At 63.3% G+C, this 56,640-nt stretch carries 55 protein-coding genes (1 of these 55 only partly in view); 25 read left to right on the top strand and 30 right to left on the bottom strand.

Annotation, left to right across the window (positions count from 1 at the left end; all coding sequences use genetic code 11):
• Both RQX22_RS17750 and RQX22_RS17745 read left to right on the top strand, forming a co-directional pair.
• On the top strand, positions 1–894 hold the 3' portion of the coding sequence (locus RQX22_RS17750) for a dipeptidase (RefSeq protein WP_315728318.1). 201 nt of this gene lie to the left of the window's left edge; 894 of the gene's 1,095 nt are visible here — the last part of the coding sequence; the start codon falls outside the window, past its left edge; it ends in the stop codon at positions 892–894.
• Between the two features lie 74 nt (positions 895–968).
• On the top strand, positions 969–1,076 hold the full coding sequence (locus tag RQX22_RS17745; protein ID WP_315728316.1) for a membrane dipeptidase: 108 nt from the start codon (positions 969–971) through the stop codon (positions 1,074–1,076).
• A 229-nt stretch (positions 1,077–1,305) separates the two neighbouring features.
• Here the strand turns inward: RQX22_RS17745 and RQX22_RS17740 are convergent, their stop codons facing one another.
• The gene (locus tag RQX22_RS17740) at positions 1,306–2,106 is read right to left on the bottom strand and encodes a SapC family protein (RefSeq protein ID WP_315728314.1); all 801 of its coding nucleotides are present in this window, start codon (positions 2,104–2,106) and stop codon (positions 1,306–1,308) included.
• A 252-nt stretch (positions 2,107–2,358) separates the two neighbouring features.
• Between RQX22_RS17740 and RQX22_RS17735 the strand changes: the two genes are divergently transcribed.
• Positions 2,359–2,823: a hypothetical protein gene (locus tag RQX22_RS17735; RefSeq protein WP_315728312.1), complete on the top strand. Its 465-nt coding sequence runs from the start codon at positions 2,359–2,361 to the stop codon at positions 2,821–2,823.
• Between the two features lie 71 nt (positions 2,824–2,894).
• A complete protein-coding gene (locus RQX22_RS17730; protein WP_315728310.1) occupies positions 2,895–4,295 on the top strand; it encodes a DEAD/DEAH box helicase in 1,401 nt (466 codons plus the stop codon).
• Between the two features lie 22 nt (positions 4,296–4,317).
• On the opposite strand, the gene RQX22_RS17725 is transcribed toward RQX22_RS17730, so the two are convergent.
• Genes RQX22_RS17725 through cphA form a run of 3 tightly spaced genes read right to left on the bottom strand, consistent with a single transcriptional unit; the run spans position 4,318 to position 8,026 of the window.
• Positions 4,318–5,124, bottom strand: a complete 807-nt coding sequence (locus RQX22_RS17725; protein WP_315728308.1) for a cyanophycinase — start codon at positions 5,122–5,124, stop codon at positions 4,318–4,320.
• On the bottom strand, positions 5,117–5,242 hold the full coding sequence (locus RQX22_RS17720; protein ID WP_315728306.1) for a hypothetical protein: 126 nt from the start codon (positions 5,240–5,242) through the stop codon (positions 5,117–5,119). The genes RQX22_RS17725 and RQX22_RS17720 overlap by 8 nt, the downstream gene beginning before the upstream one ends.
• 3 nt (positions 5,243–5,245) lie before the next feature.
• Positions 5,246–8,026 (bottom strand): cyanophycin synthetase, encoded by a 2,781-nt coding sequence (cphA, locus tag RQX22_RS17715; RefSeq protein WP_315728304.1) that lies wholly within the window; start codon positions 8,024–8,026, stop codon positions 5,246–5,248.
• A gap of 278 nt (positions 8,027–8,304) precedes the next feature.
• On the opposite strand from cphA, the gene acs reads away from it, so the two are divergent.
• Positions 8,305–10,230, top strand: coding sequence for an acetate--CoA ligase (gene acs, locus RQX22_RS17710; protein WP_315728302.1), 1,926 nt, complete (start codon positions 8,305–8,307; stop codon positions 10,228–10,230).
• Between the two features lie 50 nt (positions 10,231–10,280).
• Here the strand turns inward: acs and RQX22_RS17705 are convergent, their stop codons facing one another.
• The 4 genes from RQX22_RS17705 to RQX22_RS17690 form a co-directional block, all read right to left on the bottom strand.
• The gene (locus RQX22_RS17705; RefSeq protein WP_315728300.1) at positions 10,281–11,063 is read right to left on the bottom strand and encodes an SDR family NAD(P)-dependent oxidoreductase; all 783 of its coding nucleotides are present in this window, start codon (positions 11,061–11,063) and stop codon (positions 10,281–10,283) included.
• A 53-nt stretch (positions 11,064–11,116) separates the two neighbouring features.
• A complete protein-coding gene (locus RQX22_RS17700) occupies positions 11,117–11,458 on the bottom strand; it encodes an EthD family reductase (protein WP_315728298.1) in 342 nt (113 codons plus the stop codon).
• 62 nt (positions 11,459–11,520) lie between these two features.
• Positions 11,521–12,180 (bottom strand): DUF4893 domain-containing protein, encoded by a 660-nt coding sequence (locus RQX22_RS17695; protein ID WP_315728296.1) that lies wholly within the window; start codon positions 12,178–12,180, stop codon positions 11,521–11,523.
• A gap of 141 nt (positions 12,181–12,321) precedes the next feature.
• Positions 12,322–13,500 carry an acetyl-CoA C-acetyltransferase gene (locus RQX22_RS17690; protein ID WP_315728294.1) on the bottom strand — a complete coding sequence of 393 codons (1,179 nt, stop codon included), beginning with the start codon at positions 13,498–13,500 and terminating at the stop codon, positions 12,322–12,324.
• A gap of 101 nt (positions 13,501–13,601) precedes the next feature.
• Between RQX22_RS17690 and RQX22_RS17685 the strand changes: the two genes are divergently transcribed.
• Entirely contained in the window at positions 13,602–15,032 is a 1,431-nt protein-coding gene (locus RQX22_RS17685) for a right-handed parallel beta-helix repeat-containing protein (RefSeq protein ID WP_315728292.1), read from the top strand.
• 30 nt (positions 15,033–15,062) lie between these two features.
• Here the strand turns inward: RQX22_RS17685 and cysQ are convergent, their stop codons facing one another.
• The 7 genes from cysQ to hppD all read right to left on the bottom strand — a co-directional run bounded on the left by cysQ (position 15,063) and on the right by hppD (position 22,786).
• Positions 15,063–15,836, bottom strand: a complete 774-nt coding sequence (gene cysQ, locus RQX22_RS17680) for a 3'(2'),5'-bisphosphate nucleotidase CysQ (protein WP_315728290.1) — start codon at positions 15,834–15,836, stop codon at positions 15,063–15,065.
• Complete coding sequence (fghA, locus tag RQX22_RS17675; protein WP_315728288.1) at positions 15,833–16,675, bottom strand: S-formylglutathione hydrolase; 843 nt, start codon at positions 16,673–16,675, stop codon at positions 15,833–15,835. The genes cysQ and fghA overlap by 4 nt, the downstream gene beginning before the upstream one ends.
• A gap of 40 nt (positions 16,676–16,715) precedes the next feature.
• Entirely contained in the window at positions 16,716–17,828 is a 1,113-nt protein-coding gene (locus tag RQX22_RS17670; protein WP_315728286.1) for an S-(hydroxymethyl)glutathione dehydrogenase/class III alcohol dehydrogenase, read from the bottom strand.
• Positions 17,829–17,978: 150 nt separating this feature from the next.
• Positions 17,979–19,568 carry a phytoene desaturase family protein gene (locus RQX22_RS17665; protein ID WP_315728284.1) on the bottom strand — a complete coding sequence of 530 codons (1,590 nt, stop codon included), beginning with the start codon at positions 19,566–19,568 and terminating at the stop codon, positions 17,979–17,981.
• Between the two features lie 169 nt (positions 19,569–19,737).
• Positions 19,738–20,370 carry a membrane protein YczE gene (gene yczE / locus RQX22_RS17660; RefSeq protein ID WP_315728282.1) on the bottom strand — a complete coding sequence of 211 codons (633 nt, stop codon included), beginning with the start codon at positions 20,368–20,370 and terminating at the stop codon, positions 19,738–19,740.
• A 59-nt stretch (positions 20,371–20,429) separates the two neighbouring features.
• On the bottom strand, positions 20,430–21,701 hold the full coding sequence (hmgA, locus tag RQX22_RS17655) for a homogentisate 1,2-dioxygenase (protein WP_315728353.1): 1,272 nt from the start codon (positions 21,699–21,701) through the stop codon (positions 20,430–20,432).
• 11 nt (positions 21,702–21,712) lie between these two features.
• Positions 21,713–22,786 (bottom strand): 4-hydroxyphenylpyruvate dioxygenase, encoded by a 1,074-nt coding sequence (gene hppD / locus RQX22_RS17650; protein ID WP_315728280.1) that lies wholly within the window; start codon positions 22,784–22,786, stop codon positions 21,713–21,715.
• Positions 22,787–22,907: 121 nt separating this feature from the next.
• Here hppD and RQX22_RS17645 point away from each other — a divergent pair, with 121 nt between their 5' ends.
• Positions 22,908–23,354, top strand: a complete 447-nt coding sequence (locus tag RQX22_RS17645) for a MarR family winged helix-turn-helix transcriptional regulator (protein WP_315728278.1) — start codon at positions 22,908–22,910, stop codon at positions 23,352–23,354.
• Between the two features lie 16 nt (positions 23,355–23,370).
• Here the strand turns inward: RQX22_RS17645 and RQX22_RS17640 are convergent, their stop codons facing one another.
• The 6 genes from RQX22_RS17640 to pgi all read right to left on the bottom strand — a co-directional run bounded on the left by RQX22_RS17640 (position 23,371) and on the right by pgi (position 30,638).
• Positions 23,371–24,852: an AMP-binding protein gene (locus RQX22_RS17640; protein ID WP_315728276.1), complete on the bottom strand. Its 1,482-nt coding sequence runs from the start codon at positions 24,850–24,852 to the stop codon at positions 23,371–23,373.
• A gap of 41 nt (positions 24,853–24,893) precedes the next feature.
• Complete coding sequence (locus RQX22_RS17635; protein ID WP_315728274.1) at positions 24,894–25,109, bottom strand: YbdD/YjiX family protein; 216 nt, start codon at positions 25,107–25,109, stop codon at positions 24,894–24,896.
• Complete coding sequence (locus RQX22_RS17630) at positions 25,106–27,160, bottom strand: carbon starvation CstA family protein (RefSeq protein ID WP_315728352.1); 2,055 nt, start codon at positions 27,158–27,160, stop codon at positions 25,106–25,108. The genes RQX22_RS17635 and RQX22_RS17630 overlap by 4 nt, the downstream gene beginning before the upstream one ends.
• Entirely contained in the window at positions 27,160–27,597 is a 438-nt protein-coding gene (locus RQX22_RS17625; RefSeq protein WP_315728272.1) for a RidA family protein, read from the bottom strand. Before RQX22_RS17625 ends, RQX22_RS17630 begins: the two co-directional genes overlap by 1 nt.
• A gap of 195 nt (positions 27,598–27,792) precedes the next feature.
• On the bottom strand, positions 27,793–29,139 hold the full coding sequence (gene gorA / locus RQX22_RS17620) for a glutathione-disulfide reductase (protein ID WP_315728269.1): 1,347 nt from the start codon (positions 29,137–29,139) through the stop codon (positions 27,793–27,795).
• Positions 29,136–30,638, bottom strand: coding sequence for a glucose-6-phosphate isomerase (pgi, locus tag RQX22_RS17615; RefSeq protein ID WP_315728266.1), 1,503 nt, complete (start codon positions 30,636–30,638; stop codon positions 29,136–29,138). The genes gorA and pgi overlap by 4 nt, the downstream gene beginning before the upstream one ends.
• Positions 30,639–30,827: 189 nt before the next feature.
• Between pgi and RQX22_RS17610 the strand changes: the two genes are divergently transcribed.
• The 7 genes from RQX22_RS17610 (at position 30,828) to era (ending at position 36,891) form a co-directional block, all read left to right on the top strand.
• Entirely contained in the window at positions 30,828–32,645 is a 1,818-nt protein-coding gene (locus RQX22_RS17610) for a gamma-glutamyltransferase family protein (protein WP_315728264.1), read from the top strand.
• A 63-nt stretch (positions 32,646–32,708) separates the two neighbouring features.
• Positions 32,709–33,122 carry a MarR family winged helix-turn-helix transcriptional regulator gene (locus tag RQX22_RS17605; RefSeq protein ID WP_315728262.1) on the top strand — a complete coding sequence of 138 codons (414 nt, stop codon included), beginning with the start codon at positions 32,709–32,711 and terminating at the stop codon, positions 33,120–33,122.
• Positions 33,119–34,306: an MFS transporter gene (locus RQX22_RS17600; protein ID WP_315728260.1), complete on the top strand. Its 1,188-nt coding sequence runs from the start codon at positions 33,119–33,121 to the stop codon at positions 34,304–34,306. The genes RQX22_RS17605 and RQX22_RS17600 overlap by 4 nt, the downstream gene beginning before the upstream one ends.
• On the top strand, positions 34,303–34,428 hold the full coding sequence (locus RQX22_RS17595; RefSeq protein WP_315728258.1) for a hypothetical protein: 126 nt from the start codon (positions 34,303–34,305) through the stop codon (positions 34,426–34,428). The genes RQX22_RS17600 and RQX22_RS17595 overlap by 4 nt, the downstream gene beginning before the upstream one ends.
• A gap of 53 nt (positions 34,429–34,481) precedes the next feature.
• On the top strand, positions 34,482–35,321 hold the full coding sequence (gene lepB, locus RQX22_RS17590) for a signal peptidase I (RefSeq protein ID WP_315728256.1): 840 nt from the start codon (positions 34,482–34,484) through the stop codon (positions 35,319–35,321).
• Complete coding sequence (gene rnc, locus RQX22_RS17585; RefSeq protein ID WP_315728254.1) at positions 35,321–36,001, top strand: ribonuclease III; 681 nt, start codon at positions 35,321–35,323, stop codon at positions 35,999–36,001. The genes lepB and rnc overlap by 1 nt, the downstream gene beginning before the upstream one ends.
• Positions 35,998–36,891, top strand: a complete 894-nt coding sequence (gene era, locus RQX22_RS17580) for a GTPase Era (protein WP_315728252.1) — start codon at positions 35,998–36,000, stop codon at positions 36,889–36,891. Before rnc ends, era begins: the two co-directional genes overlap by 4 nt.
• A 190-nt stretch (positions 36,892–37,081) precedes the next feature.
• On the opposite strand, the gene RQX22_RS17575 is transcribed toward era, so the two are convergent.
• The 5 genes from RQX22_RS17575 to RQX22_RS17555 form a co-directional block, all read right to left on the bottom strand.
• Positions 37,082–37,228 (bottom strand): hypothetical protein, encoded by a 147-nt coding sequence (locus RQX22_RS17575; RefSeq protein WP_315728250.1) that lies wholly within the window; start codon positions 37,226–37,228, stop codon positions 37,082–37,084.
• 126 nt (positions 37,229–37,354) lie between these two features.
• Positions 37,355–37,921 (bottom strand): DUF1993 domain-containing protein, encoded by a 567-nt coding sequence (locus tag RQX22_RS17570; RefSeq protein ID WP_315728249.1) that lies wholly within the window; start codon positions 37,919–37,921, stop codon positions 37,355–37,357.
• A gap of 171 nt (positions 37,922–38,092) precedes the next feature.
• A complete protein-coding gene (locus RQX22_RS17565) occupies positions 38,093–38,812 on the bottom strand; it encodes a helix-turn-helix domain-containing protein (protein WP_315728247.1) in 720 nt (239 codons plus the stop codon).
• Between the two features lie 5 nt (positions 38,813–38,817).
• Entirely contained in the window at positions 38,818–40,128 is a 1,311-nt protein-coding gene (locus RQX22_RS17560) for an MFS transporter (protein WP_315728245.1), read from the bottom strand.
• 191 nt (positions 40,129–40,319) lie between these two features.
• Positions 40,320–40,880: a cupin domain-containing protein gene (locus RQX22_RS17555; RefSeq protein ID WP_315728243.1), complete on the bottom strand. Its 561-nt coding sequence runs from the start codon at positions 40,878–40,880 to the stop codon at positions 40,320–40,322.
• A 117-nt stretch (positions 40,881–40,997) separates the two neighbouring features.
• Between RQX22_RS17555 and RQX22_RS17550 the strand changes: the two genes are divergently transcribed.
• The 7 genes from RQX22_RS17550 to RQX22_RS17520 all read left to right on the top strand — a co-directional run bounded on the left by RQX22_RS17550 (position 40,998) and on the right by RQX22_RS17520 (position 49,782).
• Positions 40,998–42,059: an AI-2E family transporter gene (locus RQX22_RS17550; protein ID WP_315728241.1), complete on the top strand. Its 1,062-nt coding sequence runs from the start codon at positions 40,998–41,000 to the stop codon at positions 42,057–42,059.
• A gap of 115 nt (positions 42,060–42,174) precedes the next feature.
• Complete coding sequence (locus tag RQX22_RS17545) at positions 42,175–42,351, top strand: DUF1328 family protein (protein ID WP_315728239.1); 177 nt, start codon at positions 42,175–42,177, stop codon at positions 42,349–42,351.
• A gap of 101 nt (positions 42,352–42,452) precedes the next feature.
• On the top strand, positions 42,453–44,336 hold the full coding sequence (locus RQX22_RS17540; RefSeq protein ID WP_315728238.1) for an ABC-F family ATP-binding cassette domain-containing protein: 1,884 nt from the start codon (positions 42,453–42,455) through the stop codon (positions 44,334–44,336).
• A 154-nt stretch (positions 44,337–44,490) separates the two neighbouring features.
• Positions 44,491–44,901 (top strand): GntR family transcriptional regulator, encoded by a 411-nt coding sequence (locus tag RQX22_RS17535; protein ID WP_315728236.1) that lies wholly within the window; start codon positions 44,491–44,493, stop codon positions 44,899–44,901.
• Positions 44,898–45,842, top strand: a complete 945-nt coding sequence (locus RQX22_RS17530; protein ID WP_315728234.1) for an ABC transporter ATP-binding protein — start codon at positions 44,898–44,900, stop codon at positions 45,840–45,842. Before RQX22_RS17535 ends, RQX22_RS17530 begins: the two co-directional genes overlap by 4 nt.
• Before the next feature lie 26 nt (positions 45,843–45,868).
• On the top strand, positions 45,869–47,659 hold the full coding sequence (locus RQX22_RS17525) for a hypothetical protein (RefSeq protein WP_315728232.1): 1,791 nt from the start codon (positions 45,869–45,871) through the stop codon (positions 47,657–47,659).
• Complete coding sequence (locus RQX22_RS17520; protein ID WP_315728230.1) at positions 47,659–49,782, top strand: S9 family peptidase; 2,124 nt, start codon at positions 47,659–47,661, stop codon at positions 49,780–49,782. The genes RQX22_RS17525 and RQX22_RS17520 overlap by 1 nt, the downstream gene beginning before the upstream one ends.
• 78 nt (positions 49,783–49,860) lie before the next feature.
• Here the strand turns inward: RQX22_RS17520 and RQX22_RS17515 are convergent, their stop codons facing one another.
• From RQX22_RS17515 to RQX22_RS17505, 3 genes are all read right to left on the bottom strand, one after another.
• Positions 49,861–50,826, bottom strand: a complete 966-nt coding sequence (locus RQX22_RS17515; protein ID WP_315728228.1) for an SDR family NAD(P)-dependent oxidoreductase — start codon at positions 50,824–50,826, stop codon at positions 49,861–49,863.
• A 45-nt stretch (positions 50,827–50,871) separates the two neighbouring features.
• Entirely contained in the window at positions 50,872–51,837 is a 966-nt protein-coding gene (locus RQX22_RS17510) for an SDR family NAD(P)-dependent oxidoreductase (RefSeq protein WP_315728226.1), read from the bottom strand.
• A 236-nt stretch (positions 51,838–52,073) separates the two neighbouring features.
• A complete protein-coding gene (locus tag RQX22_RS17505) occupies positions 52,074–52,778 on the bottom strand; it encodes an NAD-dependent deacylase (RefSeq protein WP_315728225.1) in 705 nt (234 codons plus the stop codon).
• A gap of 120 nt (positions 52,779–52,898) precedes the next feature.
• Here RQX22_RS17505 and RQX22_RS17500 point away from each other — a divergent pair, with 120 nt between their 5' ends.
• The 3 genes from RQX22_RS17500 (at position 52,899) to ppa (ending at position 55,133) form a co-directional block, all read left to right on the top strand.
• Positions 52,899–53,621, top strand: coding sequence for a hypothetical protein (locus RQX22_RS17500; RefSeq protein ID WP_315728223.1), 723 nt, complete (start codon positions 52,899–52,901; stop codon positions 53,619–53,621).
• A 239-nt stretch (positions 53,622–53,860) separates the two neighbouring features.
• Positions 53,861–54,391, top strand: coding sequence for a hypothetical protein (locus RQX22_RS17495; RefSeq protein WP_315728222.1), 531 nt, complete (start codon positions 53,861–53,863; stop codon positions 54,389–54,391).
• 208 nt (positions 54,392–54,599) lie between these two features.
• Positions 54,600–55,133, top strand: a complete 534-nt coding sequence (gene ppa, locus RQX22_RS17490) for an inorganic diphosphatase (RefSeq protein ID WP_315728220.1) — start codon at positions 54,600–54,602, stop codon at positions 55,131–55,133.
• A 7-nt stretch (positions 55,134–55,140) separates the two neighbouring features.
• On the opposite strand, the gene RQX22_RS17485 is transcribed toward ppa, so the two are convergent.
• On the bottom strand, positions 55,141–55,923 hold the full coding sequence (locus RQX22_RS17485; RefSeq protein WP_315728218.1) for a helix-turn-helix domain-containing protein: 783 nt from the start codon (positions 55,921–55,923) through the stop codon (positions 55,141–55,143).
• Between the two features lie 141 nt (positions 55,924–56,064).
• On the opposite strand from RQX22_RS17485, the gene RQX22_RS17480 reads away from it, so the two are divergent.
• Positions 56,065–56,454, top strand: coding sequence for a hypothetical protein (locus tag RQX22_RS17480; protein WP_315728216.1), 390 nt, complete (start codon positions 56,065–56,067; stop codon positions 56,452–56,454).
• Positions 56,455–56,640: the final 186 nt, after the last annotated feature.

Here is a 56,640-nt window from a genome sequence, read left to right as displayed (position 1 = left end):
GATACGACCCTGGGGGCGCCCGGCAATCCTCCTTTCAGCTACGAACAGGCCGTGGCCGACCTGGCCATGTGGCATGGCATTTTCGACAGGCATGGAGACCGCCTGATCCATGTGAAGAGTTCGTCCGACATATTGGCGGCCCGCGATTCCGGGCGGCTGGGCGTCATGCTCGGTTTCCAGAACGGGACGCATCTCGATCGCAAGCTCGATAATGTCGAATTCTTCTACAATCTCGGCATCCGGATGATGCTGCTCACCTATAATGAGCTGAACGATCTCGGCGCGGGCTGCACGGAGCGCCACGATACCGGCCTCAGCCATTTCGGCGTCGACGTGGTCAAGAAGATGAACCAACTGGGCATGATCGTCGACCTCGCCCATTGCGGGAAGAGAACCAGCCTGGACGCCATCGCCCAGTCGGAAAAGCCGGTCTTATTCTCCCATAATAACTGCCGGGCGCTGAACGACAATCCCAGGTGCAAGGATGATGAGCAGATACGCGCGCTCGCCCAGAAAGGCGGCGTGATGGGCATCGCCACGGTGAACTTCTTCGTCAGCAGCAAGCCGCGCTCGACGCTCGACGATTATATCGCCCATATCGATCATGTCGTGCAGCTGGTCGGGATCGATCATGTGGCATTCGGAAGCGACGCGCCGCTGACGCGCTGGCGCTCTTATTATCCGACCGAAAAGGCCTTCCACGATTTCCACAAGCAGTTCAATTTCAAGGCAGGCGTCGACCTAAGGTGGCCACCGTTCATCGAAGAAATCGACGTTCCGGAAAAGATGTTCATCATCAAGGATGCTCTCGCGAAGCGCGGCTACAAGGAAGCCGATTTGCGGAAGATCATGGGCGAGAACCTGCTGCGGGTCTATCGGCAGGTCATCGGCTGAAGCCTGGCGAGAGCCCGGCGCACAACGACCGGGACGCCACCGGCGGAAGGCCGAATNTCGACGTTCCGGAAAAGATGTTCATCATCAAGGATGCTCTCGCGAAGCGCGGCTACAAGGAAGCCGATTTGCGGAAGATCATGGGCGAGAACCTGCTGCGGGTCTATCGGCAGGTCATCGGCTGAAGCCTGGCGAGAGCCCGGCGCACAACGACCGGGACGCCACCGGCGGAAGGCCGAATCGCTTCCGCCTCAAACGATCAGACTCCGGACATTCGGGTAGAGCCTGATTCACGTCATCGGCGAAAACGCCGAGCGCTTCCGCCTCAAACGATCAGACTCCGGACATTCGAGTAGAGCCTGATTCACGTCATCGGCGAAAGCGCCGAGCGCTTCCGCCTCAAACGATCAGGCTCTATGCCTTGCCCTTGCCCTTCGCGGCCGGCTTCGCCGCCTCGAGCTTCGGGCCTTTTTTCTGCTCGATCTGCTTGGCGAAAACCTCGCGGATCAGCTGCAGCGAGAAAAGATGCGCCGTGATCAGGGGAAGCATGCCGTTCTGGTTCATCTTGCGCAGGGCATCGCCGCGCAACTCGCGGAACTTTTCCTCCGAGATCATTTGAAAGCCGCGATAGATGAACGGCTTGTCGCTGTCCGACGCCTGGATGGCGACTTCGCCGTCCATCAGCAAATCGAGTTCCTTCACTTCCTTCATGAAACTGTTGGTGCGCTGCGCCGAAAGCTCGAATTCCTCGCAGAATTTGAGGATGGAATTGGTCGCTTCGGATGGCTTGCCGCCATCGAACAAGGCGGTGCCGTCCTCATAAGCGCCGACCAGTTCGCTGGTGGGATCGAAACAGAGCGACAATTCGTCGGTATCGGCCCTGAGCCGCGCCAGCATGAACGGGTAGCGGCGGACATAAGCGGGAATGTAGGTCTGGCCGATCGGCACGCCCTGATCGTCCACGAAGACGTTCACGCCTTCATGCAGTCCCATCAGCGCCAGCGGCACCGGATTTTCGCCGACGGAGAAGATGATCGGATAGAAACGCTGTGCGGACACGAATTCGTCGATGGTGATCGGGACGGCGTGAATCTTGGCGAGCTGCGGCGCCTTGTCGCGCTGGCGCAGCTTGAAGGCACCATGCTGGGTGCTCGAAAGCGGCTCCAGATTGCCGTAGAAGATCGGCATCGAGTTGGACGGCGCTTGGCTCGCCATATTCAGGTCTCCATCATCATATGTCGGGAACGCCCTTGCGGCCCCCGCGTTCGGCGCCCCGTCTATGGCGCGACCGGGCTTTCCGCAAGGGCGAGGACGCAGGTGGAATAGCGCCGGGCCGATTTGCGTCGCGCCGATGCTTCCCGTTATGGCACATTTTTACGGCACCGGTAGACGCAGCGCGCAGGAGGGGGATTAATCCCTTGTTCAAGCCCGATCGTCAAAGGCAGGGGCAATGGAGCGCAGGCATTCATGATCTGGAGCGCAGCCGCGATGCTGCTCGTCACGATGGGGGTGGGAGCAGAGCCCGCGCCGGAGCCGGCGCAGCCAACCCGATATACCCGCATCGTGCGCGAGCGAATCGTCGTCCGCGTGCCCGCCCGGGCCGCGCGCACATCGCTGCAGACCTCCCTCATCACCTGGCGGGAGGGGCGCGGACCCAAATGCATCCGTGCCCAGAATATTGCCGGCGCCAGGATCAGGGGCCGCAGCAGCGTCGACCTGATCCTCAAGAATAACCGCCGTTTCCGCGCCCGGCTCGCCAACAGCTGTCCTGCGCTCGATTATTATTACGGCTTCTATATCGATCCCAATCCGGACGGCCTGGTCTGCGCCGACAGGGACCTCATTCGGTCCCGAATGGGCGGGCAATGCGGGATAGAAGCTTTCCGATCCTTGCAGCCGGTTCGCCGCCTCCCCGCCCGCATCGAACAATGAGCTTTGCTTGACAAGCGGCTGCCCCGTCGCCCAAGCCGCTCCCTGCTCAAAGCCCTCAATTCGGACCATTCATGACCTTTGCCGATCTCGGCCTTTCCGACGAATTGCTCCGCGCCGTTACGGAGTCCGGCTATGACGAGCCGACGCCGATCCAGCGCCAGGCGATCCCATCCGTGCTGATGAACCGCGATCTGATCGGAATCGCGCAGACCGGCACCGGCAAGACGGCCAGTTTCGTCCTGCCGATGATCGACATTCTTGCCCAAGGCAGGAGCCGGGCGCGCATGCCGCGCTCGCTGATCCTCGAGCCGACGCGGGAGCTGGCCGCCCAGGTCGCCGAGAATTTCGAGAAATACGGCAAATATCACAAGCTTTCGATGGCGCTGCTGATCGGCGGGGTCAGCATGGGCGACCAGATGGCGGCGCTGGAAAAAGGCGTCGACGTGCTGATCGCGACGCCGGGCCGCCTGATGGACCTGTTCGGACGCGGCAAGATCCTCCTGACCGGCTGCAACCTGCTCGTCATCGACGAGGCGGACCGGATGCTCGACATGGGCTTCATTCCGGATATCGAGGAGATTTGCACCAAGCTGCCGGCCAACCGGCAGACCCTGCTCTTTTCGGCGACGATGCCGCCGCCCATCAAGAAACTGGCCGACAAATTCCTGAGCAATCCCAAGACGATCGAGGTCTCGCGCCCGGCTTCGTCAAACGCCCTGATCGACCAGCGGCTGCTCAAGGTCGATGCCCGCAAGAAGAAGGATGCCTTGCGCGACCGGCTGCGCAGCGACGAGGTCAAGACCGCGATCGTGTTCTGCAACCGCAAGACGACGGTCCGCGAGCTCGCGACGAGCCTGAAGCGCGCGGGCTTCCGCGCCGGACAGATCCACGGGGACATGGAGCAGGCCGAACGAATCCGCGAACTCGATCGCTTCAAGGCCGAGGAGATCAATATCCTGATCGCCTCCGACGTGGCCGCCCGCGGCCTGGACATCAAAGGCGTGAGCCACGTCTTCAATTTCGACGTCCCCTGGCATCCGGACGATTATGTCCACCGCATCGGCCGTACCGGACGCGCCGGACGCACCGGCGTCGCCATTACCCTCGCCACCCCCGATGATGCCGAGGCGGTGGCTGCGATCCAGAAACTGACCGGCCTGGCGATCCCCGCATTCGATGGCCCAGCGCTTGGTGGTCCAACGGCGACCGAGGCCGATACGGCGGCCTCCCCTCCTGCGGCGAAAGGCGAACCGCGCGAACGGAAGCCCCGTGGCGGACGGGGCCGCGCCAAGAGCGATGCCCCTCCGGAAAAAGCCGTACAGTCCCATCTTCCCGAGGAGCCTTCCCGGAAAGCCGAGCGCAAGCCACGCCCCGCCCCGGAGCGGCGCCACCGCAGCGAAACGCCTGAGCAGGAGGAGGAGGGCTGGAACGGCCCGATCCCGAGCTTCCTTGCCCAGAAGGTCGGGGACTGACCGCCGGATTTTTCACCCCGACTTAATTGTCGGGCGAGATCGGTCGCCTCTCCTTCAAATCATAGCCATTGCCGTCGGGAAGAACGTGGACGCGGACGTCGTGCAGCGCCAGCGCGCAATCCGATTGGCCTTCGGCAACGTTCGAGTGGGTGACGTGCGTTCCGTCCACGACATAAACCGCGCCGCTCCCGATCACGTCGATACGGTCCCCACGGACGATTGCCGCGGTATCTTCGTCGATACCCATGCCGAGTACGCGAGGATTGTGGGCGACTGCGCCGATCAAGCGCCCGAAGCGACCGCGCTCGGCGAAATGCTGATCGATGATGACGTCACGGATCAGCCCGAGCCCGGGCGCCATGTGCAGATCGCCGATCCGATGCGTGATCTGGCTGGTTCCCTTCACGAGCATCGTCTCGCTCATGACCGACGCTCCGGCCGAGGTTCCGGCAACGACGCCGCCCCGCTCGTAAAGCGCCCGAACCTTGGCTTCGATGCCGGTATCACCGATCTGGCTGGTAATACGGAGCTGGTCTCCACCGGAAAAGAAAATGCCCGCCGCGTCGTCGAGCACGCTCAATTTACTTCGATCCCCCGCCTCGACACGATCCTCGACATAGAGTTCCACCAGATCCCCGAGATCGAGATCGCTGAAGGCGCGCTGATAATCGTCGAAATAGCCTTCCGGGCGACGGCTGGCGACGGTGGCGAGGACGAGCTTCCCTCCGCGCACTTCGCGCGCCACCTCTCGCAATATCCTGCGTTCGTCCTTCCGATCCTCATTCCCGCCGATGATGATCAGACAGCCCTTGCTTCCTTGTTCATGCATTGGCCGACGCATCCTCGTCATTCCTCAGCAACATCCTGGGTTCCGCCTCGCCCGGCCGCACGTCCCTGGCGCCACCATATACGATCAGGGCCCAACGGGCCTGGTTGCTGGCCGGCACGCACTATTCCGCCGCAATCTGGGGCGCCTGCGGGAAATGCAGCAAATTCCCAGGCTGATATTCCGTCACCTGCCTCCAACATTTTTCGACTTCCGTCGGCGTAATCACGATCAGATCGCCTTGCTCGCCGGCAGCGAGTGCCGCTGCCGTCGCCTCCTGTTCGCCCGCGATCATGTGAATGAGCTCGGGCGGATGGCCAAACTGGAGCGCGCCTTCCTGCAGCAGGCCCATGATCTGGCCGCGTTCCCGCCCGCGGGTTCCGGGATCCTCCCTGAAAAAGAGGAGATCGAAGATGCTGCCTGCGATGCGGCCCATTTCGCGTATATCGTCGTCGCGGCGATCCCCCGGAATCGAGATCACGCCGATCGTACGCTTGTGATAGCGGCCGAGGCCGCGAACGACGGCGCCTAAGGCGGTCAGTCCGGCGGCATTGTGCGCGTAATCGACGATCACGCGATATCCATGTGCATCGTGGACATTGAGGCGGCCAGGATTCTGCTCGTAGGTCGAACGGAACTGAGCCAAAGCGGACCTGATCGTGAGGATAGGCACCTCATGGGCGATGCAGATCGCGATCGCGGCAAGAGCATTGGCCACGTTGAATTCGGCCATACCGAGGAGCGTTGCCGGTATGTCCCCGACCTTGATGATTTGCTCGCGGCGCGCTTCGTCGTACAGGATGATGACCCCGCCATCCTCGCCGGCCTCGCGAACCACCGCCCTTCCCCCCGAATCGATATGGTCGCGCAGCATCGGCGACGTGTCGGAACCCGCCAGCGAAAACCAGATGACGCGCCCGCCGGCACGGTGGGCCATCTTGGCCGTCAAAGGATCGTCGGCGTTGAGAATGCTGGTCCCGCGCCGTCGCACCGTTTCCACTATCAGGGATTTGACATTCGCCAGATCCTCGAGCGTCTCGATCCCCTTGAGGCCGAGATGGTCGGGCGCAACGTTCAGCACGGCACCGATATCGGCGGAATCGAAGGCCAGCCCCTCGCGCAGCAAACCGCCGCGGGCCGTTTCCAATAGCGCAACGTCCACGGTCGGATCGCGGAGGATCATGCGGGCACTGCGCGGACCGGTGGCGTCTCCCGCATGGACCAGAACATCGTTTATGTAGACCCCGCTGGTCGACGTCAGCCCGACCGTGCAGCCGGTATAGCGAAGCACGTGCTTGGTCATCCGGGCCACGGTCGATTTGCCGTTCGTGCCGGTGATGGCGATGATCGGTATGCGGCTGGGCCGACCGGCCGGGAACAGCATCTCGATGATCGGGCGGGCGACATCCCGCGGCGGGCCTTCCGACGGGTCGATATGCATGCGAAGGCCCGGGGCGGCGTTCACCTCGATAACGCCGCCGCCGGTCTCCAGCACCGAACAGCCGATATCGGGGCAGACGAAGTCCACCCCGGCAACGTCCAGGCCGATGATCATTGCGGCGCGCCGCGCGATCTCCGCATTGTCCGGATGGATCTCGTTCGTCCGGTCGATCGCGGTTCCGCCGGTGGAGAGGTTGGCGGTCGCGCGCAACGGCACCAATTGCCCGGCCGGGGGCACGCTATCGGGCGTCAGGCCCGCACGGCCGATGAACTCCTCGACCAGATGATCGATCTTGATGCGGGTCATGACTTTTTCATGACCGTCGCCGCGTCTCGGATCTTGATTCACTTTGGCAACAAGCTGGCGGATATTGCTTACACCATTGCCGACCACCTGCGCTGGTACACGCTCCGCGACCGCAATCACCCTGCCGTCGACAACCAGGATTCGGTGGTCGTTGCCGGCGAAATGGCGCTCCACCAGAACATCGCGACACTTGGCTTCGGCCTGCGCCGCCGCAAATCCGAAGCGCAACTGATCCTCGTCCATGATCCCGACCGTCACACCCCGGCCGTGATTGCCGTCAAGCGGCTTCGTGACGAGCGGGAAACCGAGCCTCAATCCCTGTCTCACGGCGTCTTCCGCCGTGCGCACTGCGACGCCCCGCGGCACCGGAATACCGGATTCGTCCAGCAGTTTCTTCGTGAGACTCTTATTGCCTGCCGTGTCCGTCGCGATGAGGCCGGTGCGGCCGGTTATGCTTGCCCGGATTTTCTGCTGATATCGTCCCTGGCCGAGCTGAATGAGGCTGCGGTCGTCGAGCCGCGTGACGGGAATATCCCGGCGCCGGGCCTCGTCCACCAAGGCCCTGGTGGTGGGACCCAGAGAATTGCGGCGGACAAGCCGCTTCAAGTCGGCAAGCCTCCTTTCGAATTGATACTCCCCGTCCAGCTTCCAGATGCGGTCCAGGCCCGTCACGCCCTGCAGATCCTGCGGGAGCAGGGAAGCGACGAGTTCGACTGCAACCCGCCCCGCCATCAGCCCGACATGTTCATCATCGTAAGCGAACATGACATTGTAGACGCCCGGCTTGCCCTTGACGGACCGCGTCTTGCCACGCGTCGCAGGCGACCCCGCCATCGACTGGAGCTCGAGCGCGACATGCTCCACGACATGGCCAAGCCATGTGCCTTCGCGCAGTCGCTTCACGAACCCACCGCGTCGGCCGAGGCTGCAACCATGCCCTTCCAGGCCAGGGAGCAGTGCAAGCAATCGGTCCGTGAAGTCGGGAATGAGGTACGAGGGCCAATTTTCCAGCTGGCCCAAATCGAGCTGGACCCGAATCATAGGTCGGTGGCTGTAATAATGAGGGCCCCGATAGACTCCAGCTTCGGTCACCGCCATGCACGCCGTCATCATCCGGGTGGCAGCATCGCTTTTCGCGCCGAAGAATATGGGCTTCACCGCCAGTCTCCTGTTTCACGATGATCTTCCCAGGCGGATTGCAGATAAGCTGGACTGGCCTGGGGCGACATGATCGAGCTAAATGCGTGTAATTCCAGCGAAGTTCCGCAAGAACATGCTGATCCAGATCATGTCGCCGCAAGCAGACCCAGCGCCGATCGAACCTGGAATTCCGGTACTGCAACCTGGATGTGACACGCCTATGAAAACTGGCCTGCGTCCATCTGGGCAGCTATGCCTTCTCCCGCTGCTTTTCCGGTCAATCCCAGGATCTATCCATGAACGACAAAGTCGCCCTTTCCCCCGAAGCGCAGGCCGGGAGCCATTGCCCGCCCGCAAAATATGAGACGCTTTATCGACATTCGCTCGAGGATTCGGACGGCTTCTGGCGAGACCAGGCGCGACGCATCGACTGGGTGCGGGAACCTTCGGTCATCGGCAATTGGTCGTTCGATCCGGTCGATATCAAATGGTATGAGGATGGCGTCCTCAACCTCTGCTACAATTGCGTGGACCGGCACCTGCCGGCGCGCGCCGATCAGAAGGCGCTGATCTGGGAAGGCGACGAGCCCGGAGTGGTTCGGAGCCTGACCTATGCCGAGCTTCACGGGCAGGTCGTCCGGATGGCGCATTGCCTGAAGGCTGCCGGAGTTTCCCGCGGCGACCGGGTGACGCTCTATCTGCCGATGATCCTGGAAGCCGCGGTTGCGATGCTCGCCTGCGCGCGGATCGGGGCGGTCCATAGCGTCGTATTCGGCGGTTTTTCACCCGACGCATTGCGCGGGCGGATCGAGGATTGCGAGAGCCGCTTCGTGATCACGGCCGACGGCGGCATGCGCGGCGGCAAGCTGGTGCCGCTCAAGGCCAATGTGGACGCCGCGCTGGAAGATGGGCCGCGGGTCGACGCGGTGCTGGTGATCCGTCACCTCGGCAATGAAGTGGCGAGCACGGGCCGCGACATCTGGTACGATCCCGAAGCCTGGGCCGATGCCGGCGAATTGCCCTGTGAGCCGATGGGTGCCGAGGATCCGCTCTTCATCCTCTATACGTCCGGATCCACCGGCAAGCCCAAGGGCGTGCTGCACACGACCGGCGGCTATGCCGTGTGGACCGCCGCCACGTTCCATTTCGTGTTCGACTATCGGGAAGGAGAAATCTTCTGGTGCACCGCCGACGTCGGCTGGGTGACCGGCCATTCCTATATCGTCTACGGCCCGCTCGCCAACGGCGCGACCACGCTGATGTACGAAGGCGTTCCCAATCATCCTGATTTCGGCCGGTTCTGGGATATGATCGACCGCCATCAGGTCAATATCTTCTACACCGCGCCGACCGCCATCCGCGCGCTGATGCGGGAAGGCGACGATCCCGTGAAGGCGCATAACCGCGCTTCGCTCCGTCTGCTCGGATCGGTTGGCGAGCCGATCAATCCGGAGGCCTGGCGCTGGTATCACCAGGTGGTCGGCGACGGCCGCTGCCCGATCGTCGATACGTGGTGGCAGACGGAGACGGGCGGCATCATGATCACGACGCTACCCGGCGCGCACGACATGAAGCCCGGATCGGCAGGACTTCCCTTCTTCGGGGTCGTGCCCGAACTGGTCGACGCCGAGGGCGTAGTCCTGCCGGGCGCGGCCTCGGGCAATCTCTGCATCACGCGCAGCTGGCCGGGGCAGATGCGCACCGTATATGGCGATCACGAAAGGTTCGTGCAGACCTATTTTTCGACTTACAAAGGCAAATATTTCACCGGCGACGGCTGCCGCAGGGACGAGGACGGCTTTTACTGGATAACGGGCCGCGTCGACGACGTGCTCAATGTCTCCGGCCACCGCCTGGGCACCGCCGAAGTCGAATCGGCGCTGGTGAGCCACCCCCTGGTCGCCGAGGCGGCCGTGGTCGGCTACCCGCACGACATCAAGGGCCAGGGCATATATTGTTACGTCACCCTGCTTGCAGGCGAGGAGCCCAGCAACGGGCTAGAACAGGCGCTCCGCCAGCATGTCCGCAAGGAAATCGGGCCGATCGCGACGCCCGACCATCTCCAGTTCACGCCAGCCCTGCCCAAGACGCGTTCGGGCAAGATCATGCGGCGCATCCTGCGCAAGATCGCCCACAACGAACATGACGCACTGGGCGATACATCGACCCTGGCCGATCCTTCCCTGGTCGACAGCCTGATCGAGGGGCGACGCAACCCGTAACAGGCGCGCAGGTTTCCCTCCCCTGGGGATCCAGGGTGCGTCCGGGCTGCTTATCTCGGCGCCATCCGGATGGCGCCGTCCAGCCTGACATATTCGCCGTTGAGATAGGTATTTTCGGCCATGAACACGGCCAGCCGGGCATATTCCTCGGCACGGCCGAGACGCTTCGGAAACGGCACCTGGGCGGCCAGCGCATCCTTCACATTCTGGGGCATCATCGCCACCATCGGCGTTTCGAACACGCCCGGCAGGATGGTATTGACCCTGATCCCCTCCCCCATCAGATCGCGCGCGATCGGCAGCGCCATGCCGAGCACACCGGCCTTCGATGCGGAATAGGCGACCTGCCCGATCTGGCCATCCTGGGCGGCGACCGAAGCGGTGTTGACGATCAGTCCGCGCTCCCCGTCCTCCAGCGGATCGAGGCTGACCATGCCGAAGGCCGATTTGGCGATCATGCGGAATGTACCGATCAGGTTGATCTGGATAGCCAGCTCGAACTGCTGGATCGGATAGGGCTTCGGCTTGCCGGTTTCCTTGTCGCGGCCGACCGTCTTGGCGGCGGTGGCGACCCCAGCGCAATTGACGAGAATGCGTTCCTGCCCATGGGCTTCGCGGGCCAGGGCCAGGCCGGCGTCGACCGCCTCGTCGGAGGTGACGTCCACCTGGGCGAAGATCCCGCCGATCGACGACGCCACGGCCTGTCCCTTGTCGGCATCGCGATCGAACACGGCGACGCGGACGCCGCGCTCGGCGAGCGCGCGGGCGGTGGCTTCACCGAGGCCGGATGCGGCGCCGGTGACGATGGCTGCGATTTGATTGTCGAGTTTCATGTGTCGCTCCCTTTCCCGCGCTCCTAACGGGAAGCTAGGCGGTTCGACAAGCGCTACGCGCTCAATCCCCTGGGGCGAGCTGGGTAAGGAACCTGCTCGTTGATCTGGACGATCGGCCGGACGTTGGTGAATTTGGGTATGTCGGCGAAGATCTCGGCGGCATGTTCGCCGCCGGTCGCCGCCTTCAGCGCTTCGATCGACGTGAAACGGAGGAGGGCGATGGCGAGATAGGGAGCTTCCCGACCGTCCGGGGTCGCAGTACCGCGCAACGCTTCCACGCCGGCGAGCATCGGGCCCCAGCGCTGGGTCAGGAGCGGCAGATGCTGCGACTGATAATATTCGAAGTCGAATTCCGCCTGCTCGCCCTGCGGATAGATAACGCTGATGGTCGCCATGCTGCCTCCTCGGTCGGAATGCATTTGGGACATAGCCGGCGATGCAATGTCAAGCAGGTGGTTCAGTCGTCCTGGATCGGCGCCGGGATCAGTTCGTAGACCTCCAGCTTCGCCCCGTTCCTTGGCCAGGGAACGACCAGGCGGTAGCGGAAAGCCCCGACACGTTCGAACAGGCCGGCGACATCGCGGGTGGGATCCTCGCCATAAGCGAGAGGCTCGTCATCGCCGGGAGCGAGGGATCCAAGAAAGATCAATCGATCGGGATCGTCATCCTCCCACAAATAGCCCGCGGGACGCTGCGACCCGGTCTGCTTGGTGATGCTGAGCTGGTTGTCAGCAACCCCGACATAACAGAAAAAAGGCCGGAAGGCGGTGAAGGGCGGTTCCCGCCGATCGTCTGCACCCAACCGGATCAGGCGGCACATATAGGATCCGGGCGACGGGGCCGGCCGCTGGAGGGCGGCGTCGGGATCGAGCAGCGCCCCTTCCTCCCTGATGCGGCGGCCGAAGCGCCCCATGCGGGCATCGGCCAAAGCCTCCATCCACGCCTGGTCGAGCCTGTCGATGCGGTCGCGATCGGCCGGATTGATGTCCTTTGCCCAAGCGGGCGGTTCCTCGACCACGACCACCGCGGCTTGCGGCTCCGGCGGCTCCGGCGTGGGCAAGGAGGCGCAGCCCGCGAGGAGGAGAATCGCGCACATTCCAAACCGGCGGGGCAGCATATTGCCTGATCCTTAAAGGTCGCATTGTCCAAGAGGGCGCTTTCCCCCTGCGCCAATTGGTTAAGAAATTATTCCTTAATCGTTAATTTTTGGTGAAGAAATGGCCGTCGACGGTCTTTGGTGATGTTGGTCGACCGGCTCTCAGCACGCTTCGACGATGGTCACATTCGCCAGGCCTCCTCCTTCGCACATCGTCTGCAGTCCATATTTCTTCCCCCTTGCCCGCAAGGCATGAACGAGCGTGGCCATGAGTTTCGTGCCGCTGGCCCCGAGCGGATGGCCGAGGGCGATCGCACCGCCGTTGACATTAAGCCTGTCGGGATCTGCGCCGATCGCCTGCAGCCAGGCGAGCGGAACCGGGGCAAAGGCCTCATTGACTTCATAAAGATCGATCCGGTCAATTCCGGTACCCGCCCGCTCGAGCGCGCGGCGCGTCGCGGGGATTACTTCCTCCAGCATGACCACGGGATCGCCGCCGGTCACGGTCAGATTGACGATCCTCGCAATCGGCACGAGGCCATGGTCCCGGAGCGCGCGCTCGCTCACCACCAGCACGCCGCTGGCGCCGTCGCAGATCTGCGACGCATTGGCGGCGGTGATGTTTCCCCCCTCCTGGAGGGTCTTGACCGACGCCATGGCTTCGGCCGTCGCATCATAGCGTATGCCCTCATCCTTGACGTGAAGAGTTTCGCGGCCGTCGGCATCGACGATCCGAATCGGCACGATCTCCTCGACGAAGGCGCCGCCCTCGGTGGCGTCGGCCGCCTTGCGATGACTTTCGAGGGCGAACGCATCCAGCTGCTCGCGGCCGAACCCATATTTTTCGGCGATCATCTCCGCGCCGACGAACTGGCTGAAGCCCGGTACGCCGAACCTGTCCCGGATGCGCTTTGAAAAGGGACCGGTGCCGATCCCGGCATCGGCGGCGAGAGCGACCGGCGAGCCCATCGGCACCCGCGTCATCGATTCAACGCCGCTGGCGATGACGACGTCCTGGGTTCCGCTCATCACCGCCTGGGCAGCGAACTGGATCGCCTGCTGCGAAGATCCGCATTGCCGGTCGATGGTGACGGCGGGAACGCTTTGCGGCAAGTGCGAGGCGAGGACCGCATTGCGGCCGACATGGAAGCTCTGTTCGCCGACCTGGCTGACACAGCCCATGATGACGTCTTCGATCGCCGATGGATCGATGCCGGAGCGATCGACCAGGGCATCGAGAATTTCGGCGGCCAAATCGGCGGGATGCCAATCCTTGAGGGCGCCGTTGCGACGCCCACCAGCGGTGCGAAGAGCGGCAACGATATAGGCTGAAGCAGTCATCGACTTCTTTCCTGAACGGTCGGTGCGGGGTGGAGGCAACCGCGGGTTGGCAGCCTGGCCCTCGTCCTCTTATGGAAAGGTCGTAATTGAAGGATCGGGCCATGGACAGAGACAAACGCAATTTCCTGTCCGGCACGGCCGCCTTGGCCGTGGCTGGCCTGGCCGAACTGGCGCATGGCCGCACGCGAGCGACCGCTGAGGTCTTCACGCCCGAAATGTTCGGGGCCAAGGGCGACGGGACGACGAATGACAGCGATGCCTTCGCCGCGCTCGCTGCCGAGGTCAACGCCAATGGCGGAGGTGTCGTCAGGCTGCGGCGGCGGACCTATCTGGTGGGCGCGCAGGAACGCAATGACGGCCGGTTCGCCGAGGCGTTCAGGCCGAAGCCCCTCCTTCACTTGCGCGGCTGCACCAAGCGGCTCACCATAGAAGGCAATGGCGCAGCGATGAAATGCGCCCCGGGGCTCCGCTTCGGTACGTTCGATCCGTCCAGCGGCGAGCCGACCCGCAATGCCATGCCCTATCTGGACAAGAGCCAATGGTCCTCGCCCTACGAATATATGATCATGGTCGAGGCTTGCGCGGGCACGGTGGAGATCGCCGACCTCGAGCTGGACGGCAATCTGGCCGCGCTCCGCATCGGCGGCCCGTTCGGCGACACGGGCTGGCAGATTTCCGCCACCGGCCTGTACCTGGTCGACAATCGCGGCGACGAGATCGTCCGCAACGTCCATAGCCATCACCATCCCCAGGACGGGCTGATGATCAATGGCCTGGACGATGAAGCGCTGGCAGGCAGGGTCAGGCGGCGGATCGAGAATTTCCGTTCCGAATATAATGGCCGCCAAGGCTGCAGCATCATCGGCGGACACGGCTATGCCTTTCGTGGCTGCAAGTTCAATCATACCGGCCGGGGCGGCCTGGTGAGCGCACCGGCAGCCGGCGTCGATATCGAAGCCGAAGGCGGAAAGACCAACCGCGATCACCGCTTCGTCGACTGCGAATTTTCCGACAATGACGGATGTGCGATGGTCGCGGACAGCGGCGACAGCGAAGGCGCGACCTTCACCGGCTGCACCTTCGTCGGCACCACCAACTGGTCGGTCTGGCCCTATAAGCCCTATTTCCGGTTCGAAGGCTGCACCATCGTCGGAACCGCGGTCAAATGCTTCGGCGACCCGGATCCCGCACGAGCGGCGCAATTTCACGACTGCACGTTCCGAGACGATCCGGCACTTTCGCCCAACGGCAAAGTCTATCTCTCCGGTCGGCCGGACGGCCCGATCGCCGATCTTTCCGACGCGGAGAATGTCCTGTTCGAACGCTGCGCCTTCCTGCTGGACCATGGCGCAGTGCTGCCCTGGAGCACCCGCGCCATCTATTCCAACTGCAGGATGCGCCAGACCTCCGGGACGAACGCCTTCCCGCGCGGGGCCTATCGCGGCCGCAACGTGGTGGACGGCGCAGTCATCCTGAACGGCACGACCGTCGATGGGGACCTTATCCTGAACGGAAAGCCGGTCAGCGATTAAGTCGGGTATCGAGAGACGATCGTTCCGGTCTTATTGGCCCCAGGCGATGAAGTGGGGATTATCGAAGCCGCGTTCGACCTTTCCGTAGCGCAGCGGGCCGGCTTCGACGATTCCATCCAGCGCCATGACGCGGCCGCCGGCGGCCTCCAACACCGCCTGGCCGGCGGCAGTATCCCATTCCATCGTCCGGCCATGGCGCGGATAGACATCGGCCGAGCCCTCCGCGACCATGCAGAATTTGAGCGATGACCCGGATGGCAGATAATCGACGATATTGAGGCCCGCATTCTTGCCATCATCGTCCTTTGAACCATGGTTGCGGCTGCCGATCGCGGTGAGGCCGTGGCTCGGATGCAGGCGTGTCCGAATCGGTTCGGGAGGGCCGCCATCACGGACCCTGAACGCCCCCTCGCCGGCGGCGCCGTAGTAAAGCAGATGGCTGTCGGGCGCGTAGACCACGCCGGCCCGCGTCTCTTCGTCTTCGATCAGGGCGATGTTGACCGTGAATTCCCCATTGCGCTGGACGAAGCCCCTGGTGCCGTCCAGGGGATCGACGCAGAAGAAGCGCATGCCGACGGCGGGAATGCGCCCCTCGCTCACTTCTTCCTCAGCCAGGATGGGCACGTCGGGAAAGGCTTTGCGCAGCCGGTCGAGGATGATCTGCTCGGCGCGGCGATCCGCCTCTGTGACCGGTGAGCCATCCTCCTTGGTTTCGGTCGCACAGCCGGCCTCGTAGATGCGCTCGATCTCGGCGCCGGCCTCCAGCGCCGCCTCGATCATGGTGGCAAGAAGCGGGTTCGTCATGCGAGCAACCTCGCCATGTGCCAGCGGAGATGATCTTCCATGAAGGTCGAGATGAAATAATAGCTGTGGTCGTAACCCTGCTGCATGCGCAAGGTGAGCGGGATGGAAGCGGCGGCGCAGGCCTCGGCCAGCAATTCCGGTTTCAGTTCACGTTCGAGGAACGAGTCAGAAGTCCCTTGATCAACAAGGATTTCCGGAACGCGTGCGCCATCCTCGATCAACGCCACGGCATCATGACGACGCCACGCGGCACGATCGGAACCGAGATAGGCGGCAAGCGCCTTTTCACCCCACGGCACCCTGCTCGGCGCCACGATCGGCGCGAAAGCGGAAACGCTGCGGAAGAGGCTGGGGTTCTTGAGGGCGATGGTGAGCGCACCATGGCCTCCCATCGAGTGGCCGGTAAGCGACGCGCGGCGGGGATCGGCGGGGAAGGAAGCGCCGATCAGTTCCGGAAGCTCGTCGATCATATAGGAATACATGCCGTAATGGGTCTCGAAGGGCGCTTCGGTAGCGTCCACGTAGAAACCCGCCCCCTGGCCGAGATCATAGGCATCGTCGTCAGCCACCTCTTCCCCTCGCGGGCTGGTATCCGGTGCAACCAGGATAAGCCCCAATTCTGCGCAAACCCGTTGATAGCCGCCCTTTTCGGTGACGTTGGCATGCGTGCAGGTGAGGCCGGACAGGAAGTAGAGAACCGGCAAGGGCGTACCGCCGGTCGCCTGCGGCGGCAGATAGAGGCTGAAGGTCATCGGCGTGCCGGTCGCCCGGCTTTGATGGCGATAGACGCATTGCGTACCGCCAAAGGAACGGGCTGCCGAAATGGTTTCGAGGGTCATGGGGCCGCCTTGTCGTCTCGCCGTCGTCGGGGGAGCGGGATCAATAGATCACCACGCTGCGGATGCTTTCGCCGGCATGCATCAGGTCGAATGCCTTGTTGATGTCTTCCAGGGGCATGGTGTGGGTGATGAGCGGATCGATCTCGATCTTGCCATCCATATACCAGTCGACGATGCGCGGCACGTCGGTGCGGCCGCGGGCGCCGCCGAAGGCGGAACCCTTCCAGACCCGCCCGGTGACGAGTTGGAACGGGCGCGTGGAGATTTCCCGGCCGGCCTCGGCGACGCCGATGATGACGCTTTCGCCCCAGCCGCGATGACAGCATTCCAGGGCCGCACGCATGACGTCGGTATTGCCGGTGCAGTCGAAGCTGTAATCGGCGCCGCCGTCGGTCAGGTCGACCAGGGCCTGGACAAGCTTGTCATTGCCCACGTCCCTGGGATTGACGAAATGGGTCATGCCGAAGGCTTCCGCCATGGCGCGCTTGGCCGGATTGAGATCGACGCCGACAATCTTGTCGGCACCGGCGATCCGTGCGCCCTGGATGACGTTGAGGCCGATGCCGCCCAGGCCGAAGACGACGACGTTGGAACCAGGCTCCACGCCCGCGGTCCAGAGTGCGGCGCCGACACCCGTGGTGACGCCGCAGCCGATATAGCAGATCTTGTCGAAGGGCGCGTCCGGCCGAACCTTGGCGAGCGCGATTTCCGGCATCACAGTGAAATTGGAAAAGGTCGAGCAGCCCATATAATGGTAGATCGTCTCCGACCCCAATTTGAAGCGGCTGGTTCCGTCCGGCATCACGCCCTTGCCCTGGGTGCCGCGAATGGCGGTGCAAAGGTTGGTCTTGCGGCTGAGGCAGGATTTACACTGGCGGCATTCGGGCGTGTAGAGCGGGATGACATGGTCGCCGACCGCGACCGAGGTGACGCCGGCGCCAACTTCGCGGACTATGCCGGCCCCTTCATGGCCCAGGATGGACGGGAAGATGCCTTCGCTGTCCTTGCCCTCCAGCGTATAGGCGTCGGTGTGGCAGATGCCGGTCGCCATGATCTCGACCAGAACCTCGCCGGCGCGCGGACCGTCGAGATCGACCTCGTGAATCTCGAGCGGCTTGTTCGGGGCGACGGCGATGGCGGCTCTGGTTTTCATGGCGATCCTCGAGGGTGACGTGTTGCGGTTCGTCTATCGTCGCGGGGCGAGGAAGGAAAGTGGCGCCTCCCGCTTCATCCAGCGCCACTGGTAGGCGTCACAGACGGCACGGCGGACGATCTTTCCCTGGCCACTCCCTGACCGCCGGCCCTACCGCCTGAACTTCCGCCTGTCGGCAAGCACCGCCTTTGCCGCATTGTGCCCTGGCGCCCCGGTGACGCCGCCGCCGGGATGGGCGCCCGCACCGCACAGATAGAGGCCCGGCAGCGGCATGCGATAATCGGCATAGCCCAGCATCGGGCGGGCCGAGAAGAGCTGGTCCAGGCCCATCTTGCCGTGGAAAATGTCCCCGCCTACGAGGCCGAACCGCCCTTCTAGGTCGAGGGGCGAGAGAGCGTCGCGGGCGATCACCGACGCCTTGAAGCCCGGGGCGTAGCGATCGACGCTGGCGATGACATGATCCGCAGCCTCCTCGCGCCGCGCGTCCCAGCCACCGGCGATTTCATAGGGAAAATGCTGGCAGAAGAGACTCGCCACATGCTGGCCGGGAGGCGCAAGGCTGTCGTCGAGGGTCGAGGGAATCAGCATTTCGATGATCGGCTCGTCCGACCAGCCCTTGCTTCGGGCGCTCAGATAGGCGCGGTCCATATATTCGAGCGATGGGGCGATGATGATGCCGGCCGTCAGGTGATCGCCCGGGTCCGGCAGCGAGGTGAAGCGCGGAAGCTCGGACAAAGCGACGTTCATCCGGAAGGTTCCGGATTCACTTGCCCAGTGCGCCATGCGGCGGCGGATCTCCGGAGCGATTGCATCCTCGGGGATCAATTTCGCGAAAAGGGTCTTGGGATGGACGTTGGCAACGACCTGCCGGGCCCGATATCGCCTGCCGGCCGCAATAATGCCGGCCGCTTTGCCCTCTTCGACAAGGATCTCGTCCACCGGCGTGTCCAGCAGGATTTCGACGCCCGTCGCGCGCGCGGCCCTGGCCATGGCCTGAGTAATCGCGCCCATGCCCCCGATCGCATGGCCCCACGCACCGGGAATAGCGGCAGCCTCGCCGAACAGATGATGGAGCAGTACGTAAGCGGAGCCGGGCGTGTACGGGCTCGCATAGTTTCCGACCACGGCGTCGAAGCCGAACAGGGCGCGGACCAGATCGTTGCCGAAATAGCGGTCCAATATATCGGCCGCGCTCTTGGTGAAGAAATCGAAGAGATGCCGCTGCTGCTCGACCTGGAGGCCACGGACATCGTTGCCCAGCCTCAGCAATGCGAGGATGTCGGCAAGACCGCCGCCGGCATTGGGCGGCGCGCGCAGGACCCAGGTGCGCAGGATCGAGACGACCGACTCCAGCGCTTCGGAATAATCGTCATATGCCCTGGCATCGGCCGGCGAATGCCGCTCGATCTCGCGCCGGGTGAGACCGCCGCGGCCGGCCAGGAGATGATCCTTGCCCAAGGTGGGCAGGAAATTGTCGACCTTGCGCAGAACGATCTTGAGGCCGTGATCGTGCAGCCGCATATCCTCGATCACGGTCGGATTGAGCAGGCTGACGGTGTAGCTGGCGGTGGAATTTCGAAAACCGGGATGGAATTCCTCGGTGACGGCGGCGCCGCCGACGATCGGGCGGCGCTCGATCATCCTGACCGAGAGCCCCTTGGCGGCAAGATAGAAAGCGCAGGCAAGGCCGTTATGGCCGGCACCGACGATCAGGACGTCACTTTCCTCCTCGCGGTTCACGGCGCGCGCCTCATTTCCACCCTATAGCCGAAGGGAGTCGGCTGCACAGCCTACAGGAAACGCATCCTGAGGCCGTTCCCACTTAGGTTGAGCCGGTAACCGGTCGGGATTTCCTTTGTTTTCCCTGCTCTCCAAGTCGCCAGATGAGTCCATCTGACCTGAAAGCACTCTAGATGCCCTCGCAGCTTTCCGCTATTTCCGCCACTTCGACCGCGTCCTTTTTGGCCGGCGGGATCGTGAACAGCGGCAAGGTGCGGTGGATCATCGGGCCGATCAGCACGGCATAGAGGATCGTGCCGAGGCCCACCGTCCCGCCCAGCAGCCAGCCGGTGCCGAAAGCCGCTACTTCGATGCCGGTCCGGACAAGCCGGATCGACCAGCCCGTGCGATCCGCAATGCCGGTCATCATGCCATCCCTCGGCCCGGGCCCCAGCCCCGCGCCGATATAGGCACCGCCGGCGATGCCGCTCATGAGAAGGCCGCCGATCATCATCGCCCATCGGACCGGCAAGCCGGCGACCGGAGGCAGCAGCCAAAGGACCAGGTCGATGACAAGGCCGATGATGAAGATATTCGCCAGGGTACCGATGCCCGGCTTCTGCCGCATCGGGATCCAGGCAAGGAGGATGACGATGCCGGTGGCGATGACGATCGTCCCGAAGCTCAGGCCGGTACGATCCGATACGCCCTGGTGGAATACGTCCCAGGGCATGAGGCCGAGATCGGCACGAACCATGAGGGCCAGGCCGATCCCATAGAGGGTCAGCCCCCAAAACAGCTGGAATATGCGCCTCGCCACCATTCCTCTTTCCGGCTTCGCCGCTGTATTGCCCGCGCCTCACCGCGGACGCGGACGACCGGTCAGGGAATCAGGGCTTTGGGAAAGCCGCCCCAAGCATTGTCATAGTCTTTCTGCAAGGCCGATGTTTCCAGCGCGAACGCCGTGGGACGAAACGGCCAGCAGCTTTCGACCATGAAGGCGAGCGTGCCATCGAGCTTGTGCGGCTTCAGCTCGGCCTCGCTCGCCGCCTGCCAGCTGGCGACGTCCGGGCCATGCCCCGCCATCAGGTTGTGAAGGCTGAGGCCACCCGGCACGAAGCCTTCCGCCTTGGCGTCATAGGCGCCCTTGATGAGGCCCATGCACTCGCTCATCACATTGCGGTGGAACCAGGGCGGGCGAAACGTGTCCTCGGCCACCATCCAGCGTGGCGGGAAGATGACGAAATCGGCATTAGCACGGCCGGGAACGTCGCTGGGACTGGTCAGGACGGTGAAGATGGACGGATCGGGATGATCGAAGCTGATGCTTCCGATCGTGTTGAAATGGGCGAGATCATATTTCCACGGCGCCAGGTTGCCATGCCAGGCCACCACGTCGAGCGGCGAATGATCGAGCATGGTCGTCCAGAGCGATCCCAGATATTTCTGGACGAGTTCGAACCGCCCGTCCTCATCTTCATAAGCGGCCTGCGGCGCCAGGAGGTCGCGGGGGTTGGCGAGGCCGTTCGAACCGATCGGGCCAAGTTCGGGCAAACGGAACAGAGAGCCATGATTTTCCGTGACATAACCCCTCGCCTCCCCATCCGGCAGCAACGCGCGGAAGCGGACGCCGCGCGGCACCAAAGCGATCTCGCCGGGGGCGATGTCGATCCGGCCCATTTCGGTCAGCAGGACCAGCCGGCCCTGCTGGGGTATGAAGAGCAGCTCGCCATCGGCGTCGACGAAGAAGCGCCGTTCCATGTCGCGATTGGCGCGATAGATATGGACGGCGACGCCATCGAGATCCTCGGGATGGCGATTGGCGACCATGGTCGCCATGCCGTCTATCAGATCGGTGGGCGTATCGGGCAGGTCCAGAGGATCCCAGCGCAGGCGGTTGGGCGCCAGCGGCCCGGATGCGGCGCCCGGCGCGAACAATGCCGTCCCAGGATAGGGACCGAAAGGGGCGTGCTCCGCGCTCGGCCGTAACCGATAGAGCCAGGAGCGGCGATTTTCCGCCCGCGGCGCGGTGAAAGCGGTTCCGGACAATTGTTCGGCATAAAGGCCGAAAGGCGGGCGCTGCGGCGAGTTGCGTCCCTCCGGCAGCGCCCCCGCCACCGCTTCGGTAGCGAAATGGCTGCCGAAACCGGACATGTAGCCGGCGGTCAAGCCGGCTCCTTGGTGGCCGGAAGGACACCGCGCCTGATCTGATCGAGTTCGATCGATTCGAACAAGGCCTTGAAATTGCCCTCTCCGAAGCCCTCATTACCCTTGCGCTGGATGATCTCGAAGAAGATCGGCCCCACCATATTTTCCGTGAAGATCTGGAGAAGAAGGCCTTCGCCGGTCTCCGGGGAGCCGTCGATCAAGATCTTGCGCTTGCGCATCTCTGCCACGTCATGGCCATGGCCGGGCAGCCTTTCGTCGATCATGTCGAAATAGGTGTCGGGGCTGTCCTGGAAGCGGATGCCGTTGGCGCGCAGCCGGTCGACGGTAGCGAAGATGTCGTCGGTCGCCATGGCGATATGCTGGATGCCCTCGCCCCGATATTCGCGCAGGAACTCCTCGATCTGGCTGTTTTCGTCCTGGGATTCGTTCAGCGGAATGCGGATCTTGTCGTCGGGGGCCGTCATGGCCCGGGAAACGAGCGCCGTCTGCTGGCCTTCGATATCGAAATAGCGGATTTCGCGGAAGTTGAAGATGCGCTCGTAAAATTGCGCCCAATGATCCATCCGGCCCCGATTCACATTGTGGGTGAGATGATCGAGCGTATGCAGGCCGGCCGAACCGGCGTCGCGTTCCGCCCCTTCCACCGCTTCGAAATCAACGTCGTAAATCTGCTGCGCGCCATAGCGGTCGACCAGATAGAGATAAGAGCCTCCGATCCCTTCGATAGCGGGGATTTCCAGCTCGCCCGGCCCGCGCGGCGTTTCCACCGGCGTGGCGCCGCGCTCCACCGCCAAGGCGAAGGCCTGTTTCGCATCCTTCACCCGGAAAGCCATGCCATTGGCCGACGGGCCGTGCGCCTTGCGAAAATCCGCCGCCTGGCCGGAGGGCTCCATATTGAGGATGAAATTCACGTCGCCCTGGGCGTAGTGGCGGACATTCTTGGATTTGTGATTGCCGAGATGGGTGAAGCCCATTGCCTTGAACAGGGACGCGAGCGCTTCGGGATCGGGCCCGGTGAATTCGACGAATTCGAACCCGTCGAGGCCTAGCGGATTGTCGTGCAGGGACATGGGTGCTCCTATAATCTAGTTTCAAATGATACTAGGTTCATCGCGCCAGTGTCAAATGAAACTATTCAGGACAAACGCTTCTCTCTAAGCGTGCGATCCGAAAGAAGGGAGGAGATCGCCGATGCCAGGGCCGCTCGTACTGGACAAATTCCTTCCCTATCGCCTGTCCATCACCACCAATCTCGTCAGCGACGTCATCGCCGGCGCCTATCGATCGCTGTTCGGCCTCTCCATACCCGAATGGCGGCTCGTGGCGGTGCTCGCCGAACGCAGCCAGGCCACCCAATTGGAGCTCGGCGCCGCGACCCGCATGGACAAGGTGACGGTAAGCAGGGCTTCTGCCGCACTGACCAGCCGTGCCCTGGTCGAGCGGACTGCCAATAAGGATGACCGGCGGTCGCATCGCCTGTCACTGACGAAGAGCGGACGGGCGCTCTACGGCCAAGTGGCGCCGAAAGCGATCGAGCTGGAGGAAAGGCTCCTCGCCGGATTTTCCCCGAAGGAAGTCGAAAATCTGCAGGCCATGCTGATGCGGCTCGAATCCGCCGCCCACCGGATGGCGGAGTGAAACGCCCGAGTTCGCATCAGCCGCCGAAATGATCCCGATATTCGTGCCGAAGCACGGCCTTCTGGACCTTGCCCATCGCATTGCGGGGAAGATCGTCCACAAAGAAGACAGCCTTGGGCAATTTGAAGCTGGCCAGCCTGGCCCGTAGCCGCCCGATCAACTCTTCGGCTGACACACTGCCTTTTTCCCGAAGGCTGACCACCGCAGTCACCGCCTCGCCGAAATCCGGATGGCCCAGACCGACGACCGCGGATTCGTTCACCTCCGGAAAATCGTCAATCAGATCCTCTATTTCCTTGGGATATATATTGAGGCCGCCGGAAATGATCAGGTCCTTCTCGCGGCCGACGATCCGAACCACGCCTTGCTCGTCGATAGTCGCGACGTCACCAGTGATGAAGAAGCCATCTTCCCGGAATTCCTCCCGAGTCTTCTCCGGCTGCCGCCAATAGCCGGCGCAAATGTTAGGCCCGCGCACCTCGAGCACACCAACGGGAGCATGATCGGCCGTGCGCACCTCAATGCCAGGCAGCGGCCGGCCGACGGCGCCGGGCATCCGTTCGCCATGGAGCGGGTTGGAACAGATGATCCCGCATTCGGACATGCCATAACGCTCGAGTATCCTGTGACCGGTCCTGCGTTCGAATTCCTCGAAAGTCTGGACACTGAGCGGCGCCGATCCGCAGACGAAAAGGCGAAGCGTGCGCGCAGCTTCGTCGAGGCCGGGTTGGGCGAGCAGCCGCGTGTAATAAGTTGGGACGCCCATGAAGAGTGTCGCGAAGGGAAGCCGCTCGACGACCGTCTTTGCATCGAAAGCGGGCAGCAGAGTGACCCGCCCGCCGGCGAGCAGCAGGGTATTGAGCGCGATGAAGAGGCCATGGATGTGAAACAGGGGCAGAGCATGGAGCAGGACGTCCTCCTGCGTAATCCCCCAGGTCTCGATCAGCGCCGATGCGTTGGAAACGAGATTGCGGTGCGTGATCATTGCGCCTTTGGACCGTCCCGTCGTGCCCGAAGTGTAGACGATCGAGGCGAGATCGTCGGGCCCGACCGGCTCGGGCGGAAGCGATGCGACGATCGCACCGAGCAGGTCCGGCAAGCTCCCCTGCCCCCCGGCGTCAAGAGTCTCGATCCGCATCCGGCGAAGCGAATCCATATCCCGATACGTGTCCCGCTCGCCAGGCGTGCAGACGAACAAGGCCGCCTGCGCATCGGTCAGGAAATATTCGATTTCGGAAGGCTGATAATTGTTGTTGAGCGGGAGATAGACGGCGCCCATCCGTAGCACGGCAAGATAGAGGATCACGAGGTCGATACTCTTGTCGGCCTGAACGGCGATCCGATCGCCCCGCCGGAGGCCAAGGTGACGAAGGCCGGACGCCCATCGTTCGACACGCTCCGCCAGCGCCCCGCCCGTCAACTCCTGATTATCATCCGCAAGAAGGACCCGATCGGCATGCCGGGCCAGGGAGAGTGCAAGCTGTTCGTGGAACGACATTAGAGATCCCGATCATCGGCGCATCGCCAAATCCCCCCGGATCAGCAGCAGCGCGAATTGCCCTTGGCGCCGTCATAGCGGGCGTTTTGCCGTTCGCGAAAGAAGGTGGGGTAATCCATCGGCACCGCGTCGGGGTGGATTTCGCGATGGCGTGCCAGATAGGCTTCATAATCGGCGGTGCCGACCGTTCCCATGACGATCCTTCGGACGAGGCCGATGGCGCCGCCGATCCTGGCGTGGGGCGAGCGGCCGTTCATGCGATTGCCTCCCGGCCCGGTGCCAGGGGCAGCTCGGTCATACTGGGCTCCGGAGTCCGATAGGCGGCGAGGCAGCTTCGGATGGCGAAGAACAGGATGGCGAGGACCACCGCCAGGAACAAGGCGCACAAGGCCGCATCGATCCTGTCGTTGAAGATGATCCGCCGCATCTCGCCGAACGTCTTCGCAGGCGCCAGCAATTCGCCCCGCTGCAGGGCATCCGAATATTTGGCGGCGTGGGCGAGGAAGCCGACGCGAACGTCGGCCGAGAAGATCTTCTGCAGCCCCGCCGTGCCGGTGCACACGACCAGCCAGGCGGCCGGTGCCATCGTGATCCAGGCCGCCTTGTGCCGCTTCATCCGGAACAGGACGACCGTTCCCAGCATCAGGGCGACCGCGGCCAGCATCTGGTTGGAAATGCCGAACAAAGGCCACAAGGTGTTCACGCCGCCCAGCGGATCGGTGACGCCCTGATAGAGGAAGAAGCCCCAGGCCCCGACGCACAAGGCGGTCGCCGTCAGGCTCGGCAAGAGCGACGAGGTATCGCGAAAACGGGGCAGCGCGGTCCCGATCAGATCCTGGAGCATGAAACGGCCCGCGCGTGTCCCGGCGTCGACCGCAGTCAGGATGAAAAGGGCCTCGAACAATATGGCGAAATGATACCAGAAAGCCATCATCGCCTTGCCGCCGATCAGCTGGCTGAAAATCTCCGCCATCGCCACCGCGAGCGTGGGTGCGCCACCGGTTCTGGAGATGATGCTGTTTTCCCCGACATCCCTGGCCGTTTGAACCAACGTCTCGGAGGAAACCGGAAAGCCCATGGCCGTGACGGCCGCGGCAGCGCTTTCCGGGCTCGTGCCGAGTACGGCCGCCGGGCTGTTCATGGCGAAATAGACGCCGGGGTCCAGGATCGAGGCGCCAATCAGGGCGATGATGGCGACGAAGCTTTCCATCAGCATGGCGCCATAGCCGATGAAGCGCGCATCGGCTTCGCTGGCAATCAGCTTGGGCGTCGTGCCGCTCGCGATGAGGGCGTGGAAACCGGACACCGCACCGCAAGCTATGGTGATGAACAGGAAGGGAAAGAGCGAGCCCGACCAGACGGGTCCGCTCCCGTCGATGAATTTCGTCAGCGCCGGCATCTGCAACGGCGGCGCGACGACCGCGATGCCGATCGCGAGCGCGGCTACGGCACCGATCTTCAGGAAGGTCGACAGATAATCGCGCGGCGCCAGCAGCAGCCAGACCGGCAGCACCGAGGCGACCGCGCCATAAGTGATCAGGATCCAGCAGAGCTGCACCGGCGTGAAGGTGAAGAGCGGCGCCAGCACGGGCGAGGCGGCGACATTCTGTCCGAAGACGATGGCGAGGATCAGGCCGAGGATGCCAAGGATCGAAACCTCGCCGACCCGCCCGGGCCGCAGCCAGCGTGTATAGACCCCCATCAGCATCGCGATCGGGATCGTGGCGGCGATGGTGAAGGTCCCCCACGGGCTCTCGGCGAGTGCGCGCACGACGATGAGGGCGAGCACTGCGAGGATGATCACCATGATCGCGAACGCCCCGAGCAAGGCGATCGTGCCGGCAAGAGGGCCCATTTCCAGACGAACGAGCTGGCCGAAGGAGCGACCGTCACGCCGCATCGAGATGAAAAGGACGATGAAATCCTGGACCGCACCTGCGACGACCACCCCTGCCAGCAGCCAGAGCATGCCGGGGAGATAGCCCATCTGCGCCGCCAGAACCGGCCCGACCAGCGGCCCCGCCCCCGCGATGGCGGCGAAATGATGACCGAACAGAACGCGCCGGTCGGTGGGGACGAAATCCAGCCCGTCATTGTGGCGGACCGCGGGCGTCGGGCGGCCGGGATCCAGCCGCAGCACATGCTTGGCAATGTAGAGACTGTAATAGCGATAGGCGATCAGATAGACCGAGATGGCGGCGATCACGATCCACAGGGCATTGATCTGCTCGCCGCGCGCTGCGCCGATCATGGCGAAGGACAGGGCACCGAGCAAAGCCACGAAGATCCAGGCAAGATGCTTCTTCATCATCGCTCCCCGCTCCGCCCCCGAACCGCGACGAGCATGATCTCCACGCGCGCATCGCGGGGAAGCCGGGCGACCTGCACGGTGGCACGGGCCGGCGGCAAGTCGAACCAGCGGCCATAGACCTGGTTCATGGCGGCGAAATCGTCGAGATCGGCGAGAAAGACCTGCGCCTGGACGACATCGTCCATTCCCATCCCCGCCGCCTTCAGCACCGCATCGAGATTGCGAAGAGCCTGTTCCGTCTGGCCGGTCACCTCCTCGGAAGCGAATTTCCCGCTTTCAGGATCGACGCCGATCTGGCCGGACAAATAGAGCGTGTCCCCGGCCAATATCGCCTGCGAATAAGGCCCGATCGCAGCCGGGGCGTCCGGGGCGACGATCGCCTGGCGCGCATCCGAGGCCAAAGCCGGAAGCGTCGGCCAGACCATGCCCATCATCAGACAGTGACAGGCGGTGCGCAACGCGTGCCTGCGGCCAATGGCTCGCGGACGATAATGATGTCGGGTCAGTTCACCCTCCCCAGGATGCAGTTCCTTATCGACAGGAGCACCGGCGTTCCGGTTTCCCCCACCCATCGCACCAGCTTTGGACGATCCGGTCAACCGCCTTTCGGCCGGATCGACACAGCTTCTCTACCGCATCAGCACCAATTCTTCGGCCATGGTAGGATGGAGCGCGATCACTTCGTCGAACTGGGCCTTCTTGAGCTTTGCCTTCACCGCGATCGCGGCGGCTTGAAGGATTTCCGGCGCATCGGGGCCGATCATGTGGATGCCGACGACTTCATCCGTCCCGCCATCGACCACCAATTTGTAGAGCGATCGTTCGTTGCGGCCGGCCAGGACGTTCTTCATCGCCCGGAAATCCGAGGTGAAGATCCTGACCGATCCTAGTGTATTGCGGGCCTCGCTTTCGGTCATGCCGACGCCGGCAAGCGGCGGATGGCTGAAAACGGCGGACGGAATAGCGGAATAATCGACCCGCGTGGGCTTTTCGCCGAAGATGGTGTCGGCAAAGGCCTGCCCTTCGCGGATGGCGACCGGCGTCAATTGCACCCGGTCGGTGACGTCGCCCACCGCGTAGATGCTGTCGCAGCTGGACCTGCTGTCCTCATCCACCACCACCGCCTGCCTCGCATCGATCTGGACGCCCGCATTTTCAAGGCCGAGGCCTGCAGTGTTCGGAACGCGGCCGGTAGCGAACATCAACAGATCCACCTCCATCGGTTCGCAGCCCTCCAGATGGACGGTCAGGGAACCGCTTTCAGCCTTTTCGACCTTCCGGAAGGCGGCATTGAAGCGGAAGTCGATGCCCTTGACGATCGAGATCTGAAGGAGCCGGTCCCGCACCGTCTCGTCATAACCGCGCAGGATTACGTCCGATCGGTTGGCCAGGGTGACGTGGCTGCCGAACTGGTGGAATATTCCGGCAAATTCATTGGCGATGTAGCCAGCCCCGGCGATCAGGATACGCTTCGGCAAGCCTTCCAGATGAAAGGCCTCGTTCGAGGTGATGCCATATTGGTTTCCGGGAAAATCCGGGATGAGTGGGGTCGCGCCCGTCGCAATCAGGATATAGCGGGCGCTGACCGTGCGCCCGTCCGCCAGCGCGACCTCATGCGGGCCCGAGACGGTGGCGCGCTGCTTGAGAATCTCGACGCCATGATTGTCCAGGGTCTGGGTGTAGAGGCCTTCGAGGCGCGAGACTTCCGCCAGCACATTGTCCCGCAAGGTGACCCAGTTGAATCGGCATTCCGGCACTTCCCAGCCGAAGCGGCGGGCATCGTTCAGATCCTCGGCGAAATGGGCGCCGTAGACGAGCAGTTTCTTGGGAACGCAGCCGCGGATGACGCAGGTGCCGCCGACCTTATGTTCCTCGGCCACCGCCACCTTGGCACCATAAGCCGCCGAGACGCGGGCCGCCCGGACGCCGCCCGAGCCGGCGCCTATGACGAACAGGTCATAATCATAATCTGTCATATTTCCCCCAAGGCGCGTTCGATCAGGGCTGCGGTCGAAGGATCGAAGCGGACATCGCCGCCCCCATCGATCGACCTGGCGATTTCCTTACCCAGCTCGACCCCGAACTGATCGAACGGATTGATGCCGAGTAGGACGGCATTGGTGAAGGTGCGATGCTCGTAAAAGGCGATCAGCGCGCCGAGGCTCGCCGGATCAAGCTCTTCCAGGAGGATCGTCGTCGACGGGCGATCGCCCGGATAAGAGCGGGCCGGATCGTCCGACGTCCTGCCCGCCATCAAAGCCGCGCCCTGGGCGAAGCAATTGACGAGCAATTGGCGGTGGTGGGCGAAGTCGAGCCCGTGATCGGGCCGGACGACGGCGAGGAACTCGACCGGTACCAGATGGGTGCCCTGGTGGAGCAGTTGGAACACGGCATGTTGCGCGTCGGTGCCCACACCCCCCCAGGTGATCGGCGCGGTGGGACGGGCGACCGGATGGCCATCCAGACCAACCGACTTGCCGTTCGATTCCATTTCCAGCTGCTGGAGATAGGACGGTAGCAGCCGCAGTCTTTCGTCATAGGCGAAGACGGCGCGGGTCCCGCAGCCACGGACGGCGGCATAATGAAGATCGACAAAGGCGGCGAGGACCGGCGCGTTGGCGGCCAGGGGCGCAAGCCGGAAATGGCGGTCCATTGTCGCGGCGCCTTCCAGCAGTGTTTCGAAGGCATCCCAGCCGAGCGCGAGCGCAGCCGGAAATCCGACTGCGGACCAGAGCGAATAGCGGCCGCCGACGGTTTCCGAAAATGGCAGGATGCGGGTCTCGTCGATGCCGAAATCCAAGGCCCGTTCCGGGCTGGCCGTCACGGCGATGAGGCGGCCATAAGGATCGGCGACGCCGGCCTGCTCGAGCCAGGCGATGGCGGAGCGGGCGTTGAGCATGGTTTCGGTGGTGGTGAAGGTCTTCGACGCGATCACGACCAACGTGGCGTGCGGATCGAAATCGGCCACCTTTTCTTCCATTGCGGCGCCATCCACATTGGAGACGATCGCGCAATCATAGCGGCCGGAATCCCGCCCGAGCGCGTCTATCAGGAAATCGGGACCGAGCGCCGATCCGCCGATGCCGATATGAAGGATGTGGCGAACGGGCCCGAATGCCTCGGCCTCGACCGCGTCGACCAGGGCCCGCATCCGATTGTGCATCGACTGGGCCCGGGCCACGCTTTCCGGAGCCCCTTGCCCCCGCTCCGCAGTATGTTCGGCGGCGCGGTCCTCGGTGGGATTGACGACCCGGCCTGCAAACATCGCCTCCCTTGCGCCGGAGAGATCCCGTTCCCCGGCCAGAGCCTCGAAAGCGTCGATCATGGCGCGGCTAAGATGGGTCTTGGAGAAATCGAAACGTAGGCCGGCCTCCTCCAGCACGAGGCGAGAGAGCCGGTCGGGCTCGGCCTCGAACAGGACAGTCAGCGGCAGCCGCTCCGCTTCCTCCAGCTTCCGCCAGGCGCTCGCGCTCATCCGAATCTCCTTTGCCGAGTGCATCTAGGGTCCGGACCCATAAATAGCGAGGCCGTGCCCGCGGGCTGGGCGCGCCAATCGCAGACTTCGCCGACGAAAAAGCTCGGTTGACGCCAGACCGGAAGGAAGCGGATAGTAAGATAGGAAAAAGCCTCCGCAGCCACCCACCATCGCCAATCGAGGATTTTCATGGACCGCCGCACTTTCCTTTCCTCGCTGCCGGTGGCCGCCACCGCGTTGCCCATGGTCGGTTCGCCCTTGGCCGCGCAGGCCCGCCCGGCCGCTTCCACGGCTTCGGGGAGCGATTTCGGCAATCGTCCGGACATCCATGCCGGAGACCGCACGGCGGGCGCTTCCTTCGCGACCCGATCCATGGCCTATGGCCATAATGGCGCGGTCGGCGCCGCGCATCCGCTCGCGGTGCTGGCCGGCGTCGAGACGCTGAAACGCGGCGGCAGCGCGGTCGATGCCGCGATTGCGGTCAATGCCTGCCTCGGCTTCCTCGAACCGGTCAGCTGCGGCATCGGCGGAGATTGCTATGCGATGTTGTGGGACCCGAAGCTCGGCATGGTGGTCGGTCTCGCCGGATCGGGTCGATCGCCCCGATCGCTGAGCCTGGCGACGGTACGGAGCCGGGCGACGGCCGGAATCATTCCCGCCTTCAATTCGGTCTCCGTGTCGGTCCCGGGGGCGGTGGACGCCTGGTGGACGCTGCACGAACGTTATGGCCGTCTGAAATGGGCCGATCTGTTCGAACCCGCCATCGCCGTGGCGAAGGAGGGCGCGCCCGTTCCCGAAATCATTGCCGCCAACCTGAAGCGGGAGTTGAACCGGGCGGCCGGCCCGAATTCCAAAGCCGAGGAAAAGGAAAATGCGCTAAGACTGTTCGCGCCCAGTGGCGAAACGCCCGCTGCGGGCGAAACATTCCGCAATCCCGACCTCGCCCGCACCTACCGATTGATCGCCGAAGGTGGCCGCGATGCTTTTTACGAAGGGCCGGTCGCCGACACCATCCATGCCTATCTCCAGCGGATCGGCGGCTTTCTGACCAAGGCGGACCTGGCCGCCCATCGTTCGGAATGGACGACGCCGCTATTCGTCAATTATCGTGGGGTCGACGTCCATGCGATCGGCGCCAATACGCAGGGCATCGCCACGTTGCAGATGCTCAACATCCTCGAGAAATTCGATATGAAGGGCGCCGGATTCCAGACCGCGCTTTCGCTCCACTTGCAGGCATCGGCGAAGAGGCTTGCCTTCGAGGATCGCGCCCGTTTCTATGCCGACCCGGATTTCGCCAAGGTGCCGACCGACTGGCTGCTGTCCAAGGATTATGCGGCACTGCGCGCGGAGCTGATCCGGCCGGACCGGATGCCGGAGCCCGTCTTCCCCGGCGAAGCGCCAGGCCATGGCGACACCACCTATTTCACCGTCGCCGACAAGGACGGAATGATGGTTTCCTGGATCCAGTCGAATTTCCGCGGCCTGGGTTCCGGCCTCGTCCCGGACGGATTGGGCTTCATGCTGCAAAATCGGGGCCAGCTCTTCTCGCTCGAGGAAGGCCATCCCAATCTCTATGCGCCCGGCAAGAGGCCGTTCCAGACGATCATTCCCGGCTTCGCGACGCGAGCGGGGCAGCCCTGGATGTCCTTCGGGGTGATGGGTGGCGACATGCAGCCGCAAGGCCAGACCCAGATCATCGTCAACCGCGTCGATTACGGCCTGGACGCGCAGGCAGCCGGCGACAGCCCCCGCTGGTATCATGAAGGATCTTCGCAAAGCATGAGCGAGGACGATCCGGGCATGACCAGCAAGGGCGAGCTCCATGTCGAAAGCGGCGTTCCGGAGGCAACCAAAGCCGGCCTTGTCGAACGCGGCTGGATCGTCACGCCGACGGTCGGCGATTATGGCCGCTATCATTGCATCGAGCGGCGCGGCCACGGAACGGAGCGTGTCTATGCCGCCGCCAGCGAAATGCGCGCGGACGGTATAGCCCTGGCGTATTGAGGTTGCCGATAGGAATGAAGCGGCGCGATTGACGCGTAAAGATATGCGTGTATTTGCACGCTTATGACTTCGACCTCCTGCGTCTGCGCCAAGCTGCGCCGAACCGCTCGCACCGCGGCTGCCCTCTATGACGAGGCGCTGGCGCCATCGGGTCTCACCGTCGCCCAATATTCCCTGCTGCGGACGCTCCAGCGGGCAGGCCCCTCTTCCTTGACGAAGTTCGCCGCCCTTTCCGGGCATGACCGGTCCACGCTCAACAGGACGTTGGCGCCGCTCGAAAAGGCAGGATTTGTCCGTTCGTCATGCGGTACCGATCAGCGCACCCGGATCGTCACCGCGACCGAAACAGCCGACCGGCGACTGGAACTGGCCGAACCCTATTGGGCCGCAGCCCAGGATCGGCTAGGCGCGACACTGGGGGCCGATCGGGACGCTCTGTTCGCCATGCTGGACCGGATCGAGGCGTTGCGCACGTGAAAAAGCCCTGGGTCGTGATCGCGTGCGGCGCGATGATCGTCACGCTCGGCATGGGCGTACGCCAATCCTTCGGCCTGTTCCTGCCGCAGATGAGTGTCGCGCTCGATATGGGGCGGGAGAGTTTCGGGCTTGCCATCGCCATCAGCAATCTGCTGTTCGGCCTCGCCCAGCCTTTCGTCGGGGCAATGGCCGACAAGCATGGCGCCGGCCGGATCGTGGCGGCGGGCGCAATCCTCTATGCGGCCGGCCTTGGCGGCGCCGCCATGGTCGGCGATGCGATCGGTATCCATCTCACTTTCGGAATCATGGTCGGGATTGCTTTGTCGGCCACCACTTTCGTCGTCATCCTGGGCGCGGTCGGTCGGGTCGTACCGGCCGAACGCCGCGGCCTCGCCTTCGGAATCGTCACCGCCGGCGGCTCGCTCGGCCAGTTCCTGGTGGTGCCGGGCGCGCAGTTGCTGCTCGGCGAGTTCGGCTATCGGCTGGCCCTCATCGCGCTGGCCGGCATGGTCGCGATCATCGCCGTCCTGGCGATCGGCGTCGCCGGCAGACCCGTGTCGGCGGAGGTACAGCAGCGCCAGTCGCTCGGGGAAGCGCTGAGCGAAGCCGCCCGTCATCGCGGCTATTGGCTGCTCAATGCCGGTTTCTTCGTCTGCGGCTTCCACGTCGCCTTCATCGCCACCCATTTTCCCGCTTATCTCGACGATCGCGGACTGGGCCTCGCGATCGGTGCGAGCGCGCTGGCGCTGATCGGCCTGTTCAACATCTTCGGCTCCTACGCCTTCGGTTTGTCTGCCGATCGCTGGCGCAAGAAATATGTTCTGAGCGGCATCTATGCCGGGCGCGCGATGGTGATCGCCTTGTTCCTGGCCTTGCCGCTCAGCCCGGTCTCGGCTCTGGTCTTCGCGTCCGCAATGGGGTTTTTGTGGCTTGGCACCGTACCGCTCACCAGTGGGCTCGTCGGGCAGATGTTCGGCATACGCTATCTGTCCACGCTCTATGGGATCGTGTTCCTCAGCCATCAGGTCGGCAGCTTCTTCGGCGCCTGGGCGGCCGGTCTCGTTTATGACCGGAGCGGATCCTACGACCTGGCCTGGGCCGCATCGATCCTGCTCGCGGTCGCCGCTGCGGTGATCCACCTTCCTATTCGCGACACGCCCGCGGCGCGGCTGCAGGCAGCATGAAGCGGGCGCTCCCCTGGCTTGCGCCGCTGGCGGCCCTGCCCTTCCTGCTCGCAGGCCTCTGGTTGTGGCAGGATCAGGGCATGGCAATCTGGCTCAGCGGCATTCTGGCCGCGTGTTTCTAGGGCGCTTGTCCTAGCGGCTTGACCCGGCTCGATGCGCGGGCGAAACGCGGCCGATGGAAGCAAGCGATCAGGCAGAGCCGAAGCCGGTGAAGAAGGTACAGAAATCAGGCGGGCTCGCAGAGACGACCCGCTTTCTCCTGTTCCTCTTCCTGTTCGCGATCATCCTGCGCAGCTTCATCGTCGCGCCCTTCATGATCCCATCCGGATCGATGCTGCCGCGGATGATGATCGGCGATTATCTGTTCGTCGCCAAATGGCCCTATGGCTTTTCCCGCTATTCGATACCCTTCGGCCTCGCCAGCTTCGACGGGCGGATCCTGGCCAACGAACCGGAGCGCGGCGACATCGTCATCTTCCAATATCCCGGACGACGGGACGAGGATTATGTGAAGAGGCTGATCGGCCTGCCCGGAGATACTGTCCAGGTCCGCGGCGGCCAGATCGTGCTGAATGGCGAGGCGGTGCCCAGGGTGCGGATCGCCGATTATCTGATGCCGCTCACCGCCAACAGCCCGTGCCGCTATGTCGAACCGGAGGCCGAGCGGCCTGCGGTGATGGCCGATGGCCGGACCTATTGCGCCTATCGCCGCTATCGCGAAACCTTACCCAGCGGTCGCAGCTATCAAGTGCTCGACCAATATTCCGGTTCGGGCGACGATACGCCGGTCTTCGTCGTACCCGAAGGTCATTATTTCATGATGGGCGACAATCGCGACGACAGCCTGGACAGCCGCTTTAGCCAGGATGCGGGCGGCGTCGGATTCCTCCCCGCCGATCATCTGGTCGGACGGGCGCTGATCACCTTTTTCTCGACGGACGGATCGGCGGCGTGGCTGAAGCCATGGACATGGCTGACCGCCGCCCGCTGGGACCGGATCGGGGAAACTTATTGATGGCGGCTACGTCGACACGCGGCACCAACGCCGCCTGGGTGGAAGCGACGCTTGGCCACAAGCCGAAGGATCCGGCTTTGTTCGATCGCGCTCTCACCCATTCGAGCCGCAGCGACAATCATTACGAGCGACTGGAGTTTCTGGGCGACCGGGTGCTCGGCCTGGTCGTCGCGACGTGGCTGTACGAACTGTTTCCCGACGAGCCCGAAGGCAAATTGTCGCGACGACTGAATGCGCTGGTCACGGGCGAGACCTGCGCCGAGATCGCCCGCGAGCTTGGGGTCGGCGGCCAGGTGATCCTCGGCAAGCAGGCGCGTGACGACCGCGCCGCCGACAGCGTCAACGTCCTTGGCGATGTCGTCGAGGCAATGATCGGCGCTTTGTATCTCGAAGCCGGGCTGGAGGCCGCGACCGCCTTCATCCGTCGTGCGTGGGGCGAACGCGTCAGCACGCGCGACCACGCCCCCAAGCATCCCAAATCGGCGCTCCAGGAATGGGCGGCGGCCGAAGACAAGCGTCCGCCCGTCTATGAACTGAAAGGCCGCAGCGGCCCTCATCATGCCCCCAGATTCCTGGTCGAGGTGGCGATCAGGGATGTCGGATCGGCCTCTGCCGAGGGGCTCAGCAAGCAGGAAGCGGAGACCGCTGCCGCCGCAAAATTGTTGGAGCAACTTACATGAGCGAACATTGCGGCCTCATTGCCGTGGTCGGGGCGCCCAATGCGGGCAAATCGACCTTGGTCAACGCCCTGATCGGCCAGAAAGTCGCCATCGTCAGCCCGAAGGCGCAGACCACCCGGGTACGATTGATGGGCATCGCCATAGAGGGAGATGCCCAGATTTTGCTGCTCGATACGCCGGGCATCTTCCAGCCGCGCCGGCGGCTCGACCGGGCGATGGTGGCAGCGGCCTGGGGCGGCGCCGCCGACGCCGACCTGATCGCCCTGGTGGTCGATGCCAAGACCGGTTTTTCGGAGCGGATCGAGGATATGCTCGACACGCTCAAGGCAAGACGCGAACCCAAGATCCTCGTCCTCAACAAAGTGGATGTGACACCCAAGGAACAGCTGCTGACGCTCGCATCGAAGCTCGGCGACCGGCTTGATTTCGAGGATATCTACATGGTGTCCGCCACCACCGGCGACGGCGTCGCAGACCTGAAGAGGGCGCTTGCGGAGAGGATGCCGGAGGGCCCCTGGCATTTTCCAGAGGAGCAGGTGTCGGATGCCACGGACCGGATGCTGGCGGCTGAGGTGACGCGCGAGCAGCTTTACCTGCAGCTCCACGCCGAGCTTCCTTATGCGAGCGCGGTCGAAACCGAAAAATATGACGAGAGGAAGGACGGATCGGTCGCCATCCACCAGCAGATATTGGTTGGCCGCCCCACCCAGCGCGCCATCGTCCTCGGCAAAGGCGGCGCCCGCATCCGCGAAATCGGTGCCGCCGCGCGAGAGGAGCTGTCGAAGCTGCTCGGCCGCAAGGTCCACCTCTTCCTCCACGTCAAGGTGAAGCCCGACTGGGAAGAAGATCGCGGGCTTTACCGGGATATCGGGCTGGACTGGGTGGAATGACCCCCGGCGGTCGGAGGCGCCGACCGGAAGGAACGTCATAACAGACCATGATCGTCTCAGAATCAATCAGTCTGAAGCGTAAATCATGGTCCAGACATTCGAATAGAGCCTGAGTCACGTCATCGGTGGAAGCGCGAAGCGCTTCCAATTCAAACGATCAGGCTCCAAGCCAGATGCCGCCAGCGGTCGGTTATTTCCCGACCTCGCGCTTGAAGAAATGGTGCAGCACGAAATGGCCAGGCGAGGCCACCGCGACGAGCTCCCACCCCTCCGCGCCCAATTCGTCGAGTTGCTCGGCGTCCAAGCTCTTCTTGATGACCAGATATTCCCAGCGCACAGCCCATTCTCCAACAATGCCGAAGACACCAACTAGAGGTGCGCAACGATCGAATAAAGCTGCCCGGCCATCGCCAACGGACGGATCCGTTCCCCCTGCCCGAAATTCGAATGGCGCGAGAGTGCTTCAGTTCGACGGCATCGTCCCGGGACGCAGATATGCGAACATGTGCGTCACGTAATCCGCCTTGCCGAGGTTGACGCCCTCGCTGCGCAGGATCGCGTAGGCGATCATCAGATGGAAATAGAATTGGGGCAGCGTCCAATCCCGGGCATATTGTTCGGCCGTCAGGTCGAATATCATGCCGTTGGGCAATGCATGCGCGACCGGTCCCTCGGGATCCCCATCCAGTGCCGTCGGAGCAAGTTCATCGAGCAAGGCGATCGTTTCGAGGATTCTGGCTTTTGCATCGGCGATCGATCCGGGATGATCCCTGGCGTTTCGCCCTTCATCCAGCAGGGTTGCGACCGAATTCGGAAACTCCTCTCCCCTGAGCCGAAATATGCACTCCTGGGCTTGCACACATGCAAACCGGATCTGCGTGGACAAAGGAAACATGTCGGGAGCGAGACACGCCGAAAGAAGCTGTTCGGCTCCGCCTCCTGGCATTTCCGCTTCTGCCTTGTCGAGCCAGCCGGCCAGTGTCGTCAGCATGTGCCTGTAGGTCGGGACAAGGAGGCTGGTCAGAAGCATGAAGTCACCCTTTCGATGGATTCAAGACGGCATTCGCCGATTCCCGCGGCGATAGGCCCTGCTGGCTTTCGATTCCACAACCGCGATTCAAAACCAGGAGAACTGGGCCCAGCTGAGGAAGAAGCCCCGATCGGGCCATGAAACAGTTATCGCCCAAAGAGGATAGGAGAATCAATTCATCAAGGATGAGAGGATTCTGAACATCTTTATTTGGCTTTCATTGGAACTGCTGATGGTGTGCGCGAGGATCAAACTTGAAAGCCCCTTTTTTTCAGGAATAGCAAGCATGCCCGCGAAGTCCGAAAATATGTCTTCGAAATGGCTGACATAATCTCGTGCCAGTTCGGTAATCTCGTTCTCGTCGCTGCCCGGACCAAGGGCGTCGAACCTTCTCCCCAATTCCAGGAATTCCTCCGACTTGTCTGCAATTCTCCCATAAATCACATTCAGCTTCGCGAGATCCTCGGGGCCGAGCAAATGCGAGAATAAGGTGAGCTGTTCGCGCCAAGCCTCGGTCGACGATTGCGAACGTCCCTCGGTCAACATGCCGAACGGCAAATCGGAGCCGGCGGCCGCGGCGCTCCTGAGTTGGGCGACGAGTTGCCTTTGCTTTTCCAGCCTTTTGATCTGGCCGAGAAGCTGGGTGTCGAGCGTTGCCAGCAGATCGTCGACCGATGCGCCGCGCCCTTCCAGGAACGACGGCATGTCGCCCAAGGTAATTCCGGCCGCCGCCAGGCCCTTGATCCGCAGCAACCGGACGAGGAAGGAAACGTCGTAGCGGCGGTAGCCATTCCGATCGCGATGCGGCTCCGGCAACAGCCCGATTTGATGATAATGGCGAAGCGCGCGGGGCGTGATCCCGGCCAGTGTGGCGATGTCCTTGCTCCGCATCCTGCTCAATCCGAAGTCGCTGCGATAGCCGGGGGTGAAGGGGAGACTGCACCGGCCAGGTTATCCGGGCTCCTCGCCAACGCCTCGCCTGGCCGTCCGATCGGTCTGGGCGTGAGATCGCGAAGGGCCGGCGAAAAGATGCCTGTCGCGGCTGCAGCGATCCATAGGCCGGCCGCCGCCGCGACGGCGATCCTTATGCCGCTCAACTCAAGCAGGACGGCGGCGCCCATGATACCCACCGGGGCCGCCGCCATGATCAAAGCATTCTGGATTCCAGCGATCCGCCCACGCACCTCCTCCGGCACGCGTTCGATCGTAAGCACGCCGAACAGGCTGGAATAGAGGGCACTGGACAGGCCGAGGATGGCGGCGCCGGCCAGGATGATTGCAACCGAGGCCAAAGTGGCGATCAACACTATCCCGACCGCGGTGCCGATCAGACCCGTGACCAGCCAGACCCGCCGCGCCCCACGGCCGCCGGCCACGCCGTAGATCGCACCGCCGGTCAGCGTGCCTAGCGCCAAGGCAGACAGCACGAATCCCAAGGAGGCCGGCTGGTCGATGCCCGTGAAATAGACGGGCAGGATCAGCCCTTGCAGAGAAGCAATCGCCGTGATCGAAAGACTGCTTATAGTGAACAAGGCGATCAGGAACGGGCTGCGCAGCAGGACATGCCACCCCGCATTCAGATCTCGCCAGCCATAGGTTCGCGGCCCGGCGCTGGCTGCCGCATCGTCGATCGGCAGCGCGCCGACCCGCCGAGGGATGAGGAACGTCGTCATGGCGGCCAGGAGCGAGGTTGCCGCCGTGATCCAAAGCACCGTCGACCCTGGCAACACGGCCATCAATGTCCCGGCAAGCGCCGGCCCGGCGAGCAAAGCCAGCGAAGCCAGGACCTGGGTAAATCCCGCCATCCGTTCAGCCGAGGCGCCGCTATGCCGCAGGACTGCGGGCAGGAGCGCCCCTCGTGCCGCCAGGCCGGGCAGGTCGCCTAGCGAGCCGATTATGCCCAACAGGATGAACCAGGATAAGGTGAGACCGGAAACCTGATCGATAATCGGAAGGGCCGCAATCGAGAATGCCGATATGAGGTCGGTGACGATCGAACAATCTCGCCGGTTGAACCGGTCGATAACGACACCCATGAACAGGCCTGCGAAGATGGCGGGGATGGCTGTCGCAGCGGCGACCGAGCCGGTTCCCAGGACACTGCCGGTCGTCCGAAGGACGATGAGCGGCAGCGCAATTGCAGCGATCGAGTTCCCGAGGATCGAGAGAAAATAGGATGCCAGATAGGCGGGAGCAGCGAGTTTCATTGCCCCCCTCTGCGCTATGACGTTAGGTCAGGGTCAAGTGGAAACTTGGCGAGGACGTGCTTCGACGCATAAGTCACTCAATTTGACTCGGGAGGTGGGGCCAGGGCAGCGAAGAAGGCGGGATGCTGTCACGTCAGCTTGAACTTTTCCACCTCAGCGGAGAAGGCCGCACCAAATTTTCGGTCAGCGCCTCAAGGCTTCGGAGGTGTCGTCACAGAAGGTTCGTTGCCGCGCTTGATGAAGGTGAGGAACACTTTCAGATTGTCCGTCGCGTCCGTGTTTTCGATGCCGTGCGCAACTTCCAGGGGCGTATGGACATGATCGCCGGCCGCGACGGGCACGATCTCCCCGTCAATCTCCATCTGCCCCCTGCCGCTGACGATGTAATAATATTCGTCGAATGATCCTTCGCCGTTCCGGTCGTCCAGAAAATGGACGTGGACGCCTTCGCTCGATCCGGGTGGCAGATCATAGATGATGAAATTGGCAGGTGCAGGCGCTCCTTCGAAGCGAAAAAACTTTACCCGCCCGGCACCCTTCCCTTCATGGATCCCCTGATATTCAGCCATCCCCTGCGCCTCGCTATCCTTGGTGAAGGTGAACATGGCGGGCGTCTTCACATCGGCAGCGTCAGTGGCGGCGAGCGCCTGCTCGCTCAGCAAAGCGAAGCAGACGGTTCCGCCGCCGGCCACGACACTACGCCTCGTTACCTCGCCTAGACTGTCTCGCTTCGGATCGCTGGTCTTGCTCACTTCCTTCTCCTTGCGACACGGCGCGGTGGCGGATTGAGTGCTTCCCGTCCGCTCTCGCAGGCATCGGCTCTACAAGCTACATACGGATTCGCCGATTCCCAGGAGCATTAGCAAGCCATGACCAAACCGCCGGCGCCCGCTTCCGATCGTTCCTACACCATCGGACGGGTCGCGGCGATCACTGTCACGGTCGTCGCCATCCTTGGGGTAGCATGGCTGTTGGTGGAACTCAGCGGGTTTCTCATGCTGATCTTCGGTGCCCTTGTGCTGGCGGCGATCTTCGACGCCGTGACGCGGCGCGTGAGCATGCTTACGCGAATGAAGCGCGGTTATTCGCTCGCTCTCTCCGTGTTGGCAGTGTTGGCCATCTTTGCCGGGGCGTTCGCGTTGTTCGGGACGCAACTGGCGGGCGAGTTCGACACTATCCGCGACAGCATTCCTCCTGCGGTGGAGCAGGTCCGGATGTTCCTGGACAGGATCGGCCTCGGCGAACCGGCCCGCGACCTGCTGGATCAGGGCAGCAGCGACATCTCGGCTCTGGCCGCGCGCGCCGGCGGCTACGCCCTGACCGCGGGCAGCGGCATCGCGAACCTCGTGCTGGTGTTCGTCGCGGCTATTTTTCTGGCGAGCGATCCGGCGGTCTATCGGCGAGGCTTGCTGCTGTTGATGCCCCGCCGGGCGGAGGCGCCCGTAGCCGCCGCGCTCGATGATGCCTCCCGCGGCCTGCGCGGCTGGATGATCGGACAGGCCGTGTCCTCGCTGGTCGTCGCTTTACTGACCTGGGTGGGGCTCGCCGCGCTCGGCGTGCCAGCCTCGGGAGGCCTCGGCTTGATCGCGGGACTGCTCGACGTGATCCCGATGATCGGGCCGATCATCGCGGGCGTGCCTGCGGTCCTGCTCGCATTCACCGTATCGCCGGCGACGGCGCTGTGGACGATCGGACTGTTCCTGCTGATCCAGCAGCTTCAGGGAAATTTCCTTCAGCCGATGATCCAGAAGCAAGCGGTCAATGTGCCGCCCGCCGTCCTGCTGTTCGCCGTGGTGGCGGCAGGCCTGCTGTTCGGATTCCTGGGCGTACTGCTGGCCGCCCCCCTGACGGTGGTGATCTACGTCCTGGTTCAGCGCCTCTATGTGCGGACGCTGCTCGGCAAGGAAATCGAGATCGCCGGACAGGACTGATCAGCCATTCCAGGCAAAGGAACGATGATCGCATCGCAGGGTTATAAAGACATCTGCCCGGAAATTATTCGTATCCCACAAAAGCCGGGCCTATCTCATAACCCAGGAGGTTACCGTGTACGGATGGGCAATCACGCTCGCGATAATCGCTCTTATTGCTGCGATTCTTGGCTTTGGCGGCATCGCGGGAGCATTGGCTGATATTGCAATGATAATATTCGTAATTGCGCTGATTGGGACCATTATCTTCTTTGTTCTGGGATGGAAGGCGGCAAAGAAGATTATCCACTGAAATTACACGGGAATGCCCGTTCCCGGGACGGCGGTCTTCGTCACGTAAGCGCAGCTGGACCATGCTAGCCGGCTGCGTCCTCCGCTGCTATCGGGCGCGCCATGCTGAACTTTTCGAACGTCACCGTGCGGCTGGGCGGGCGCACGATCCTGGACCGCGCGAGCGCGGCGCTGCCGCCGCGCAGCCGCGTGGGGCTGATCGGCCGCAACGGCGCCGGCAAAACGACATTGATGCGCGCCGTCGCCGGCATGTCGGATCTCGACGAAGGCAGTATCGACATGCCGCGCGGGACGAAGCTCGGCTATGTCGCACAGGACGCGCCCGGGGGATCGGCGACGCCGTTCGAGACGGTGCTGGCGGCGGACACGGAGCGGGCAGCGCTGCTGGACGAGGCCGAGCATAGCGACGACCCCCACCGACTGGGCGAGATTCACGAGCGGCTGAACGCGATCGACGCCCATGCCGCGCCGGCCCGGGCGGCGCGGATCCTGGTCGGGCTCGGCTTCGACGAGACGGCGCAGCATCAGCCGCTGGACAGCTTTTCCGGCGGCTGGCGGATGCGGGTGGCACTGGCGGCCCTTCTGTTTTCGGAACCGGACCTGCTGCTGCTCGACGAGCCTTCCAACCATCTCGACCTGGAAGCGACGCTTTGGCTGGAAAGCTTCCTCAAATCCTATCGCGCGACGATATTGGTGATCAGCCACGAACGCGACCTGCTCAACAATGTCGTCGACCACATCCTTCATCTGGAGGGCGGCAGGACGACGCTTTATGCCGGCGGCTATGATGCATTCGAGCGGCAGCGGGCCGAGCGGCTCGCGCAGATCGAATCCGCCCGCGCGGCCCAGGCCAACCAGCGCGCCAAATTGATGGACTATATCGCCCGCAACAGCGCGCGGGCGAGCACCGCCAAGCAGGCGCAGTCGCGCGCCAAGGCGCTGGCCCGGATGCAGCCGATCGCGGCGGTGGTGGAGGATCCGAGCCTGAGCTTCGACTTTCCGAGTCCGACCGAATTGAAGCCGCCCCTGGTGACACTCGACATGGCCGCGGTGGGCTATACGGAGGGACGGCCGATATTATCCCGGCTCAATCTGAGAATGGACCCGGAAGACCGCATCGCGCTGCTGGGCCGCAACGGCAACGGCAAGACGACCCTCGCGCGCCTGCTGGCGGCGCAGCTGGCGCCGATGGAGGGCGCGATCAACGCGTCGGGCAAAATGAAGGTCGGCTATTTTACCCAATATCAGGTGGAGGAGCTGGACCCGAAGGACACGCCGCTCGAACATATGACGCGGCAGATGAAGGGCGCCACCCCGGGCGCGGTGCGTGCCCAGCTCGGCCGCTTCGGTTTTTCCGGCGACAAGGCAACCCAACAGGTCGGCAAATTGTCGGGCGGCGAGCGGGCGCGGCTGGCGCTCGCGCTCATCACCCGCGATGCCCCGCATCTGCTGATCCTCGATGAGCCGACCAATCACTTGGACGTCGATGCGCGCGAAGCTTTGGTACAAGCTCTGAACGAATATAGCGGCGCCGTCGTGCTGGTCAGCCACGACCGGCACATGCTGGAGCTGACGGCCGACCGGCTGGTACTGGTCGATGGCGGAACAGCGGCCGAATATGCGGGCACGCTCGATGATTATACCGACCTCATCCTCGGCCGAAACCAGGAGAGCCGGAACGAAGCGTCCGGCGGCGGAGGCGGCAATCGCAAGGACAGCCGGCGCGCCGCCGCGGAGGCCCGCAGTCGCAATCAGGAACTTCGAAAGACCGTCAAGCGCGAGGAGGCTGAAATCGTCCGGCTGACGGCGCGGCGGTCGGCCATCGATCGCGCCATGTTCGATCCTTCGAACGCCGATGCGGCGGACACGAAGCTTACCATGACCGAGCTGATGAAGCTCCGCGCCACGGTCGAACGCGATCTTGAGCAGGCCGAGGCGCGCTGGCTGGAGGCAAGCGAGGCGCTCGAGGAAGCCAAGGCGGCCTGAGGGCTGCCAGCCGGCGGCGCTACGGCAGTCACGCAATAGGGGAGCTTGATCCCGCTGCACGTTTTCGGCTGCCCCGAAAAATACGGCTGGACATATCGTGCAACCACTGTGCTACAGTACTATTGTACCTAGTACACGTAGTACGGAGCAGCGCATGGCGCGGATTCACCCTCTGACGATCCGAATTGCGACGGGAGACACACGCCCGATCAGCAAGCAGATCGTGGACGCCGTCCGCGTCGAGATCGCCACCGGCGCACTGGAGACGGGCGCGCAGTTGCCGTCCGTCCGGGGGCTTGCGCAACAGCTCGCAATCAATCCGAACACGGTCGCGAAGGCCTATTCGGAATTGACCTCCGCCGGATGGCTGGAGGCGAGACAGGGGCTCGGCATTTTCGTTGCGGTGCAACGCCAGCGGCTTAGTCCGGAAGAACGCGACAGGCGGCTCGATGAGGCAATCGGCCGGTTCATCAACGACGTCGTCGCATTGGGTTTGCCGTTTGCCGAGGCCCAGGATCGGCTGGCTGTCGAAATGGATGCGGTCATGCCGAGGAAGAGCGCATGATTTCGGCACTGGAAAAGCAGGCTTTCGACTGCGCCCCTCGCCCCGACCTCGCCATCGAGACGATCGGGCTGACATTTCATCATGGCAGCAAGCTAGTGCTCGACCATCTTGACCTCAGGGTCGAGCGTGGCGGGATCCATGCCCTGGTGGGTGCGAACGGCGCCGGCAAATCCACCTTGTTCCGCATCCTGCTGGGCTTCCTCCCTCCCGACGCCGGCAACAGCTTCCTGCTGAGACATGACAGCCTGCACCTGTCGATCGACGACCGGCGGCGCGTTGGTTTCGTCAACGAGGAACATAGCCTCCCGGAGTGGATGACGATCGCGGCAGTGACCGCGATGCAGCGGCGCCAATATTGCGACTGGAACGAGCGCGCATTCGCGTCCGCGATCGGCAATTACGGCATGCTTCCGTCCCAGAAGGTGGGGGAGCTTTCGCGCGGGGAGCGGGCCGGCTTCAACCTCGCTTTGGCGCTTGCCCAATCTCCCGAGATTCTCATCCTGGACGAGCCGACGCTTGGCCTCGACATCGTCGCGAAGGGCGCATTCATGGAATCCCTTCTCTACAGCAATGCCACCGAGGCCTGCACGATCATCTACTGCTCGCACCAGATGGAGGAGATCGAACGCCTCGCCGACAATCTCATCATCCTGGAAAGAGGCCGGCTGGCAAACATTTCTCCGCCCGATGAATTTCGCGAGCGGGTCAGCCACTGGGTCGCCGACGTGCCGTTCAAGGGGCCGGAAGCGGCGACCATACCCGGACTGCTCCAGAGGCATTTGATCGACGGTATCCACCATTATCTGGTGCTCGATCAAGGCGAAGGCTTCGCGGAATTCCTCAGGGACGCGGGCGCAGGCAGGATCCGGACTCAAAGGGTGAGCCTGGATCGGGCCGTCAACGCCTTCCTTGCCAGGAACCACGCCGCGGCGGGGCGCTGATCTTCCAGCTTTCGAAAGAGACATTCATGCTCGACCTGTTCAAGGCAGAGATCTTCCGGTTCCGGGTCTGGATAGCAGGCTATTTCCTGCTCCATTGCGGCCTGATCGCCTTTTACGGCCGAATGATCGACCTGCTGCAATTGCCGACGATGATCGTCAAGGGCATCACCGCCGTCTATCTGCTGAGTGGGCTCCTGTTCGGGCTCCATCAGATGAGCCATTACCGGCGGCCCAACCGATGGCTCAACCTTCTCCATCGCCCGGTTGCCCCCCGCCAAATCGCCGGCGCCCTCATCGGCGCAGCGATGGTGGCGATAGGCGTCGCCATCGTGCTGCCCATGATCATCATGCTGACGGCGCAGGACCTGTTCAGCGCGCGTGTCGTCGACCAGCGCCATTGGATGCTGCCGGCCGCGACATTCCTGTCGGTCTTCGCTGCCTATCTCGCGGCCGCCTATGTCATACTGGGGGTACGGCGCTACGCGTGGCTCATCCCCATCCTGCTGGTATTTCTCGGCTATAGCGAAGCGATCGGCATCGGCGTGATCGCCATCCAGGCGCTTATTGTGCTATGGCTCTGCTTCCTTGTCATGAGTGCCTTCCAGCCGGCCGTGATGCAGGTGCCGGCCCGGCCCGTGCCTCTCCTGGCGACGGCATTATCGGTGCAGATGGCGCTCTACCTCCTGCTGGTCACCGCGGGGGGACTGATTTTCCAGGTCGGCTGGATCATGATCGGTACGCACCCGTTGAACGGCGCGCCGCCAGAGGGCGGACATGTGGAGGCGAGCGGAGCCAGGAGTTCCGATCTCCTGATGGCCGGCCTCGCGCGCCGGCATGACCAGCAGACGAGAATCTGGCGCGAACAGGTACGGCTCTCGGATCCGCTCAAGATCCAGCCGGGCTTCGCCGCATTGCCGGCGCGGGGGGAAATGACGAACATGATGCCGATCATGTTCGATGACGAAGAGCGGGCAGTCCGCTGGACATTCAGCCATGACAGCATGCGTTTCGAAGGCAGGTCGCTCCGCAACGGCACCCGCCATGGCAGCCTTGGGCTGAGCGCAAGCAATCGAAGCTTCGCGCAGCCGCCGGCGACGTTCGACGACGGCACTACCGTGAACGCCCGCACTTTCGCGCGCTTCGAGCCCAAGCTGGAACGGATGAGTCCCCGCATCAATGTCCCTGCGGGAGAGACTATCGCGACCCGTCCCCAGCCCGTCGGGGACTCCGTCGCCCTGCTCACGGACAAGGCCCTTTACCTTTATGACCGCGAAGTCCTGGATTTCGGAGATGAAGCTTTTCCGGCCCGGCAACGTATAAGATTGTCCGGGCGGATCGGCGACCTGTCGAGGATCGACTTCATAGAATTACTCGACGGATACCTGTTGTCCCAGACGTTCGGACGCTGGTCTTCCGAGGGCGGTTCCGATGGCGTCCAGCATCTGGAAAAGGTGGACGGAAGCGGCAAGGTAATACCGGTCGCGCAAAGAGCTTTGAGCAACGATTTTCCGGCGCCCAGCCGTTTCCATCACATCTGGCTCTCACCGGTTCTGCAGCAAGTCTATCATATGGTGACCAACCTGTTCGCACCGAAGGCGCCGCTCCAGGCTCGCCTTCCACCGCGCATCCCGAACATCGTCTGGCTGACGGCGATCGCGCTCAACCTGCTGTCGGCAATCGCAACTTTCTGGTGGACTACACGGTCGCGGCTCGACCGGACCCGGCGCCTCGGCTGGACCGGCGCGTCCGCCGCCATAGGCCTGCCTGCCTTCCTGAGCCTGTGCCTTCTCTACCCGCTGCGGCGCAACCGCGTCTGATGCGTCCTTTTCTTCCCCCGGCCCCGCGCCAGAGACTGGCATTCGGGTTGTGCCTCGCCCTGCTGGGTGCCGGAGCCCCTTATTCCGGCACGACGGGGGCACAGTCGGCGGGTCTCGACCTGGCGATCCGGAAAGAAGGCAGCCGGAAATCCGCGCCAAGGCTACCGAGAAGCGCCTTTCTTACACCCTCGAACCTGGTCGATGTGCGGCTTTCACCAGATGGCCGGCATGTCGCCTTTGTCCACCGCAGCGATGCCGGGCAGAGCTTGTGGCTGCTGGACAGCGCCACCGGCAATCGGCGCCGCTTGCTCCGCCGCGTCGAAACGAAAGTCCTGCACTGGTCGGCGGACAGCAACTGGCTGTTCCTCGAATCCCAGCACCAGTTGCTAGCCCTGTCGATTGTCCAGAAGCCCGGGTCGGGCGTGCTGACGTTAGTCGGCCGTCCAGAGAATCGCTTCGTGCTGGGGGTGGACCGAACCAGACCGAGTTCGATTTTGGTGAGTGAGGAAATCCATATCCCCGGAATCCTCCGGCCGTCGGGATATCGCGTGCATCGGCTCACGCCGGGGCGTCCCCCTCGCCTCTTGCTGGAGAGCAAGGAAGCGATCATGGATTTCCTGCCGGGTGCGGCGGGAACCCCGTCTTTTGCGAAGATCGCGGCGAGCAGCCTTATTGCCGTTCGCAAGGTCGACCAGAATGGCGATATGGCGGACATCTTCCGATGCGCCCCGCTGGAACAATGCCAGCTTCTGTCCAGTCCCGCCGCGGGTGATCTTCTTCTCACCGGCGACGAGGGCGGCAATCTGGAACGACTCATTCGGTTGGACCGCTCCGGCCGTCGACATGAGATCCATCAAGACCCCGATCATGTCGCGGACCTGGCCGAGGTCACGATCGATCCGATTTCAGGACGGGCTCTGTTCGCAGCATATCGATCGGGTTCGGTCCACACTTATCCGCTGACTGCGGAGATGCGTGTCCATGCCGCATCCATCCGGGCCGGCCTCGGCAAGCCTGGCTTCGGGATTGCTGTCGGACGGGGCAAGAGGGCAAAATGGCTCGTAACCGAGACCGGCGACCGAATGCAGCATGCCCGCTGGCATCTCTATGATCCGAAGACCAGGCAATTGCGGGAAATTCTCGGGGACCTTTCGGCGGGGGCGATTGCCATTCCCGAATCCGCAGCGGCGCGGCGGATGCCATTCCGCTATCGCGGCTCCGACGGCTTCCTTCTGCACGGCTTTCTCTCGCTTCCACCTGGGGCCGCACCCCGCCGTCTGCCGTTGGTCGTCAATGTCCATGGCGGGCCCTGGGCGCACGCCCCGGCGGGCTATTCGAAGATCGCACAATTCCTGACCAATCGAGGCTATGCCGTCTTCGAACCGAACTTTCGCGGCTCCACCGGTCACGGCCGTGCCTATCGAATGGCAGCAGGTGCCGACTTCGGCAACGGCCGGGTCCAGGCGGACATCGTGGATGGAACGCGCTTTCTGCTCGCGCATGGCATCGGCGATCCGGAGCGCGTGGGAATCATCGGTCACTCGTTCGGCGGCTATGCGACATTGCTCGGCGTCACCTTTTCGCCGGACCTGTTCCAAGTCGGTGTCGCCTTGATGCCACCCCCCGATTTCGGTTGGACACTTCAATGGCAGGTGGAAAGCAGCCGAAAGCGGCCTGCCCGCGGCTTGGATATGAGGAGGATGCTGCGCCAGATGAACGTGGACCTGAACGATCCGACGCTGCTGGCAAGGCTCAAAGCCGAGTCCCCGCTCGCCAATGCCGCCCGGATGCGAAGGCCGTTGCTGATCGTCGGCGGGGGCGCAGACCGGAATGTGCCCATTCGCAGCATCATCGACTATGCGGCTCGCCTGAATATGCTCGGCCGCGACATAAGCCTCTTCGTCGATCCCGCGGCTGAACACCGGATCGATGGCCGAGGACCGGAGGAGCAATATCTTTTCATGCTCGGCAGGATGCTCGGCGCCCATCTTGGCGGTGCGAGGGAGGAGATGCTGAGCTGCGACCTCGGCAAGTCGCTGCGCCAAGGGCTCAGACTTGCCAATGCCCTTCTGTTCGACAGGCATTGCGCCGATGCCGTGACGAGACGGGCGGATAAAGCTTGAACGATCCGTCGGACGGCCCCTCGCATGCCGAACGAATCAGATCGGCCTGTCCGTCGGCATCATGACGGAGAGTTCGCGCTACTGACGGCCGGACGCCTGCTGGGCCAGGATTTCGTCCAGCAACCTGACGAGCTCGTCGCGGCCCAAACTATATTCCGCCTGGCTGGCGTTGAGCTGTAACGTCCTGGCCAAGGTCACACGCATAACGCGATCGGCCGTCTCCTTGTCAGGCGCAGCCATGTAGCGAAGGCGCGGGCTGTCGCTGGCCAGGAAATGATGGACCTGCTCCGCGACGACGACAGGCTCCGGCCGCTTGCTTTCCTCAGCCCGCTGCGCCGCGATCACCTTCTTCTGCTCATCCGTCAGTTGCTGATCCAGATCGGCGCTGCCGGTGAGCATGCGCGTTACGACCTTCTCCCGCGCAAGGGATCTGAATGAGCCGGGATCGATGATGCCCACCGCAACGCCGGCTTCCTTCAATTCCATCGCGAGCGTGTCCGTATAGGCTTCGGTTGCGAATTTGGTCATGCTGTAACCGCCGCTTCCAGGACGGACAGCGAAGCCGGACAGCGAACCGATGATCGCGGTGCGCCCTTTGCTTGCCTTCAGCATTTCGGCGAATGCCCGGTTGACGCGCAACGGACCCATCACGTTGATATCATGCTGCCAAAGGATATCCGCGTCGGTCGTCTTGGTCAGTTCGCCGGCGCTGGCGACGCCGGCATTGTTGATCACTCCGAACAGCCCGCGCCCCTGCGCCGCCACGAACTTCACGGCTGCATCCACCTCAGCCTGCTTCGTCACGTCGAGGCGCAGGGAGCTGACATTCGCCATCGCATCGAGTCGCTTCAGATCCTCGGCTTTGCGAGCCGTGGCATAGACATGGAAGCCCCGCGCGCTGAGATATTCGGTGATCTCGAGGCCGATCCCCGAGCTCGCGCCGGTGACCAGGACGGCCTTCTGCCCGGCGGGCGCCTGGGCCGAAGCTGGTTGGCCCAACAGGAAAGCCGCGAGCGCGACGAGCAACAGCCTTACGCGATACATTGCAGGAACCTCATCTTCATCGGTTGATCGGGAGTCCGGATCCCATCACTTCGCGCCAACGGCCTGCTCCGCGAGGATTTCGTCGAGCATCTTGTGGAGCTCGTCCCGGCTGAGGGTGTAGGCGGTCTGGCTGGCATTGAGCTGCAAGGCACGGTCTATCACGGCGCGCACGATCATGTTGGCGGATTCCTCGCTCTGCGCCACCATGTAGTGAAGATGCGGCTTTTCGCTTGTCAGGAAGTGAAGCACGGCGTCCGCAACTTCGGTCGGCTCCTTCCTCTGAGCCTCCCTTGTCTGCACGTCATCGATGATCTTCTGCTGTTCGGGCGTCAGCGGCTCTTCAGAATCGCCGTCGCCGGTCAGCATCCTGCGGAACACCTTTTCGCGGGCCTTCGACTTGAAAGAGCCGGGATCGATCACGGCGACGGACACGCCGTCGGCCGCCGTCTCCAGCGCCAGCGTTTCACCATAGGCCTCGATCGCCGCCTTGGTCATGCCGTAGCCGCCACCTTGCGGCCCCATGATGAAGGCGGAGAGCGAACCGATGATCGCGGTCCGCCCCTTGCTGTCCTTGAGCATCGGATAGAAAGCCCGGTTGACCCGGAGCGGCCCCAGAACGTTGATGTCGTGCTGCCAAAGGATATCCTCGTCGGACGTCTTGGTGAGCTCGGCGACACTGGCGACGCCGGCATTGTTGATCACCCCATAAAGGCCCCGTCCCTGCGCCTGGACGAACTTGACGGCGGCATCCACCTCGGCCTGCTTGGTGACGTCGAGGCGCAGGCCGCTGACATTGTCCATCGCCTCCAGGCGCGCAATATCCTCGTCCTTGCGGGCGGTGGCGTAGACGTAGAAGCCGCGCGAGGCGAGCAGCTTGGTGATGGCGAGGCCGATACCGGAGCTTGCGCCCGTAACCAGCACCGCCTTTTGCTTGGCGGGCGCTTGCGCAAGCGCCGGCTGGGTGAAGAAAAGGGCCGCGAGCGCGACCATCAGAAGCTTGAGCCGGTGCATGGAAAAGAACCCCCAGAATAGAGTGACTGAAATCCTGGCAACCCGATCGGCCCTGCCGGCCAGGCAGCTCTCGTCGCGCGATCGGCACAGCCGAAAGGCAACTTGACGGGGTCCATCGTAAACCAAAAGCGTGTTTTGGCAACAACACACCTGATCGAGCCGAGATTTTCGTGTCGAGCCTTGCAGCCGTATGATTATCTCTCCTCGATGCGGGAAGGAACACCGCCCCGACGCGGTTAACCAGCCAGGACTTCCTCCACCCAGTCCGGGACCAGGGCGCCGGCGGGGCCGGTACGGCTTTCGTGGAAGAAATGACTGCCAAGGCTCGGCTCCAGGTTCATTTCCAGGGTGCGCGCCCCGGCATAGCGGGCGGTCTGGACGAGACCCGCAGCCGGATAGACCGCGCCCGAGGTGCCGATCGAGACGAACAAGTCGGCCCGCATCAGAGCCCGGTCGATGCGGTCCATCCCATAAGGGATTTCTCCGAACCAGACGATGTCGGGGCGTAGCCGACCCGCAACGCCGCAGTCCGTGCAGGCCTGGCCTTCGCTCAGCGTGCCCACCCAAGGGATCCGCCCGTCGCAGGCGAGGCACCAGGCCGATTTCAGCTCGCCATGCATATGGAGGACGCGCTTCGCGCCGGCCCGTTCATGGAGGTCGTCGACATTCTGGGTCACGATCAGGAGATCGCCGGGCCATTCGGAATCGAGCCGCGCCAAGGCGCGATGCGCCCCGTTCGGCTCGACCAGCCTCAGGTTCGCCCGCCTTTCGTCATAGAATTTCTGTACGAGCGCCGGATCACGGACGAATGCCTCGGGCGTGGCCACATCCTCGACCCGATGCCCTTCCCACAGGCCCTCCGGGCCGCGAAAGGTGGCAAGGCCGCTTTCGGCGGAAATTCCTGCGCCGGTCAGGATCACGATGTTTCGGATGTCCTTCATCCTCGAAGACTAGCCGACACGCTTCCTTCGGGCGAGTGGTGGATTGCAGTGATACACGCATCGTTCGAACTGGGGTCGGTCCGCAGGAGATCGGCGAGCAAGAATCGAGAGGGCAAAAGAATGAGCGGCAAATTGAACAGGATCATGGTGGGTTACAGCGCCATCGTGACGACGATCCTGGCGGGCGCGTTCGCGACCCAGGCGATCAGCGGAACCAAGGTCGACAGCCTGGGCGAGATCGATGTCGAAAGGATCAATGTCCGGGAGACGGATGGCACCCTGCGTCTCGTCATCTCCAACACGGACAAGATGCCGGGCATCATCCACAAGGGCACCAATTATCCGCATCCCAACCGGCGGACGGCCGGCATGCTGTTCTTCAACGAGGAAGGGACGGAAAATGGCGGTCTGACCTTCGGCGGGCGCCGCGACGCGAACGGCAAGGTCGTCGGATCGAGCGGCCATCTGAGCTTCGACCAGTTCGAACAGGATCAGGTCGTCGCGCTTACGCACGGCGAGAATGACGGGCAGCGCCGATCCGGCCTGTCGATCAGCGATCGTCCGGAAAATGCCATGCCGTTCGCCGAGATGGGTGCGTTCACCAAGCTCGCCCCTGCCGAACAAAAGGCCATGGTCGACAAATGGGTCGCCGAAAAGAGGCTCGGCAACACGCCCCGCGCCTTTATCGGACGAAGCGTCGACCGGTCTTCCGCGGTGATGCTGAGCGACGCCGAGGGGAAGCCCCGCATCCTGATGCAGGTGAAGGCGGACGGCGAGGCGGCCATCCAGTTCCTCGACGCCGCCGGCAAGGTGACAAAGACGGTAAGCCCCACATCGGAGTGACCGTTCCCGGACGGCGGCGAGAGCGCGGTATAATGACCAATGCCGTCGCTCGCCGGCTCGCTGCCGCCATCCCATCGACATTTTCCTCTGCCTGTCCGATAGTATGAAGACAGGAAGCCGGCGGACGCATGCCGGCTCCGCGTTGGAGGAATGGCATGGGGACGTTGATCGGCAATGCAGGGAAAATCGGATTGGCGCTGCTCCTTTCAGGAGCCGCTGGCGCAAGTGGAGCGACAGGGATGACGGCGCAGAGTGCGGGAGGTCAAGCCGTGGCCGCCCCGGCCGACCCGTCAACGCTGGTCCCCGCGCCACGGCCCGAGGACGTTTCCTCCCCTCACGCTGTGACGCTCGCGCTCTACGATGTCATTTCAGGGGATCCGGGGGTCAAGAGAGACTGGAACCGCTTCCGGTCGCTTTTCCATCCAAGTGCGCTGATGATCCCGACCGGCAAGAATGCGGAGACGGGCAAGATCGGCGCGCGCATCATGACGCCGGAAGATTATGTCAATCTGAGCGGACCCAACCTCGAAAAGAACGGGTTTCACGAAAGAGAGGTCGCCTATCGCGAGGATCGGTACGGCAATACCGCCCATATCTTCACCACTTATGCGGCCCGGCGCACGCTGAGCGATCCGGAACCCTTCATGCGCGGCATCAACAGCATCCAATTCTTCAATGACGGCAAGCGCTGGTGGGTGCTGAGCATCACCTGGAGCGCGGAGACGCCGGAAACGCCGATCCCGCAAGAATATATGACCAGTCAAAAGTGAGGTGACGGACGGGGCCAGCGCGCTTTCACGAGGTGCAGTTCCTGAGGAGCATTGCACTGTTCGCTAAACTGCCGGATTCCGGATCGAGTAAAACGACCGGTCCGTCGAAATATGCCGAAAACCGCTCGCTTCCATAAGCGGTCGGCTCTATGGGCGCGCTGCCGCCGGCATGGCCGGCGTTCGGCATCTCACATCGGCAGGACAATCAATGAACATCGATCTCATCCCCGTGGGCGACGATCCGCCCCATAGCCTGAACGTCATCATCGAGGTACCGGTGGGTGGCGAGCCGGTGAAATATGAGTTCGACAAGAAATCCGGCGCCCTGTTCGTGGATCGGATCCTGCACACGCCGATGCGCTATCCGGCAAACTACGGTTTCGTCCCGCACACGCTGTCGCCCGACGGCGACCCGCTGGACGCCCTGGTTGTGGCCCGATCGCCCTTCATTCCCGGATCGGTCGTTCGCGCCCGCCCGATCGCGGTACTGTTCCTGGAGGACGAAGCCGGCGGCGACGAGAAATTGCTGGTGGTGCCGGTCGACACGACCTTTCCATATTATGCCAATGTCGGCGAAGGCGGCGACCTGCCCGAAATCGTGCGGCAGCAGATCGAGCATTTCTTCACCCACTATAAGGATCTCGAGGTCGAAAAGTGGGTCCGGGTCGGCCATTGGGGCGACGCCGAGGATGCCCGGCGGGTGGTGACGGAAGCCATCGAGCGGGCACGCGCGGCCGCCTGAATCAAAGTCAGGAACTTCCCGTCAAGAAGGCAGCGGTCGCTTCGTCGGCGGGGAAGAATGCTTCGACGGCGAGCTCCGACAACGTTACCTCGCTGGGCGTGCCGAACATGGTGGTGGTCGACAGGAAGGATAGCTGCCGACCGCCGACGTCATATAGCATCGGCACGAAGATGCCGCCGAAATCCTCTCTGGCTTCAGCGACCGGAGGCGCCGGATAGGTATCGAGCTCGGCGCGCAATCGCGCGAGTTCGACATCGCCGCTGGCAATGACCTGCTCCTTCAAGCGCTGCATGAGATGGGCCTTCCATTCCGCCAGATTTACGATCCTGCTCGCGATGCCTTGCGGATGCAGGCTGAGGCGTAGGACATTGACGGGCGGCGCGAGCAAAGCCTCCGAGGCTCCCGCGAGCAAGGGCGCCACCGCCTCATTGGCCGCCACCATGTTCCAGTGGCGGTCGACGGCGAGCGCCGGGAAGGGTTCATGGCCCTTGAGGATCATTTCAACGGCCCGTCGCGCGGCCTGCATGGAAGGATGGTCCAGACCGCGGTCCGGATAGGCGGGCGCATGGCCGGCGGCGAGCAACAAGGCATTGCGGCCGCGGAGCGGCACTTCGAGCTGTTCGGCGAGCCGGATCACCATCTCCCGTGAAGGCTGCGACCGTCCGGTCTCGACGAAGCTCAGATGCCGGGTCGAGATATCGGCATCGAGCGCCAGATCCAGCTGGCTCATTCGCCTGAGCTGGCGCCAGCCGCGCAGCTGTTCTCCGAAATTCGCATTGGTCTCGATCATGGCGTCTCTCCCGCCGCGCAAGATGCCCAGGCGCGCAATGCCAGGCCATTACCTCCGAAGTAATCGACTTGCATCAGCAGCCCCGCCAGTCTTGCGGGCATCGGTCCATTCCGGCGGCCGAGCAGAAATGGAGACAGGACAATGGTGATTTCGAAATTCCTTGGGCGCATCCTGATGCTGGACGCACTGAGCTGCCTCGCCATGGGCGCGGCGCTTGTCATCGGAACCGACCTTCTCGCACCGCTTTTCGGGCTGGAGCCCGGATTCGCGCTGGGTGCCGGCCTTGCCCTTCTCCCCGTCGGCCTGCTGATCCTGTGGACCGGGACCCGCAATCAGGTTCCGGCCATGCTCGTCTATGCGATCATCGCAGGCAATGCGCTATGGATCCTCGAGAGCCTCGTGACGGCGGCGACATTCCCGACCATCACCCCGGCCGGAACTGCCTTCGTCATCGCCCAGGCGGCATCCGTCGCGCTGCTGACGATATTGGAAATGATGGGCGTGCGTCGATCGATAACGACGGCGCTATGAGCAAAACAATATATTCAGGATGATCCCGTGCGCGGAAGGGAGCGCTGCAAGGAGGCGCTCCCTTCTTTGCGATCAGCGCCGTCGGGTCGCCTCGATGAACATTTCCAGGGCGTCATGTGCTTCGTCATCGGTCATCTGCCTTGGCGGATGCTTGCAGAAATAGGCGGCGGCGGGGTGGATCGGACC

Origin of the sequence: Sphingosinicella rhizophila (assembly GCF_032378825.1) — a bacterium.
Lineage (GTDB): Bacteria > Pseudomonadota > Alphaproteobacteria > Sphingomonadales > Sphingomonadaceae > Allosphingosinicella > Allosphingosinicella rhizophila.
Note: the sequence above shows the minus strand (reverse complement) of the source record. Positions and strands in the feature narration are given on the sequence as shown.

Coding starts and splice junctions, on each gene's coding strand:
- lepB (WP_315728256.1), top strand. CDS start 34,482: ATGGAAGCAAGCGATCAGGCAGAGCCGAAGCCGGTGAAGAAGGTACAG.
- fghA (WP_315728288.1), bottom strand. CDS start 16,675: ATGACCCTCGAAACCATTTCGGCAGCCCGTTCCTTTGGCGGTACGCAA.
- hmgA (WP_315728353.1), bottom strand. CDS start 21,701: ATGTCCGGTTTCGGCAGCCATTTCGCTACCGAAGCGGTGGCGGGGGCG.
- RQX22_RS17520 (WP_315728230.1), top strand. CDS start 47,659: ATGCGTCCTTTTCTTCCCCCGGCCCCGCGCCAGAGACTGGCATTCGGG.
- RQX22_RS17700 (WP_315728298.1), bottom strand. CDS start 11,458: ATGGCGACCATCAGCGTTATCTATCCGCAGGGCGAGCAGGCGGAATTC.
- RQX22_RS17595 (WP_315728258.1), top strand. CDS start 34,303: ATGAAGCGGGCGCTCCCCTGGCTTGCGCCGCTGGCGGCCCTGCCCTTC.
- cysQ (WP_315728290.1), bottom strand. CDS start 15,836: ATGACGAACCCGCTTCTTGCCACCATGATCGAGGCGGCGCTGGAGGCC.
- RQX22_RS17610 (WP_315728264.1), top strand. CDS start 30,828: ATGGACCGCCGCACTTTCCTTTCCTCGCTGCCGGTGGCCGCCACCGCG.
- RQX22_RS17525 (WP_315728232.1), top strand. CDS start 45,869: ATGCTCGACCTGTTCAAGGCAGAGATCTTCCGGTTCCGGGTCTGGATA.
- hppD (WP_315728280.1), bottom strand. CDS start 22,786: ATGTCCCTGCACGACAATCCGCTAGGCCTCGACGGGTTCGAATTCGTC.
- acs (WP_315728302.1), top strand. CDS start 8,305: ATGAACGACAAAGTCGCCCTTTCCCCCGAAGCGCAGGCCGGGAGCCAT.
- RQX22_RS17535 (WP_315728236.1), top strand. CDS start 44,491: ATGGCGCGGATTCACCCTCTGACGATCCGAATTGCGACGGGAGACACA.
- RQX22_RS17630 (WP_315728352.1), bottom strand. CDS start 27,160: ATGAAGAAGCATCTTGCCTGGATCTTCGTGGCTTTGCTCGGTGCCCTG.
- RQX22_RS17685 (WP_315728292.1), top strand. CDS start 13,602: ATGGACAGAGACAAACGCAATTTCCTGTCCGGCACGGCCGCCTTGGCC.
- RQX22_RS17510 (WP_315728226.1), bottom strand. CDS start 51,837: ATGCACCGGCTCAAGCTTCTGATGGTCGCGCTCGCGGCCCTTTTCTTC.
- RQX22_RS17505 (WP_315728225.1), bottom strand. CDS start 52,778: ATGAAGGACATCCGAAACATCGTGATCCTGACCGGCGCAGGAATTTCC.
- RQX22_RS17495 (WP_315728222.1), top strand. CDS start 53,861: ATGACGGCGCAGAGTGCGGGAGGTCAAGCCGTGGCCGCCCCGGCCGAC.
- RQX22_RS17645 (WP_315728278.1), top strand. CDS start 22,908: ATGCCAGGGCCGCTCGTACTGGACAAATTCCTTCCCTATCGCCTGTCC.
- RQX22_RS17740 (WP_315728314.1), bottom strand. CDS start 2,106: ATGGCGAGCCAAGCGCCGTCCAACTCGATGCCGATCTTCTACGGCAAT.
- RQX22_RS17560 (WP_315728245.1), bottom strand. CDS start 40,128: ATGAAACTCGCTGCTCCCGCCTATCTGGCATCCTATTTTCTCTCGATC.
- RQX22_RS17515 (WP_315728228.1), bottom strand. CDS start 50,826: ATGTATCGCGTAAGGCTGTTGCTCGTCGCGCTCGCGGCTTTCCTGTTG.
- RQX22_RS17690 (WP_315728294.1), bottom strand. CDS start 13,500: ATGACTGCTTCAGCCTATATCGTTGCCGCTCTTCGCACCGCTGGTGGG.
- ppa (WP_315728220.1), top strand. CDS start 54,600: ATGAACATCGATCTCATCCCCGTGGGCGACGATCCGCCCCATAGCCTG.
- RQX22_RS17485 (WP_315728218.1), bottom strand. CDS start 55,923: ATGATCGAGACCAATGCGAATTTCGGAGAACAGCTGCGCGGCTGGCGC.
- gorA (WP_315728269.1), bottom strand. CDS start 29,139: ATGACAGATTATGATTATGACCTGTTCGTCATAGGCGCCGGCTCGGGC.
- RQX22_RS17695 (WP_315728296.1), bottom strand. CDS start 12,180: ATGCTGCCCCGCCGGTTTGGAATGTGCGCGATTCTCCTCCTCGCGGGC.
- rnc (WP_315728254.1), top strand. CDS start 35,321: ATGGCGGCTACGTCGACACGCGGCACCAACGCCGCCTGGGTGGAAGCG.
- RQX22_RS17480 (WP_315728216.1), top strand. CDS start 56,065: ATGGTGATTTCGAAATTCCTTGGGCGCATCCTGATGCTGGACGCACTG.
- RQX22_RS17705 (WP_315728300.1), bottom strand. CDS start 11,063: ATGAAACTCGACAATCAAATCGCAGCCATCGTCACCGGCGCCGCATCC.
- RQX22_RS17550 (WP_315728241.1), top strand. CDS start 40,998: ATGACCAAACCGCCGGCGCCCGCTTCCGATCGTTCCTACACCATCGGA.
- RQX22_RS17565 (WP_315728247.1), bottom strand. CDS start 38,812: ATGCGGAGCAAGGACATCGCCACACTGGCCGGGATCACGCCCCGCGCG.
- yczE (WP_315728282.1), bottom strand. CDS start 20,370: ATGGTGGCGAGGCGCATATTCCAGCTGTTTTGGGGGCTGACCCTCTAT.
- RQX22_RS17745 (WP_315728316.1), top strand. CDS start 969: ATGTTCATCATCAAGGATGCTCTCGCGAAGCGCGGCTACAAGGAAGCC.
- RQX22_RS17730 (WP_315728310.1), top strand. CDS start 2,895: ATGACCTTTGCCGATCTCGGCCTTTCCGACGAATTGCTCCGCGCCGTT.
- RQX22_RS17530 (WP_315728234.1), top strand. CDS start 44,898: ATGATTTCGGCACTGGAAAAGCAGGCTTTCGACTGCGCCCCTCGCCCC.
- RQX22_RS17725 (WP_315728308.1), bottom strand. CDS start 5,124: ATGCATGAACAAGGAAGCAAGGGCTGTCTGATCATCATCGGCGGGAAT.
- RQX22_RS17570 (WP_315728249.1), bottom strand. CDS start 37,921: ATGCTTCTGACCAGCCTCCTTGTCCCGACCTACAGGCACATGCTGACG.
- RQX22_RS17670 (WP_315728286.1), bottom strand. CDS start 17,828: ATGAAAACCAGAGCCGCCATCGCCGTCGCCCCGAACAAGCCGCTCGAG.
- RQX22_RS17500 (WP_315728223.1), top strand. CDS start 52,899: ATGAGCGGCAAATTGAACAGGATCATGGTGGGTTACAGCGCCATCGTG.
- RQX22_RS17640 (WP_315728276.1), bottom strand. CDS start 24,852: ATGTCGTTCCACGAACAGCTTGCACTCTCCCTGGCCCGGCATGCCGAT.
- era (WP_315728252.1), top strand. CDS start 35,998: ATGAGCGAACATTGCGGCCTCATTGCCGTGGTCGGGGCGCCCAATGCG.
- RQX22_RS17605 (WP_315728262.1), top strand. CDS start 32,709: ATGACTTCGACCTCCTGCGTCTGCGCCAAGCTGCGCCGAACCGCTCGC.
- pgi (WP_315728266.1), bottom strand. CDS start 30,638: ATGAGCGCGAGCGCCTGGCGGAAGCTGGAGGAAGCGGAGCGGCTGCCG.
- RQX22_RS17540 (WP_315728238.1), top strand. CDS start 42,453: ATGCTGAACTTTTCGAACGTCACCGTGCGGCTGGGCGGGCGCACGATC.
- RQX22_RS17635 (WP_315728274.1), bottom strand. CDS start 25,109: ATGAACGGCCGCTCGCCCCACGCCAGGATCGGCGGCGCCATCGGCCTC.
- RQX22_RS17625 (WP_315728272.1), bottom strand. CDS start 27,597: ATGATGGGCATGGTCTGGCCGACGCTTCCGGCTTTGGCCTCGGATGCG.
- RQX22_RS17735 (WP_315728312.1), top strand. CDS start 2,359: ATGATCTGGAGCGCAGCCGCGATGCTGCTCGTCACGATGGGGGTGGGA.